Below are 57,671 nucleotides of genomic sequence, written 5' to 3'. Positions count from 1 at the left end.
TATACTGGCTCTTGTCTCTGGTCGTTCTTACCGGCGTTATCGGTGCCGCCCACTCCCCCATTCGCCTGGCAATGGTACCGAGACTCGTCAATCGTGAACTCTTACCCAATGCCATTGGCATTTCAGCCATTATCTTTAATCTCGCCCGGATTCTTGGTCCTTCTCTCGCGGGATGGCTGATTCACAAAGTTTCTCCAGCCGTCGCTTTCGGCATTGGTACAGCGCTCTACGCCGCCTCAGTAATCGCCATGGCGACCGTACACGGCATTCGCGCCGAGGGAGAACCTTCAAAAAATTCGATGTGGTCTGATTTGGGGGCTGGCTTTCGATTTTCGATGACGACGCCAGTGATTCGTCTAATTCTATGCATGACCCTGTTAAATGGCTTACTCGGTAGAACCATCATCGAACTATTGCCTGCGTTTTCCGGAAAACTCCTCGACGGTACGGCAGCGACCCTGGCGTTTCTAACCGCATGTGCCGGTGGCGGCTCCATTTTTGGAGGGCTGATATTGACGCGTTACCGCAGCGATGAACACGCACTGGTGCGCCTGGTCGTGTTCAGCCTATTGAGTGCAGCGCTCTGTGTCCTACCGGTTTATTGGACAACGGCTCTTTACCCAGTGGCTGGCATCATTTTCTATTTGAGCCTGGCCACGACGATGGCAGGCATTGGCAGCCAGGCATTGTTGCAACTTATTGTGGCTGACGAATACCGGGGCCGAGTAATGAGTTTCTGGACGGTGTTCAGTATGGGGGCTCCCGCCGTTGGCAGCTTCGCTATGGGAGCACTCGCCGATCAATTCGGCTTCGTAGCGACCATCCTGGGTTTCGCATGCGCTGCTATTGTTGCGGATATCCTCTTGTCTCGCGCCATCAGGCCGGCCAGCTTTCATTCGCCGGAACAGGAAAACGCCCCCACTTAACCCCTGAACTTCGCCAATTTTCACGCCATCCTTTCGACTGAGGATCCCGTTAGCAGCGAGAGATTTTCAACTTTCTTTGAAGTACTGCACAAATGAGTCAATTGAAGAGAAATTGGGCAGATTGAAAACCCACGAATGACGAACAGGACGCATTTTCAGAGCGATTCATCCGCCATAATCGAAAAAATTCGCTCGGTTCTATGGGCTATCTTTCGATTTCTGGGGGAAAAATTCTCGTCATGCAGTATATCAGGTCACTCAGCGCTTCCGGACTTTGTCTGTTTTTAACCGCTTGCGGCGGAGGTTCCGGCGGCTCAGATTCATCCGGCACAATCGTGAGCAACACGTCAGACCCAACCATTTCGATCATCGGCTCCAAAAACATGCAAGTATCCGTCGGTTCGCTGTTTACCGATCCGGGCGCGTCCGCGGAAGACAACGAAGATGGTGATCTAACCGCGTCGATAGAAATCGATTCCGATGTAAATACGAATTTCGCTGGCAATTACACGATTACGTATTCGGTAACCGACTCGGATGGCAATACTGTCTCGACGATACGCTATGTGATTGTCGCGGACAGCTCAGACAACGATTACAGCGTTACCTGGGAAGACGACTTTGATCTTCCGGCCCAAGATGCTGAAGGCTGGTCAAAACTGAGACCATCCAGTGATTCAATTATTCTGTATGTATCCAGCACTGAGGGAAGTGACGCAACCGGCGTTGCCTATTCACCATCGAACAGCCTCATCGGTTCAGACCCGTTCAACCCTGCAGGAAACATTGCCCCCTACGCAACGATTAAAGCCGCCACAGACCAAATGCGTGACGGCTATGCCGACTATGTTCTATTGAAACGTGGTGACGAATGGGCGCCAGACGATACGATTGTGATCGACCAATTAGGCGCTGATAACAATCGTGCTGTTTTAGGCGCCTACGGCAGTATTACAGAGGACCGCCCGGTGGTGTTGAATCAAGGGCTTCACTTAAACGCCACAGGCAACCTTGCCATTGTCAGTATCCACTTTAACGCCGATGAGCGAAATCCAAACTCCGCGAACTTTATTCCCTTCGATCAAAACGGAGAAAATGAAGGCTACCGTGGTATTGGCGCCACCATGTATTCGAATGCCGGCAATCTGTTGATTGAAGACTGCTGGTTTGAATGGTTTTCGAGCAATGTGATTCAATCTTACAGTTTTGACGACGACGATAATATTCAAAACATTCCCAACATCATCCTACGTCGCAATATTTTCAATAACAATTATTCGACAAGCTCCCATGCACAAGGGCTTTACTCCTCGTCTACTTCCATGCTGCTGGAAGAAAACGTCTTCGACCACAATGGCTGGTACGAGCAGGGAGACAGTGGGACACAAGCCTATGGCAAAGCCACAAAGTTTAATCACAACACCTACTTTTCAGCCGCCACAAACACCATTTTCAGAAACAACATTTTTTTACGCGCGTCCAGTATCGGCAACAAGTTCACCTCTAACCCGGAAGATACCAACACAATCAAATCCTGGAATGTGTTGCTGGACAACAACTTCTATGCAGAAGGCGAGATCGGTATGAGTATCGGCGGGAACGATGACAATGATGACGGTCCTCGCTGGGAAAATTACATCGTCACCAATAACGTTTTAACGGCGATGGGCAGATCATTTCCAACCAACCGAGGCTTGGGCTGGGGTATTGGTATTAGCGACTGGAAAGGAGGCTTAGTCCAAGGTAACTACATGTTTTCCTGGGGCGATGCCGATACCTATCTAAACACCTACGCGATTGAAAGTGTCGGCGACACCACCAATGTGGAGTTCAGCGATAATCGAATTTACGACATTAAAACGTCAAAAGGCGTCGTCGCTCTAAACCATTCAAGCTCAGCGACCACCGACGGCACTAACCACAACTACCTGGTTTTTAAAAACAACGAAATCGTACTTCCAACGGATCACAACGGCCACTTACTCAGCTATTTCATTAATCCGGAGAACGTAACTTCTGCCGAGAACAGTTTTTACTTCGGCGCTACTGACGACTACTGGTTTAGAGTGTCTGATGACTATGATTACACCAACGCAGACATCACCGATTCGCGAAAGGTTACTTTTGAACAATACACTGCCATTACAGGAGACGACACCAGTCTGATTGAGACACCGTCTTATTATCAGCTTTACGACCGTACCATTAGCTCATTCATGGCAGATGTTATCGGACTTTCTGGTCTGGATGAAACCACGGAAATTCCGGAGCTTGTCGCAGCACTTAAAGAGCAACGGAAAGGAAATTGGGATTCCCGACTCACTGCCGATGCGATCAATGAGTACTTTCGAGCGGGCTTTAACTAGGGGACCTCTGATTATTGTTGGCGAGGCAGCCAGCGCAAGGCAAAAATGGCCGAAAAGCGGTGGGACCGACCCTTCGGGTTTACGCGGTGTAAATGAGCATTTTGAGATCATTTTTAACGCAGCGATGGCAACGCAGGTAATTAATCAGAGCTTCCCTAAAGGGCAATTGTAAAAACTATTGCCTCAATACAGACAAGCTGGAGACGGCATTTATCGTCCCCAGCTTTCGCCTCTAAATAGGAGGCGATCCCTGCGCACCTAGCCGCATTACTAATGCCAGCCTCACTCTGAGATTGTACAGAATCTCTTATTCCACCCTTACTTAGAATACATAAGCCACATTGAGGCTAAAGCTACGACCAGGCTCAGAGTAACGTTTGTAACCATCCCCCGCGACACCGCCAAAGAAACCGCCGAATCCGTTGCGAACACTGTTTATAACTTCCCAACGATAATATTCTTTGTCGGTTATGTTATACGCTCCCGCAGTAAGACTTAAGTTATCAGTGATGTTATAAAATGCTGTCAAGTCGAAAACCGTGTATGACTCTGGGTAGAATGCCGGGCCCTCACCGTTGTTCAGAGAGGTGTAACTGAGATCATCGGATTCATCTACCTGATCAAACCACAAGCTGTGAAGTGCCAACCCCCAGCGATCATTATTCGCCTGATAGCCAAACGTTAAGGTTGCCGAATCCGGAGCAGCCGTTTCCAGCTCATCACCTTTTTCGTGGGAGCCTTCGAGAGCGTTTTGATATTCCCCATCGATGGTTGCATAGGTAAATTGTGTAAATAGATTGTTTGTAATCGCGTAAGTGGCATCAATTTCTATACCATGGACATCCACTTCGCCGACATTTTGAGCCTGACTGTATTCGTCTTCCGAAATTATTGACGTGACATAATCACTACACAAGCCAGTAGTAAAATCTCGTTGGCACTCAATCGTGGTAATTTCAGGATCATAAGCCGATGTCAGGGCAACCTGCTGAATACGATTTTCATAGGTGGTCCAATAACCGGTAATCGTTACGCTGGCGCGGTCGGTCGCTAACTTATAGCCAAGTTCGATGCTAGACGATTCCTCAGCCTCTAAATCTGGATTAGCAATAGTGTCCAGATCAACATAATTTACCCCAGTTACTGAATCTTGAATAGACTCGCTGCCATCTGTACCCAAATAAAGTTGCTGTGCGGAGGGTGCTTTGTAGCCTTGGCTGTAACTGGCCAGTAGGGTCTGTCCCGGTAAAAACTGGTATTCAACAACCACTTCACCAGCAAAGGCATTAAACTCAGAATCCACGACACTGTTGCCGGATACATCCTCAAAGCTGGCACCGGTATTCGGGCTGTATTGCGTAGAATCATAGCGCCCACCTATTCGCAAAAGCAGCGCGTCCGTTAACTGAATGTCATCACTGACGTAGACATTAAAAACATCCGTGTCTGTCTCTGGCACCCAAGAGGCATCGCGCTCCGGAAAGTTTTTACGATACCCGGAGGAATCACTTAGACCTTGGTATCGGCGATCGTAGAGAACATTGTCGATAGATTTACTTTCCCACTTAACGCCATAGCGTATGGTTTGTGAGATATCGCCTGCAATCCACTTCTCAAGATCTAAATTGAAGGATGTGGAATCCTGGGTGGTATTGCGATCTTCACGACGCAAATAAGACTCATCCCCAGAAGAATACCCGAAACTCGTTACCCCAGACGTATACACTTCTTGCATATCAACACTGGCCGACAGAGAGTCGAACAATAGATTGTTCGCGTTATTCCAGCGATAAAAAACGCCGTATCTCTCCTTGTTGTTATCATCATCGGTGTCGAAAACAAAATACGTTGAAGAGTTTCTGCTTAATGGATTTCCTGTTGTTGTTCGATCAGTACGATCATAGAGAATCCCTACACTCTGACCTTCTGCAAATTCATAAGACACTTTGGCCAAGATGGAATCGACTTCGCGGGAAAACTCATCAGCAACTTCGCGTTCAGCGCCAGTGCCACCAGCACTATCTTCAAATGATGCGGATTCATGACCATCCCGACGTGTATATTGCAAAAGAGACTCGAGACCACCAGTTCGATTCGCCAGAGTAACGTTTGCCATGGTTTCTTCTGAGCGAGAGTCATATCCTGTTTTTACGCCAAACGATGAATCGTTTCCTGTTACGTTCAGAAAATCACCGGCATCATGAGTCGTATAGGCAACCGACCCCGCCAGAGCATTACTGCCATTGGCAACAGAACTAGGGCCTTTGGTTATTCGAATCGATTTAACATGCTCCAGCTCAACTTGGCCGCGATTAGAATCGTACATGCCGTAGGCTGAAAAGCTCGCAGGAGCCAGTGTTTCACCGAGAGAAATGCCATCGACAGTTACCGCAACAGCATCGCCCTCCAAGCCTCGAATATTAAAACCATTATCGCCAAAGCGATTACCAGAATCATTAACTTGAACCCCGGGCACGTATCGCGTGGTGTCCTCAATGTTAGAGATAGAGGTACGACTTATCTCTTCCGCATTTAAATCAGTTATGGTCGGAGATACACTGCTTTCGCTCGCAGCTTGTATTACCGTAGTCGAGAGTTCATCGACAGTTTGCGCATAAACTCCATTACCGGCAGCTGCCAGTATGGCAGCCGACAATATGTTCAGTTTCGCTTTTATTGGCATCATAAGAGTTTCCTAAATGTGACAGTCACGTCAATCCACAAAATCAGTCATTGCATTAAAATACCGTTATAAAACGGACTCCTTAAATCGATGCGTCACTATGGCGGTTTGGATTTCTGTCACACTGGCAACTCAAATTTTATAGGTTGCAGAGATCAGAACCTTCGGATTCCCTATCCGTTGTTTTATTTACTTGGGAAGTGTCAAGATGACCTTCCTGCTGCTAAGACGGCTCTGAGTAACCTTGGCGAAGCGGTATCTGCCTGGCAAAAACAACTGCAAATCGGCGGTTTCGACCCTCGAGTTTACGAGGGGAAAATAGCCATTTTTTAATTTCTCCTGACACCGCTATCACTACAAAGGCCGTTATTTAAAACCTCTCTAGACGCCAACATCGGCGCGAGATACCAATCCATCTCCGTTTTTATCCCAACGGCTAAAAATGCGCTTGCCGGAAATTTGAAACTCTTCAAAGGTCATGGCGTGATCGTCATTGTCATCAAGCACACCAAATCGAACGTAGGTCTGCTTAATAGCGGCATGCCGACTGCTCAAAATTTGAGTATCTAAACGTTGTTCGAATTCGTTGAGATATTCACTTGAAGACAACGCGCCATCATGATCCTGATCGGTAAGATGGAAGGCGGTTCTACGCTCGTTGACAAATTCCTGATGACTTACCGAACCATCCCTGTTGGCGTCGTAGATTTCCAAGAACCCTTTTCGAGAATGTGTCGTCGGCATTTTTACGTAGGAGATCCATTCTTCCTGTCGAGGCTCAGAACTGTTACCGCCCGCCTCTTCTTGCCGCGACCGCTGCCGCTCAGGTTCGGGATCACCAGAGTCAACGACGCCGTCTTTATTGACATCCAAGCGCTCGAATATATGATCACCTGATGACGCATATTCTTGCCAGTCAATTGCCTCATCCTCATTATCGTCAAGCGCATTAAAGCGACGATGAGTTTGTTCAATATGAGCCTCACGACCTTTGGAAAGACGATCGTTTAGACGCCCCTCATATTCCCGGACGTACTCTTCCGCATCAACCGTTGTACTCTTATCAGTATCAGTCGAATCAAATTTATTCTGACGCCAGGCGTTATATTCCTGCCAGTCAAGTGTTGAATCAGCGTTACTGCCATACTCACTGACAATCTCCTGGAGACGAGTTTCAGTCATTGGCTGCGGTTTGTGGCCCCGGTCATCAGACATAGCCTGTTGGCGGTCTTTTTGCGCCATCGCGCCATTCATAGTGTTCTTCTCAGGCACCTGGGAACAGGCCACCAAACTGATCGCCAGGACACTGGTTGCCAGCAACTTGGCCGGTGTAACTTTCATCTTCATTTACCTATCTCTTGTTGCTCATTAAAGGTTGTCATACACCAAGACACTGAGGGTTGTCGTATGACTGTATGTTGGCACCTTGGCCGACTCCGGAGCCGCAGCTCGATGCCTGACGCGAAACAGGTATTTCCCCGCCCCTAACGCTAGGGTCACGACGCCGTTGTCATCAGACATGGCCTCAAGTGGCTCCTCTGTTTTCTCAGCGCCTACTCGATAAATCGTCATTGAAGTTTTGGCGAGGGGCTCTCCATCAAAAAGCACCTGGAGGTGAAAATCCTCCATAGCAAAAAGTTCATTGGGATGAGTCAACGGCTGAATCTGTAAACCGCGCTTCTCGACGCTCACCGCTGCATCATTCAATTGATCGTAAGTGATGTAAGTATCAGCGCGTGTAATCGCTTGAAAGTGAGATTTGACGATGGCGCCTTGCGGCAAAGGTTCTTTTGGGTCCCGCGCCCGCTTTTCTTCACCATTGAGATCATAAATGTAAAATTCTGCACCGTAGCGAGCACCGGTCGTTATTCGATAGGTCCCTTCTGCTGGCAACTTGTGCTCAATAACCGTCCGAGTTTTCATCGGCACGATGACATCAGGCTGGGTGGATTTTCGATCTGGTCCTATGATCGCAAAATCATCGTTATCAAAGGCCACTTCCGGGATGAAAAACGTTTCTCCGAAAGACGCATCCAGGGTGACCATTCCATCGCGCACCGGTTCGAAGCTGGCTGGCGCAATGAACGGCGTGTGCGCATGACTGTTGCAGGCCAAAACAAAAAACAGCAAAGACGCAGTGGTCAGTTGATAAATCCTTACGGACAATTGATTCACGCGGAGGGGCTCCCAAAAAACATCCAAAGGGCTGAGGTAAAATACGTAAAGAATCAATATTAATGATAATTGTTATCATTTTCAACAAATGATATAGAAGGATGCCTTTTGTTTGAAACCGCAGTCATCATCAGACCGAGCTATGTTTGCAAACAACACGCAACGCCCAAGAAATATGCTCAGAAAAGGAGAAGAGAAGAAATTACAGATCAATGACTCACAGAAAGTGAATCGAAAGCGATTGTGCCGCCAGGCAACTACCCTTGCAGTAGTTACCTACACGACAGGGAGGACTTTCGCGATATTAAACAGCGAAATCCATTGGGCGATGACCATAGAGCGCTGTGTTGCGCGCGGTATCTGCTTTAAAAGCCGGATTGGACATCATAGTCCCGAAAACTTGCGCCCCCTGGGTGGCTTCTCGCTCAGACCCGAAGGGACCAATATCCCCCGCATCGCGCGTCGCTACCCACCAAGCGGTGCCCATCTTGAAAACTCGCGCACTGCGAAACCAGCGCTTGGCAACTTCACCTTGACGAACCTGTGACATGACATACCTCCTATGGAACGTTGGCGCGCAATTCTACATTATTTTGACACCATGTATCAAAATATTGACATTAATTTCCTCTACTCAGACCAACTTTACACCCATGACGGATTTTCTAACGAAGTACTCATAAAAGGAAAATCGTATAAAATCATCAAAAAACCCCATAAAAGCACCGATCTCTTACAGAAGCTTTCGATTTCAGACCTGTTGACAGGCCCTCACGTGAGCTAATTTCAGCTCAACCCTTAACACACAAAAACCAACTGGTTTAAAATCTGCCGCCTTGCCACGGCGGTACCGAGACAATTTGCTAACAACGCAGCCCAAAAACCCCTATCTGTCTTGCAACCCGCATCTTAACGCCGCACAAATGATAACCTCACAGGATTGAATGAGTACTCAAGCCAAACCGATGAAGACCGCCGAGCCCAGCCACACGCCTATGATGCAGCAGTATTTACGCATAAAGGCGGAACACCCCAATGAGTTGGTTTTTTACCGAATGGGTGATTTTTACGAGCTATTTTTTGATGACGCTAAGCGCGCAGCGGCTCTCCTCGATGTCACACTGACAGCCAGAGGAAAATCCGCAGGTGAGCCGATTCCTATGGCGGGCGTCCCCTTTCATGCGGCAGAATCCTACTTGGCTCGCCTGGTCCGCAAAGGCGTATCGGTCGCCATTTGCGAACAAATTGGCGACCCAGCCACCAGTAAGGGCCCTGTAGAGCGTAAAGTCGTCCGCGTCGTTACACCGGGAACCGTCAGTGACGAATCTCTGCTGGATGAATCGCGGGACAATCTATTGGCCGCCGTTCTTCCCGGTGACGATGATGTCTATGGGCTGGCAACCATCGATATGGGCTCAGGTCGATTTCAAATTCTGGAAGTAAAGGGGCTTGAAGCGATCCAAGGGGAGCTCGAGCGACTTAACCCTGCCGAATTACTGGCGCCCGATCACCTGCACCTACCTGAGGCCATTGCCAACCGAAAAGGATTGCGCACTCGCCCACCCTGGGACTTCGAACTCGACGCCGCCGAGCGCCTGTTAAATCAACAATTCGGCACCCAAGATCTCAGTGGTTTTGGATGCGACAACCTTCGCACCGCACTTGCGGCAGCGGGCTGCCTTCTTACCTACGCTCGAGAAACTCAGCGCACTGACCTACCCCATATCACCGGCATCCGTACCGAAAATAGAGACGAAGCGGTACAGATGGATGCGGCAACCAGACGCAATTTGGAATTGGATATCAATCTCGCTGGCGGTGATGACAATACGCTCAACGACGTACTCAACCAATGCGTCACGGCGATGGGCGGTCGCATGTTGCGCCGCTGGTTACACAGACCCTTGCGCTCGCTAACAGATTTGCAGCAGCGCCAAACCACCATTGGCGTGCTACTGGAAAATTATTTTTTTGAATCCATACAACAAATATTAAAGCGTATCGGCGACCTTGAACGCATCCTCGCGCGCGTTGCTCTGCGTTCAGCTCGTCCGCGCGATCTTTCCCGGCTCGGCTCAGCGCTGCTCACTTTACCTGAACTTCAAGGTGAGCTCGCCCGGGTTCAAAGCCCTTATTTACAAGAGCTCGCCGAACGCATTTCTGTCTTTCCGGAGGTTTCTGTCCTACTCGAGAAAGCACTGATCGATAACCCGCCAATGGTAATCCGCGACGGCGGCGTCATTGCAGAAGGTTATGACGCTGAGCTCGATGAGTTGCGCAACCTCAGCAGTAATGCAGGAAATTACCTGACCGACCTCGAAACCCGAGAGCGCGAACGCACCGGTATCAATACGTTGAAAGTTGGCTACAATCGTGTTCACGGTTACTACATTGAAATTTCACGCGCCCAATCCGATCAGGCTCCGGCAGACTATATACGTCGCCAGACTCTGAAAAACGCCGAGCGATACATCACCCCCGAACTGAAAGAATTCGAAGACAAGGCGCTATCCGCCAAAAGCCGCGCACTGGCCAGAGAAAAAGCGCTCTACGATGCCCTGATCGATACCTTGAACGAATCGCTGATTATCTTGCAGACCAGCGCCGCCGGCATCGCCGAGCTGGACGTTCTGGTTAATCTCGCCGAGCGGGCGGAATCTCTCAACTGGACCTGCCCAACACTCAAGGATTCACCAGGACTCGACTACCGTGCAGGACGCCACCCGGTCGTCGAAAAGGTCGCGGAACACGCGTTTGTTCCCAATGACTTGGTATTGGACGACAACCGTAAAATGTTGATCGTTACTGGACCCAACATGGGCGGTAAATCAACCTACATGCGTCAGACAGCACTGATCACATTGCTCGCGCACATTGGCAGCTATGTTCCTGCGGAAGCCGCACATATCGGACTCGTAGATCGAATTTTTACCCGTATCGGCTCAGCCGACGATCTCGCCGGCGGCCGTTCGACCTTTATGGTAGAAATGGCGGAAACCGCCAATATTCTTCATAACGCGACAGACCGAAGCCTGGTTTTGGTGGACGAAGTCGGTCGCGGCACCAGCACCTTTGATGGCCTTGCCCTCGCCTGGGCGGCTGCAGTGCACCTCGCCAGCCAAGTGGCATCCTTCACGCTGTTTGCAACTCACTACTTTGAATTGACTCGACTGCCAGAACAATTCACCAATGTGGCGAATGTCCACCTCGATGCGACCGAGCATCAGGAAAATATCGTCTTCCTGCACAACATTCAGGAAGGTCCCGCCAGTAAAAGTTACGGCCTGCAGGTTGCCAAGCTCGCCGGTATTCCAACTCCGGTACTTACCTTGGCCAAAGAGCAACTGGAGCTGCTGGAAAGTCAGCCCACAGAATCCAATCCGAGTGAGCCAGCAACAACCAAACCCATGGTGACGCCACAACAGAGCGATCTTTTTGCCATGCAACCCCACCCAGCCATTGAAGAGCTGGGGAAATTGGAGCTGGATTCGATGACGCCGCGCCAGGCCCTAAATATTCTTTACGATTTAAAAAGTCTATTGAACTAGGGTTACTTAGAAAATGGTGGCGAGAGTCAGTAAGCGCAAGGCAAAAACTGACCGCCGCCAAGCGTTCTGATAAAATATGCCGCCTTGTAGGCGGAGCTGCTACAATGCCGCCCCAAACCGTGATAGCGAGAGACAAGACTCATGGCCACCGACCGGAAATCTGGGTACTAAAGGCCGCAGTCGATCTCACAAAGATACAAAGAATTGAATAGATTTCTGGAGATACACCATGGCCTTCGTAGTTGGCGATAACTGCATTAAATGCAAACATACTGATTGTGTCGAAGTCTGCCCGGTAGACTGCTTTTATGAGGGCCCCAATTTTCTGGTTATCCACCCAGATGAATGCATTGACTGCGCCCTCTGCGAACCCGAATGTCCGGTTGAAGCGATTTTTGCCGAGGACGAGCTGCCTGCAGGCCAGGAAGTCTATGTCGAGCTGAACTCCGAACTGGCAGAAGTGTGGCCCAATATTACCGAGAAGAAAGACCCTCCGGCAGACCATGAAGAATGGGACGGCGTTGAAAACAAACTGCAGTATCTAGAGCGCTAAGCCCTCTCCTCCCCCTATATCCTACCCCTTCGACGAAGACAAAAAGCCACTTCCCTCAGTAGGAAGTGGTCATGGCGATGGGGTGTGCTTTTAGTGCGCCAGCTTGTCAGCTAGCTCGGTGAGAGCGTCGACGATGTAATCGGGCTTCTCCGCAAGAGGATATAACGCCTTGCCGGGCCGCTTGATAAAAGTTGCCTCCATTCCCGCCGCCTTGGCACCCGCAATATCCCAACCATGGGCTGCCACCAGCATCGCCTCTTCAGGTTTAACACCCGCCTTTTCTGCGGCCCAACGGTAAGTGCGCAAATCCGGCTTGTACAGGGAAATGTCCTCGACGCTATAGCGGCTTTCAAATAACGATAATAAACCAGCATTCTCGAATTGCGTCTTAACGCCCTTGTTCGATGAATTTGTCAGGCTAATCAAACGATACCCTCGTGCTCGCAGAGCTTCTAACCCCGCCTTTACATCCGGATGTGGAGGCAAGCTTCGCAAAGGGGTCACAATCGCCTGACGTGCAGCCGATTCCGTCATGGATACCCCGTTTGTTTCCGCGACCATCATCAACGCAGCCACACCAATCTCACCGAAGGTGTGAAATTCGCCGGTCACTGAATCGACTAGAGAGTGATGCAACATTGTGGAAAACCACAAGCTCATTAAGTCATCGCGACCACCTAGAGCTTCAGACACGGACGATCGCATGTCATTAAGATCGAGCAGCGTCTCATTAACATCGAAAAAAATAACTTTGATCTCGGGCGACGCCTCCTCTGCGGCTTGTGTAGGCACAACCCACACACAAGAAAGAAGCACAATACAAAAAACGCGAAAATTCACTTTGGATAACACGACAGGGACCTATGATTTAAACGGCAAGGAGTCAGGTCAGCGAGAAGACCAACCCGAAAGGACGAGGCGCAAAATAAGGGTTTTTGCCGCCCCACCGACTACACTAACGCCGCAAATTGAACTGACGCTGAACCAAGGTTTCTTGCATTTCCGAATTAACACCCATAAAAAAAGCCGCTGAAACAGCGGCTTTTCTTGACGGAGAGAATCTGGGGGTTACAGATTGGTAAACAATGCTTCAGCACTGAGCCCTTGTTTTTCCATAATGTCACGCAGACGCTTAAGTGCTTCCACCTGAATTTGTCGAACACGCTCGCGGGTCAAACCGATTTCTCGCCCCACCTCTTCCAGCGTGCTCATTTCGAAGCCACGCAGACCAAAACGTCTGGCAACCACTTCCCGCTGTTTTTCGCTTAGCTCGTTCAACCAGCCATCAATACTCGATTTCATATCGATGTCTTGCAGTACAGCAGCAGGGTCAGATTCTTGCTGATCAGGAATGGTATCGACCAGCGTCTTCTCTGAAGACTGACCGATAGGCACATCCATGGAGGTCACCCGCTCGTTGAGACTCAGCATACGCTGAACATCTTCGACTGGCTTCTCCAGCAGATTGGCAATATCTTCTGGCGTAGGCTCATGATCTAGCTTTTGAGCCAGTTCTCGCGCTGCACGTAGATAGACATTTAGCTCTTTCACCACATGAATCGGCAGACGAATGGTCCGAGTCTGATTCATGATGGCTCGCTCAATGGTTTGACGAATCCACCAGGTTGCATAGGTTGAGAAACGGAAGCCGCGCTCAGGATCGAACTTCTCGACAGCTCGAATCAAACCCAAGTTGCCCTCTTCGATCAAGTCGAGCAAGGCCAGCCCACGGTTGACATAGCGACGGGCGATCTTAACAACCAGACGCAAGTTACTTTCGATCATCCGATTTCGAGATGCCTCGCATCCGCGTAACGCTTTACGAGAGAAGAACACTTCTTCTTCAGCGCTGAGCAGCGGAGAAAAACCGATCTCATTCAGATAAAGTTGAGTTGCATCCAGATTTTTTTGGAACTTTTCGGAGTCTCCTCCGGTCACAGATTCAGTATCGAATACCTGTTGCTGCGAACTGGATTCTTCTTCGAAATCACCTTGGTCAAAATCAGCGTCCTGAGCCAAGCCCTGATATTCTTCGTTTTGCAGTGAGTGTTCCTGTACGGCCATAAGTAAGTCCCGTCGATCTAAGTTCACTTAGCGGCGAGTTCTGTATCACAGAGTCTCGTGAGCCCATCTCTTTGTGTGTCTTCCCTGCCTCGCCATGTGGGTGTCGAGTATCCTTTCCAAATCAGCGCTTCGGTAAATAGGTCATTGGATCCACCGGTTTACCTTCCCGCCTGATTTCAAAATGGAGCTTCTCGCGGTCGGTCCCGCTATTTCCTATTTCGGCAATCTTTTGTCCAACTTTAACAGCAACCTGTTCTTTAACGAGCAGTTTACTGTTGTGGGCATAGGCACTCAGAAAAGTGTCATTATGCTTGATGATCAAAAGATTGCCGTAACCGCGGATTCCATTCCCCGCGTAAACCACGACTCCAGCAGCGGCAGCGAGGACAGAGTCTCCTAAACGCCCTTCAATATCAATCCCCTTGCTGGCGCTCCCTGCGCCGGAATATTTCGTCAACAATTTGCCATCCGCAGGCCATCGCCAGTGAATCCCGTCGCGAGAGACAACTTTTTTTGTCGTTGAGGGTGAGCGACTTGTCGCAGTTTTTGAACGCGAGGCTTGCGCACTCGTTTTGGGTGAACTAGTGTTCTGAGAAGTATTCGCGTTACTCGCCGTCCGTGTCGTGGTAGCAGGTGCCACATTACGGTACAGAGACAGGCGCTGCCCCGCGTAAATCGTGTCGTTGAGACGAATCCCGTTACGCTTAGCAAGATCTTCCGGGTTGATATCGTAGCGCCAGGCAATGCTGTACAAAGTTTCGCCACGGCCAACCACATGGTAACCAATCCATCCCTTTGGAATGGCGTTACGTTCCTGGACTGGCGCACGATTCGGCGCAGAGCAGGCGCCTAAAACCACTCCCAGCAGGCAAGCGATCAAAATCTTGAACACCTTACCACCTGTATCCCACTCTGCTTTTAACACCATTAGCTATATGAACAACGGGTTTATAGGTCAAAAAATGAGCATTGATTATAAACTTTGGTGCTTAGTAATAAAAAATTATGAGAAATTCGTATAAATTTTTTTTACTTAACCACCTAATTTTTCTCCCATTTTCTTGTCAATTCCGAGATAGACGCTATTTTCGCGTCAAAATCTTATCACTAATAACCTTCTTATATAGGCAGTGGCGCCTCAGTTTTTATCCACCCCTAACCGCTTTGCGCCATATTCCATTCCGAGCACGATCAACACACCAACCACACATAAAGTTATAGAAGGGTATAGATAAGACGGATTTCCTGTAATTTCGGAATAAAGAAACGGGGAAACATTGGACTGAACCAGGGGCACCACCTCGCCATGACGATCCACCATTGTTTCAACCACCTCTTTCCAGGGCCAAATAATCTTCAGAGACCCAATCAGCACCCCAGTCAAAAACGCCATGGTGGCCGCCTGATAGCGGTGCAACAACCAACCCAGCAAGTGGGAAAACGCCAGTAATCCGACACCACAGCCGAGAGCGAAAGGAATCAATACACCGAAGTTCAATGCCGAGATGGCTTCCACAACACGGGAATACATCCCCATCATCAGCAACAGAAAGCCGCCGGAGATTCCCGGCAGAATCATCGCACAGATCGCAATGGCCCCGGCCGCGAAGACAATGAATCCCGACTCTGGCAACTGAGTCGGCACCAGGCTCGACACCGCCAGCGCCGCGGCGAGTCCCGCCAGTAGCAATACCGCTCGTTGCCAGTTCCAGGATCCGATCTGTTTAAGGAGATGTATAGACGACGCCAGTATCAATCCAAAGAAGAAGGACCACACCAACACCGGATAGGTATCCAACAGATAGGTCACCACATTGGCGAGGCTGAAAACACTGATGAGAATGCCACCAAAGACGGCCACCAGAAAATTGCCATTGATGTGTCGCCATGCCGCGGGCACACCTTCACGGAAGAGCATAAGCAACGCTTGATGATCACAGCGCCGCAGCGAATCGATCAAATCGGTATAGATACCGGTAATGAACGCAATGGTTCCACCTGACACACCGGGAATCACATCCGCGGCACCCATGGCCATGCCCCGCAACACAACGGAGGCGTGATAAGAAAGAGACTGTCGCATCAAAGACCTTAATAACGTGAAGAGATCGGAAGGAAATCAGCGGGTGGTACCGGATACCAGAGGTACAAATCTGACCGCATCGAGCTTATGAATATCAAATTGGTCGCTATCGCCACGGCGGATAACCAATTGTAGAACCTGTTTCTCACCACCGACGGGTATGACCAAAATACCGTTTGGGGCCAACTGTTCCTGCAATTCAACCGGCAGTATTCGCGGCGCAGCGGCACTGAGAATACCATCAAACGGCCCTCGTTCCGGCCAGCCAAATCCGCCATCCGCATGGCGCATATCGACATTGGTGAGATTCAACTGGCGCAGCCTATCCCGCGCCTTATTCTGCAACGGTCGAATCCTCTCAACGCTGAAAACACGACCAACCAACTGCGCCAACACCGCCGTTTGATAACCGGATCCGGTTCCCACTTCGAGTACTTTGCTCAGCGGATTCCCGTAATGAGCCGCTGTCTGCAGTAGAATTTCTGTCATGCGGGCAACGATAAACGGCTGCGAAATCGTCTGCCCATAGCCGATCGGCATGGCCGTATCTTCATAGGCTCTGTGGGCAAATGCCTCATCCAGAAAAATATGTCGGGGTGTTTTGGCGATCACTTCCAGGACTTCATCACTGGAAATACCTCGTTCAACAAGCTTTTGCACCAAACGCTGTCGCGTTCGTTCAGACGTCATACCGACGCCACCTAACTGGAAATCATTCATTGCGCGTTATTTGTCACCTTCCCGGACAAAACTAATCCCAATGTGTATATTGCAATGACATTCGCAGAGCTAATTACCGTCCTGGTAAAGCCAAACAAACTGCACTTGCCTGCTCAGTTTTCGAGCAACTTATCCACGTTTTTCCTCACTCCTTGCAGGAGTTTCCTCTAACTGTACGATTTCACGCAATACAGATGTAGCATAGCACCCAGGCGGCAGCTTGAAACGCAACTCGATTTCATCCGCCAATACTGACCAGGTAAAATCTTCTGGCAAGCAGGCCAACGAGCGCCGCTCCTGCTTAAGACCAACATGCTCCAATGCATTCTGCCAAGCCGCCCACGCTTGCAGACTGGAGCTCTCAACCTGGGCAGACTCTCCGGCCACACGGGTGCGGCCCCGGCCCCAAAGAGGTCCGGTAGGCAAACCATTCTCCAATACATCACCGTCGATGGGCGTCTGCCAGGTATCCAGAGCCACCCGTGCGGAAAGCACCTGATTAAATAAGTAAGAGCGAGCTGCCGACAATTTAAAACCATCACGGCCCTTTACCCGACGAACTCCCCGATCAACCATCGATTGCCACTCGGTCAGATTATTCCCCTCTCGGCCAAACCTCTGCAAGCCAAAATAATTCGGCACGCCCTGCTGGGCCACCTGCTGTAATCGGGTTTGCATCGCGGCAATATCAATAGGACGGGAGGGATAGAGCCGAATCACAAAACGATTGCCCTGATGGTCTCCGCGCCTTAATTTGGTGGGATGCCTGCCGCTCGCAAGCACTCGCACACCATCCAGCTCCATTGCCGACCAATCCGGATCCTTCTTGCCAGGCAATTGCAGACTCATCCACTGGGTGGTCACCGCGCGGCGGTCTTTTAATCCGGCGTAGCCGACGGTTCTCGCGTCTACCTCTGCGACTCGCGCCAGTTCAACGGCGACCCAAGCGGTATTCTGATTCGTCTTTTCGATCTGTACGTAGAGATGTTCCCCCTCCCCTTCCGGCTCAAAGCCAAGCAATTCGTCCACGCGAAAATCGTCGGGCGAGCGCTTGAAGGCGGCACTGGCGACAGGTTGCCCCAGCGCAAACGACCAGTTGACATCAAACTCCATATCAACGACGTCCCCGTCGAGCTCGACCATTGCGCTTGCTCTCACCTTTACGCCCTGCCGCGCCCTTGCGCGGTAAAGACGGTTCACGCATCGATCTGGCCTGACTCCCCAGAGCGGCCTGCATTCCCCGAGTCGAGCGGCCTTTTGTTTTGCTGCCCTCTGCGGGCACCAATTGGCCTTTACCCGCACCGATAAGATCGGCCCGCCCCAACTTTTGTAAGGCCTCACGCAGTAGCGGCCAGTTTTTCTCATCGTGATAACGTAAAAACGCCTTGTGTAATCGACGCTGATCCAAGGTTTGCGGAACAAACAGCGGCTCGCTTTTATAGCTCAATTTCTGCAGCGGATTACGGCGGGAATGGTACATAGCCGTCGCCAAAGCCATGGGAGACGGATAAAAGGTCTGCACCTGATCCACCCGAAACCGGTTCTGCTTTAACCACAGCGACAGCTGCAGCATATCTTCATCTTCACAGCCTGGGTGAGCCGCGATGAAATAGGGAATGAGATACTGCTCCTTGCCAGCCTCTTTCGAGAAGCGATCAAACAGCGTTTTAAACTCATAGTAAGTGCCCATCCCCGGCTTCATCATTTTTTCCAGGGTATTGTCTTCACTGTGCTCTGGCGCAATTTTGAGATAGCCCCCCACATGGTGGCTGACCAGCTCGCGCACATACTCATGGTCGAGGACGGCAAGGTCATAGCGCAGCCCCGACGCAATAGAGATTTTCTTAACGCCTTCAATCTGCCGGGCTTTGCGATAGAGCTGAGTCGTCGGGCTGTGATCCGTCACCAGGTTTTTACAGATGGTGGGATAAACACAGGACAATCGACGACAACTGGCATGGATCTCAGCGCTCTTGCAGTTGAGCTGATACATATTGGCCGTAGGGCCACCCAAATCGGAAATGGAACCAGTAAAGCCTGGTACCTGATCACGAATGGTTTCGATCTCTTTGAGAATGGAAGATTCCGAACGACTTTGAATCACCCGCCCCTCATGCTCGGTAATCGAGCAAAATGTGCAGCCACCAAAGCAGCCACGCATAATATTGACGGAGGTTTTGATCATCTCGAAGGCGGGAATTTTCGCCTCTCCATAGGCCGGATGAGGACGGCGCTGGTAAGCCAGCTCAAAGACACCATCCAGTTCTGGCGTTTCTAAGGGAATCGGCGGCGGGTTCACCCAGATCTCACGATTGCCGTGACGCTGCACCAATACTCTGGCGTTGTGGGGATTGGATTCCTGATGGAGCACGCGAGAAGCGTGGGAATACAACACCGGATCGCGACTGACCTTTTCAAACGATGGCAGGCGCACATAGGTTTTGTCTCTTTCCCACTCGCTTTTTCCCTGCAGCGGCATAGGGATAATTCGCACCGCCTGCTCCTCATCTCCCGCCTCTGCAGATGCCTGACTGCACTCACCAGATTCGTTGGGCGCCGTGTATTCATAAGGGTTTGGTAAGGTGTCGATATGCTTGGGCCAGTCGACGCGGGTAGAATCAATTTCTGTCCAACCAGGAGTAACCGTTTTGCGCAGGAATGCCGTGCCGCGAATGTCCATCATATCGGCCACTGGCACCCCTCGCGCCAGCCGGTGGGCAACATCGGCAATGGCCCGCTCCGCATTTCCGTAGAGCAGAATATCCGCACCACTGTCGACCAAGACAGAGCGGCGCACCTGATCGCTCCAGTAATCATAATGGGCAATACGGCGCAGGCTGGCCTCGATGCCCCCGAGCACCAGCGGTACATCCGGGAAAGCCTCACGACAGCGATGGCTGTACACAGTAACGGCTCGGTCAGGGCGTTTGCCAGACTCACCACCGGCGGTATAGGCATCGTCATTACGGAATTTCAAATCCGCGGTGTAACGATTGATCATCGAATCCATGTTGCCGGCAGAAATTCCGAAGAACAAATTCGGCTTGCCCAACGCTTTGAAGGCGTCGGCACTGCGCCAGTCCGGCTGAGCAATAATGCCTACCCGAAATCCCTGGGACTCCAGAAATCGCCCCATGACGGCCATGCCAAAACTGGGGTGATCCACATAGGCATCACCGCAGACAATAATGACGTCACAGGAATCCCATCCCAACTCATCCATCTCGCGCCGTGACATCGGCAAAAAAGGCGCTGTCCCAAAACATTCCGCCCAGTATTTCGGATAACCGAACAAGGGAGATGCCTTATGTGGGGTGACAACCGCATGACTCATAACTATGGCTCCAGACCCTGGGGTCTGTCAGGAAATGTGTATTGGCAACAAGGGCGTAGGTTGCTATCGATTCTGGGCGCAGGCTTCTATCGATTACAGTGTAGAAAACAGGGTTTTCGGCCCGAACCCGATAATCTCTCGCCAAAACAATAATTGTCCCAAATTTGCTTGATTCATAATAGAGGCAGACGCAATTGAAGAGAATTAGACGCCAAATGACGCAAGCGGGATACATTCCTGTAACAATCATTGGACAAAAGTAAATCAGTGTAAAAGACTTCTTAAAGCTCCCGACAAGCGGGCACATAGCCGTTAAGCTATGTAAAAAAAGCGTCGCCCAAACGCGTCGTTTCAGACACGTACCCAAAGGGCCGATGGAAACGTTACCTCTGGCTGCTGCAACGTGGTCATCAGGTAGGTTAATAACCCTGATGTGTACAACGACATTCACCTTTTGCGATGTAGCCCCGTGATATCCAAACTCACTTTTTTTCGATCCGCCACCTTGGCGACAACCTGCGCCAGTCTCTTATGCGCCTGTAGCTCCACACCGGTTTCGAACAAAGTCGATAGTGAACTTCTCACGCTCGCCCCCTACGCATACGACGCCGATGAGAGCAATGATGCCCTCAATGCCCCCTCCAGTTGGCTCGAGACGTTTACCGATCCGGAATTGGTCAAGCGAGTCCATTTGGCGATAGACCAAAACTTTTCCCTTGAAGAAGCCCGCTATCGGGTCGAAGCTGCCTGGCAACAGCGGCGGGCCACCCGCGGCGGTCTGTTGCCTCAATTCGATTTGGACCTGGGGGCACAACGCAGTGGAGGTGGCAACTCGGACAACAGCCTTAGCGATTCCAACACGAGCAACGAGCAATTTGATATCAGTGCCGGGCTCTCGTGGGAAATTGATCTTTGGGGCCAGCAGCGCGATAGCTTAAAAGCAGACGACTACCTATGGCAGGCCGAAAAAGCCAGTTACATGGCTTCCCGCATTTCTCTGGCGGGTCAAGTGGCGAAAGCCTGGTATCAGTGGGTGACTGAAAACCAATTACTGCAATTGTTTGAACAGCGCGTTGGCAACCTCGAAACCAATCTCGACATCATTCAGGATGGGTATCGACGCGGTATTGATAGTGCTTTGGACGTCTATCTCGCCCGCAGCGACCTGGCCAGCGAGCGCAGCAATCTCAACGCACAACGCCAATTGGAAGTCGAAGCTGCTCGCGAACTGCAATTGCTGATGGGACGCTACCCCACGGGCAAACTGGAAGGCTTGTCACCATCGACACAGCTCTTACCCGAGCTGCCAGTCCTTGGTAGCGAACAATCACTCAGCAGTGATCTGGTGCGCTCCCGCTATGATTTGCAAACCAGCTTTCTAACACTGGCCGCAGCGGATCGCGATCTGGCCGCCGCCCATAAAGCGCGCTTTCCCTCGTTTAGTATATCGGCGAGCTATGGGCGCGACAGTGACGATTTTTCGGATCTATTTGATGGCAGTGACTTCGCCTGGAATCTGCTCGGCAACCTCACGCAACCGATATTTCGAGGTGGTCAGCTGCAGGCTCAGGAGAAACAACAGGAAGCCGAACTACGCCAAGCCGAACAACAATATCTCGATGCCTTGTACACCGCATTCAGCGAAGTCGAGAACGGGCTGACCAATGAAACCTACCTAAGAGAGCAGTTAAAACACCTGCTCAACTCCAAGGCCGATGCCGAAGCCGCCGAAGAGCTGGCCTTTGACGAGTATCGCCAAGGATTACAAACCTATGCTTACGTGCTGGAAGCCCAGCGAAGTGCCTTCACCGCACAAAACAGTGTATTAAGCCTGCGCAACGAGTTGCTGCAAAACCGTATTAATCTTTATCTCGCTCTTGGGGGCGATTTTTAACTTATGGAACAGTCAGACTCTACGGATATCCGTTTAAATCGCCGCAAAGTTTTTGGAGCCCTCGCCGTTCTCGGAGCCTTTATTGGTTGCGCCTACTTATTTGGCACCTTTAAACCGCACCCCCAAATGCGACCACCAGAACAAATGGCCGTGCTAAAAGTGGACAGTCAGATAATACAGCCGGTCGACTATCAGATTACCCTCAGTAGTTTTGGCAACGTGCGCCCACGAACGCAGAGCCTTTTAGTCTCACAAGTCAGCGGTCAGATCGTCAACGTCAATCCCGCCTTTAGAGACGGCGGCTTCTTCGATAAAGATGACATCCTGGTTGAAATCGATGATCGAGATTACCAGTACGCTGTCTCTGCTGCCGAAGCGGATCTGTTGCAGGCAAAACTGGCTCTCGTAGAAGAAAAGGCACAATCGAATCAAGCGGCCCGAGACTGGGAACGATTAGGTGACGGTGAAACCGCACCCGAGCTGGTTCTACGCAAACCTCAACTTGCCGCCGCCGAAGCCGAAGTGATGTCGGCAGCATCGAGCCTGGAAAAAGCGAGACTGGATCTGAGCCGCACCAAAATCCGCGCGCCCTTTTCCGGTCGCGTACTGTCGACGTCAGCAGACCTCGGCCAATACATTGGCAGCAATAGCGAGATTGGCGAAATTTTCGCCACTGATGTGGTCGAAATCCGCTTGCCGCTGAAAAACAGTGAGCTGGAACTGATCGACCTGCCGGAGTACTTTCGCGGAGAGGACGTCCGTATTGCCAACTTTCCCTCAGTGACACTGACCAGTCGCCTCGGCAAGGCGGAGACCTGGCCCGGCAGTATTGTTCGCGCCGAAGCCGCACTGGATGACGACAGTCACCAGCTCTATGTTGTGGCGCAAATCGAAGATCCATTCAACCGCGAAAACCACGATCAAACGCCGTTGAAAATTGGCCAATATGTTACTGCCAACATCGATGGACGCCTGATTCCGAACGCTCTGGTGGTACCAACCAGCAGCATTTATCAAGGCAGCTTCGTCTACGTCGTCACCGACGGCGTTCTGCAGCGGCGGGAAATCGACATCTTGTATCAAAGCGCAGAAGAAACCGTCGTCGCCAATGGGTTGGAGGCAGGCAGCGAGATCGTCACCACACCGCTGGGCCAAGTTGCCAGTGGCACCCCCGTGCAAACATCGAGTGCTCAGACGGCCAACGCTGACAGTCGTCCGCCCTTTCAACCTGAAAAGCGGAATCTCTGATTATGATCGCCTGGTTTACTCGCAATCATGTTGCCGCCAACCTGCTCATGGCCCTACTTCTGTTTTTGGGTCTGTATTCGCTGAACAATAAAATTCCGCTGGAGGTGTTTCCCGATTTTGGTTACGACACCATCAGTGTGTCCGTCAGTTTGCGCGGCGCAACACCAGAAGAAGTGGAACAAACTGTTTCTATTCGAATTGAAGAAGCCGTTCAGGATCTGGAAGGCATCAAAAAAATCAGCAGTCGCTCCAGCGAAGGCAGCGGCTCCGTCACCATCGAAGTCGACAATGGCTACGATCCACGGGAATTGCTTAACGATGTCAAAACCCGTGTCGACGCCATCAATACCTTTCCGACCGATGCAGAAAAGCCCGTCATCAGTCTCGCGATTCGTACACGGGAGGTGATCAGCGTCGCCGTTTCCGGCGAGTTCAGTGAGAAAGAAATTCGCCAGCAGGGTGAGCGGGTTCGCGACGAACTTCTCAGAGTTCCCGGCGTGACTCAAGTGGAACTCAATGACGTCAGAGATTACGAAATCTCCATTAATGTCTCTCAGGATATTCTGCGTCAGTACGGGCTGTCTCTCGCCGACGTCGCCGAAGCCATTTCCAACAGTTCACTGGATTTGTCCGCGGGCAATGTCAAAACCAAAGGCGGCGAAGTGCAATTGCGCCTTAAAGGTCAGGCTTATACTCGCCCAGAGTTCGAACGCATTGTGGTAAAAACCAACAGTGACGGCAGTATCATTCGCGTGGGAGATATCGCTCAAGTCAGCGATGCCTTTACCGAAGACCCGCTGATCACACGTTTTAACGGCCGCCCCGCCGCGATGGTTGAGGTCTATCGTGTAGGCACCCAGAGCGCAATTGCGGTTGCAGACGCTGTCAAAGACTATGTTGCAGAGCGCCAGGCAAGCCTGCCGAGAGGACTGGAAATCACCACCTGGCGAGACAACTCAGAGGAAGTGCGCGAACGCTTACACACGCTGACCAGCAATGCGATCCAGGGCGGTGTTCTGGTTCTGGTACTGCTCACCTTGTTCCTGCGACCATCCGTTGCCTTCTGGGTGTTTATCGGTGTACCCGTCAGTTTTATGGGCGCCTTTATGGTGATGCCCTTGTTTGGTGTCACCCTTAACTTGCTTAGCTTGTTTGGATTTATTCTGGTACTCGGCATTGTGGTGGACGATGCTATTGTCACCGGTGAGAATGTCTATCGGCACCTACAACACTCTGACAACAGCCTGCAGGCAACCATTAACGGCACCAAAGAGGTTGCAGCACCGGTAACCTTTGGTGTGTTGACCACAGTGTCGGCGTTTATCCCCATGTTGATGATCGAAGGCCCGAGAGGATCGCTGTTCATGAACATGGCCGTGGTGATTATTCCAATTTTGCTCTGCTCACTGGTCGAGTCCAAGCTTGTTCTCCCCGCCCACCTGAAACACATTAAAGTTCGCAAGCAATCTAAAACCAATCGTCTAACGCGCGCACAGCAGGCATTTGCTGATGGCTTTGAAAAACTGATCATTCGCTATTATCAACCCATTTTGCGAACGGCCATTTCCCAGCGCTACGCCACCCTGGCGGTTTTTGTTGGCATCTTTATTCTACTGGTTGTTCTGCTAAGCAGCGGTTGGATGCGCTTTATTTTCTTCCCGAGAGTACCGTCTGACAATGTGCAGGTCGTCTTGACCATGCCGGTCGGCACGCCTTTTTCGGTCACGGATCAATACGTGCAACGCATCACAGATGCCGCGCTTGAGTTAAAAGAAGAGTACCGGGATAAGGCAACAGGAGAATCACTGATCGCCGATGTTCATTCCAGCAGCGGCAGTGGCGATCGCGGCGCACAAGGCACTTACTACGGGAAGGTTCGGTTTCAGTTAAATGCCAACGATGATATTGCACGCCCAAGCAACGATGAATTAGTTCGCCAGTGGCGGCGTCTGATTGGCAATATACCGGGCGCTGAAACCATCGAATTCCGCGCGGAGATGGGCCACCCAGGCAGCCCGGTAGAAATCGAGTTGAGCGGTAATGACCCCGACAGTCTGCGCGAGGTGGGCGATCTTCTCAAAGAACAACTGGCATTGCACACTGGGGTTTTTGACATCGCCGACAGCATGAGTGACGGCAAACAGGAACTGCAATTACGTCTGCGGCCGGAAGCCTATGCCTTGGGTATGAGCGAATCGGAAGTCATTGAGCAAGTGCGCGAAGCCTTCTATGGCTATGAAGCTCAGCGCATTCAACGCGGCCGCGACGATGTCCGGGTTATGGTGCGTTTTCCTGAAACCGAGCGGCAAGCTGTTGCCAATCTGCAGGATTACCGTATCACCACCGATGATGATCGCACGATTCCTGTCGCTCAGGTCGTCGAATTGGTCCCCGGAGAGAGTCCCAGTGCGATCTACCGTAATAACCTGCAAAGAACACTTACGGTTACCGCAGATATCGACAAAAATACGGTTAATATGACCGTGGTAAATACCAGCTTACAGGCATTTCTGGATTCGACGCTGGTGAAATATCCGGGCATCTCCTACAACTTTGAAGGCGAAGCCAAAGAACAGGCTGATTCTTTCCACAGCCTGACCTACGGCATTATCTTCGTCTTATTTGCCATCTACAGCCTGTTGGCAATTCCGTTTAAGTCTTATTCGCAACCACTCATTGTCATGTCCGTCATTCCCTTTGGCACCATCGGTGCGTTCATGGGCCATTGGCTAATGGGCACATCGCTGACACTGTTCAGTATTTTGGGAATGCTTGCGCTGGTAGGTGTTGTGGTAAACGACAGTCTGGTGCTGGTGGATTTCATCAACAAAGAGCGCAAAGAGCGTGGTCGCCCGCTGTTAGAAGCCATTCAAAACGCGGGTGTCTTGCGCTTCCGCCCGGTCATGCTAACGTCTCTCACCACCTTTTTTGGACTGGTGCCACTGCTGTTTGAAACCAGTCAACAGGCGCAGTTCCTCATCCCCATGGCTATCTCGTTGGGGTTTGGAATCTTGTTTGCAACCTTCGTAACCCTGTTGTTGGTTCCGGTAAATTACCTGATTGCCTGGGAGATTAAAAACTGGTTCCGGGAAGCGCCCAAGTCGATGGGGTCACAGCCACCACAGACAACAGCGATAACCGAATCCTAATTCTCATTTAAGCGGCCGATTGTTTGCTGGCAACTTTTTCTGCAGCAGCACGAAGTCGCTCCCGAACGTCCTGCGCTCCATGCTCTGCATGGGGTGCAATCCTCGGAAAATAGATGGTAAATCGCGTTCCCTTGGCTGGAATGCTGTGCACCCGAATACCACCTCCCAACAATCGTTTGGTCAATTGATGAACCAGATGCAATCCCAGCCCTGTGCCACCATCCCCCCGCCGGGTGGTAAAGAAGGGATCAAATATTCTCGGCAAGACATCTGCGGAAATTCCCCGTCCATTATCGGCAACGCTGATGAGGACATGCTCCTGATTCCGCTCTGCACGACAACTGATTTTGATGGTGCCAATCCACTCATTCTTAAAGCCGTGCGTAACCGCATTGGTCAATAGATTTTCCAAAACCTGCCCCAAGGCACCCGGATAGCTTTCAAGCTGAAGCTCTTGTGGAATATCCACCTCAATTCGATGCCCTAGTTTACGCAGCGGCATGCAGGTCGTCTTAAGCAAGTCATCCACCAATGACTTTAAATCGAACTGACGACGATCTTCGGTCGAGCGATCGGCGGCCAACCGCTTAAACCGCATGATCAAATCTGCGGCTCGCTGCAGATTACCTTGAACCAACTCTAAACCGTCGGGAAATCGCTCCAGAAAGCGATCAAGATCAGAGCGTTTAAGACCATTTTTAACAGCCTGATCCAGTTGATCACCATCTTCCTGTAACGAGGTCAGGGCAATTAACGCCGCGCCAACGGGTGTATTCAACTCATGAGCCACCCCGGCGACCATCAAACCGAGTGAGGATAAGCGCCCGGCTTCCACCAATTCATCCTGTGTTTCTTGCAACCGTTGAACGGTGTTTTTTAAATCTAGGTTTGCTTTTTCTATGTCTTGCTTACGTTGCCGGACTTCTTGTAATGCCTCATCTCTCTGCAACAATGTCAAAACGACACTGCGAATGATAAACAGCATGCTGAATAACATGATTAGGCCGAGGCCAATCGCCATCAAACTTGCTCGATAAACCACCGGTAACACTTGATCAGGATCGATTCTTCCTACCAGCTTCCAAAGATGATCCCGCTGCGATGATGGATTCAGACGCAGCGTAGAAAAGCTCCACAAGCCCCTGTCATTTTCAAATCGGTGATGATCATCAAGAGTCAGCTGCAGCCAGGTTTCAGCGTCTTTTACTGACAGCCGATCTGTGGTTTTGCCGAACATAAACCCCCAAGGCTTTTCGCCTGGGGGCGCGATCAGCCAATCACCCTCTTTATTTAACAGCGTTAATTCAAGCTGATTACGCTCGGCAATTTCAATAATACTCTGCAGAATTGCATCCGCTTTGTAATTGAGGACCACCATCCCCTGTTTGATTCCTGTGGCATCAATCACGGGAGCCACTGCTCGAACAACGGGTTTGTGGGGCGTCTCGATTGCGCCATATTCAACGTTGAGATCCATTGGGGAAAAGTAAATCTCATCTTTTTCCAACCGCATTCCTTCCATCACATAGTAGCGGTCGGCTTTCATTTGCAGACGGTCCGTAGGCGCAAGAGTTACGTCATCCCCACGACGATCAATGCGAATTTTTTCGTAGCCAATAGCATCAATCCAACGAATTTGATCATACTCATTCATGGCATTGGCGAACGACATAAAGCGCTCTTCGGCTTCAGCAAAGCTTCCATCTTCATTGAGATAGGCATGTAGGTCCGCATTGTTCGCCAACCATCGCGCTTCATCCTGAATGTTCCCCAGCATACGGATGATGGTTCGTTCGGCTTCAGAAAGAGACACCTGCAAACGATCGTGTAAAGGCGCACTCAACTGGCTGTAAAATATTCGATAAAGCAGCGTGCAAACCAATAAGGTCACAGCGCTGGCGCCAAACAACAGACGCAGTGACGTAGATTTCGCGGAGCGAGACTGCCGAATGGCGTTAATGAGACGTCTCATACAGACACCCCAAACTCAACTGTGACTCAAGGCCAGGGATCCATCCACTGTTGGTTGGTTTTTAGCCCAGGCGAGGGTTTGATCAAGGGATAAAGGTTTGGAGAAATAATAACCTTGAGCTTCGTGACAGCCCTTGTCGAGCAGCATTTTCGACTGGTCGATGCGCTCTACACCTTCGGCGAGAATGTTCATGTGAAAACTTTCGCCCAATCGAATAATGGTGTCAATAATGGGTGACTCATCGACCCGGTCATCCAACTGATCCACAAACGCTTTATCAATTTTCAACCGGTCTGCGGGCAGCAAGTGCAACTGCGCCAGAGAGGAGAATCCCGTACCGAAATCATCAATAGCAACTCGAACGCCCATACTGCGCAAATGGTTTAATTGACCACACACGTTTTCAAAATTACTCATGGCGGCGGATTCGGTAACTTCCACCTCTATAAGGCTCGGTTTAATTCCCGTATCTTTGATAATTTTCAGCAGCCGGGGGGCCAGGTCACTGGCTTCAAACTGCAAGGCGGATAAGTTAATTCCGATACGAAAGTGTTTAAGCCCGCCCTGCTCCAGTAGCTTGGCTGCGCGACAGGATTGAGTAAAGATCTGCTCACCCAATTCCATAATCAAGCCGCTGGTTTCCGCCAAAGGAATAAATTCAAGCGGTGACACTGGCATACCACTGTCGAGCTTCCAGCGAGCGAGGGATTCGAATCCTGTCAACCGACCAGTGGCAATATCCAATTGGGGTTGCAGGACAATTTGCAATGAGTGTTGCTGTAAAGCCTTGTGCAATTCCTGCAGCAATTGAAATTGCCGGGTGTTGCGCAGATCATTATCGGAGCTATAGATAACATGCTGACTGATGCCTTTTCGTCTTGCAGTTTTCAACTCAATGCCCGCCCTGGTAAGAACTTCCAGCGCTGAATCTGTTGCCAATCGCAAGGGAAACGAGACAGAACTTAAGTTAACCGTTACCGGATGCTCGGTGTCACCAAACATCGCGACAAACAGGCTGTCAATCTGACCTTTGGCCACCACATCCGTGCGACCCAATGCTGCGAACTGGTCGTCTTTTATGCGTGCCACGAGAACACTTTGGTCAAAACACTTGCGTAAACGCGAGCTGACCTCCTCCAGCAGAGCGTCACCCCAAATTGCCCCCAAAGACGCATTAAAGCCGGAGAAATTGTCAATATCCAAGAGTTGCAGGGTGTATTCCTGCTTAAAACCCGAATGCAAAACCTGTTTTAACGAACGCAACAGAAAATTGCGGTTGGGAATTTTTAGAAGCTCATCTTCATAGGCGAGACGATCCAGCTGACTGATGAGCGAGACATTTTGAAAGCCGCTGCATACATTCATACTGAAAACACGCAACAACTCAATTTCTGTAGGCTCAAGATCGCGCCCCGTCGCCAGATAAATGGCATAGTCTGCACCGGCCATTTCATCCGGAAAAAACAGACAGGTATGCTCAGGCGATGACACATTATTGCGCTGCTCCAAACACGTTTCGATGGTTGCAATAATGTCGGGCTGACCAATATCGTCCAACGAACAGTTGTTACAGCCGACGAACTTTCCACTCGCCGTTATGACTTGGTTTTCATACAGAGGGCTGTGGTTTTCCGGCTCTGAACGCACACATACGATACCCTCTCTCGGGACATGTAAAATTCTCGAAAGCTGATCCAACACCTTATCGGCCAGTTCTTGAGTATTGCGGGCGGCGTAAATTAAATTGCCCGATTCGACGATCAATTGCAGGCCACGCTTAGCCGCCATTGTCGCCCGGAGCTGTTCATAGGAACGCCAATTAGCGGTGAGAATGGATTTCAATCGAGTGGCGCTGAGTTCCGATTTTATCCAATAGTCATTGATGTCGTAATTCGCCATGACATCATCCACCGGCGCAATCCCCGGCTGGCCAGTAACCAAGACGATGCGAACTTCCTCATTGCCGAGAAGCTCGCGTACCGACTTTACCAAACGCAAACCCGCCCGGTCGGTCTCCATCACCACATCGACAAGCATGATGGCGATGTCGCGGGTTTCCGACAAAATGCGCGCAGCCGCAAAGTAATTGTTCGCCTGAAGTAACTCAACCGGATGCCCCAGTATCTTTAAGCGAGCAATGGCAAACCGGGTGGATTTTTGAAAGTCGGGATCATCATCAACAGTGAGAACTTTGATGGTACGCTTTCGGCATACAGGACTTTCCGAAATTTCTTCTGCAAATACGAGAGGTTGTTCAGTGGACATGGGATTATCGCCTTAGGCACGATCACTCAAAAAAGGGGGAAAACGTCATTGACGGCATAGAATCAAACGAAGCTTCCAACTAAAAAGACGTCAGCATTCCTCTAGTCACGTTATAAATTAGAGATTCCTTTTATTTAAAGCCTAGGCGATTCCGCTCATGGAATCAGATTGATTACTTATATCGAGCAATCTGTTGCTGAGGAGAAAAGATCTATCAAGCCACTGATTTCCAGTAGGTTTCTGGCCAGCAACTTTGTAAAAACTTCACCAATTTTACCGAGCAAAAAGAAAACACTTCTGTGTCCCTGTAAAAACCCACCAAATTTGAGACTCACCACGAAATAGTTGCCCCGTCCACACGCTGCATCTCAGGCGTTTTTCGCTTTTCAACGGTGGCCATCCACAATCTGGCACATCGCCTGCATAAGTCATCGAAACCATTGAATAAACCGACTGAGCTCTTAATGATTTTTTCACCATTACGGAGCAGTCATTTGAATATCGGAGGATCCATGATAGAGCCAACGATTATTGAAGAAAAAAAGCCATCCAAAGTAGGCGCCAGTTTTGAGTCTGTGGATGAAGCCAGACAAGCTGCCAACGAGCTGCGACAAACACTGGATATCGACAGTTTAGAAATACATATCGTCACACCGGCAGATGAAACTCTAGAATCAGCGCTTGAACCTGAGGCCCGAGGCGTGAAGCGAACGATGTTCCAGGCCCATAAAACCATGGGCTACTTCGGCATCGGAGGCGGCGTCATCCTGTATCTGTTGCTAACGCTGTTTGATGTCAGCTTTATCAGTGCCAGCCCTCTATTGAGTCTGCTTGTGCTGGCAGCGGTAGGTGGATTCATTGGTCTGCTGGTTGGCGGGTTAATCACCCTGCGGCCCGACCATGATCCACTGATTCACTTTGCCCGCAAGGCACACGCCAGTAAGCAGAGCCTGGTATTGGTACACGCAGAGACACACCATCAGAAAAAGCTGGTCAAAATGTACCTTCGCCACAGAGCCGATCACGTCATCAGCACCTTATAACCCCCCTTTATGGCGCCAGAAACTTCTTATACTGATTTTCTGGCGCCCCTCGCTTCATCCCGCCCTCCCCGCGACAATTGGCGGCCAAGCCCCTCAGCCGCTGGTTAAATTTCCAACAAATTTGTTCGCCTCTGTAAGGTTTCTACACGACTCCTGGTCTTGATATTCGACGCTGCACAACGCAGTGAAACAACTCAAGGAGATTTCGATGAAACCACAACAATTGCTTACCCTTACTCTGGCAGGCCTGACCACAGCGGTTTTGACCGCATCGCCCGCTGCACTTGCCGCCAAGCCTGGTTATGAAAAATGCATGGGCGTCGTCAAGGCCGGAAAAAACGATTGTGGCACCTCGCAGCACGCCTGTGCCGGTATGGCCAAAAGTGATGGCGGCGAAGAGTGGGTCTATCTACCCGAAGGCGTTTGCGAAAAGCTGTCTGGCGGTGAAGTTAAGTCCTAATTCGTTGTGCTAAGCCGGGGTTAACCTGTTTTTACGCCTCGGCAACCAACTCTGGAAGATACAGATGCATTCCCTATTACCGGCGCTCGGACTGCGTACACCTCATTACGACGCGTTTTTTGCAGCCAAACCCGCTCTATCACTGGTCGAGTTACACAGCGAAAACCATATGGCAGAGGGTGGCACAGGGCGTTCTATTGTCGGCGACATCGCCGCTATTGCCCCCTTGAGTCTGCATGGCGTCGGCCTGTCGCTCGGCAGCGCCGACGGCATTGAACCTGGCCACCTGCGCAAGCTTAAGTCTCTGGTTGATGAATTTGACCCTCTTTTGGTTTCAGACCATCTGTGCTGGTCACGCATCGGAGAGGTGCATTCCCATGGTTTGCTACCCCTGGCTATGAACCGAGAAGCGATCGATAGTGTTGTCGCGAATATCGATCGGGTTCAGCAATTTCTGGGGAGAGAACTGCTGGTCGAAAACATTGCTACCTATGTCATTCCTGATTCCAGTGATATTCCCGAATACGACTTTATCGCTGAAGTCATCGAAAAGGCCAATTGCGGATTACTGCTCGATATCAGCAACATTTTTGTCAATTGCCACAACCATGGCCTGTCACCGGGAGATTTCTGGCAAACACTGCCCTGGCAGCGGATCAAAGAAATTCATCTGGGTGGCTATGAATATCACGATTCACTACTGATTGACGCTCACAACGGTTTTATTGATCGTAAACTCCTCGATCAGCTTCCCGAGATTTTAAAGAATCTGACGGCTCCGGTTCCACTCCTGGTGGAGTGGGACGAAGAGCTATCCGATTTCGACACCTTGCTGTCGGAAGCAAAAACCGTCAACGCCTGCTACTGCAACAGCAATTTCGAAGAGGCATGCCGTCATGTCGTCACTGGCTGAACAACAGCGATCCTGGCTTCTGTCTCTCTTTAATACCGGCACGCTGACACCGGGAATGAACGTCTATCGGAAACACTTTCTCGGCGTCCATGGCAGAGCCCTGCAAGACACCTACCCGCTAACCGCAGCGCTGCTCGGCAAGCACCATTTTCGGGTTAAAGCACAGCAACTGCTCTGCCAGCATCCTGTTTCCAGTGGTGATCTGAACGATTTTGGCGATGCGTTAAGTGCCGTGTTAGAGCAAGATCCCAAAGCACCTTCGGGCAGTCACCAACTGGCAGATTTTGAATGGCAGAAGCATTTATGTCTGCGACAACGGGATAGTACTGAAGCATCGCGCATCACGCCCGATAATTTGCCAGCGCTCAACCTCACGAACGTACGGCTTGTTGCATCCTGCATTTTGCAGCACTACTTGTGGCGGGTTGACTTATACGCGGCCGGGCTAACCGAATCACTAGAGCGAGAAAACGTACGCTTGTTACTTTTCCGACAAGGGAATTCCGTTTTCCAGCGCGAACTCTCACAACAAGAATGCGAACTTATCCAGCTATTGAACCGCCCGCAGAAAAACAAACAGCACTCTGCCGGTATCTTGAAAGATTCCCAATCCATATCGGATTTATCCGTTGCAGATACACAAGAATGCATCGATTTATTGCAATTTTTACTGCAAGCCCAACTTTTGACCAAAGAGGAATAACAACATGATCCACTGGCTCTGGGATAAATACGCCAACCAAACACACTGGGTACACAGCCTTGCGCTGCTGGCCGTGCGTCTGTGGCTGGCGTTGATTTTTTTCAAATCCGGGTTGGTCAAAATCTCTTCCATGGAATCAACCACGGCCCTTTTTGCCTACGAGTACGCTGTACCCATTTTGCCCGCCGCAATCGCCGCCTGGTTGGCAACAGCGATTGAACTGGTTCTACCACCACTTTTGGCGATTGGTTTCGCTACTCGCCCGGTAGCTGTTCTTCTCTTTCTATTTAATGGTATTGCTGCGGTCTCCTATCCGGATATCTCTGCAGCGGGATTGATCCAGCATCAACTTTGGGGCTTGGCTCTCCTAGTTGCCATACTGTGGGGACCGGGGCGCCTCTCTTTGGCACCAATGGTAAACTCTTTCTATCTTCGCTCGCATTCAGGAGTGCTTTCGTGAAGAACGCTGAAACGGAATTTGAACTGACGGTACGCGCCTACAGCAGCGACTTGTACCGCTACGCATATTGGCTGTGTCGACAGAGTCACCACGCCGAGGACCTGGTCCAGGAATCACTCCTCAGAGCGTGGAAACACTGGCATAAAATCGAAGATCGCGACGCCGTGAAAAGCTGGCTTTTTACCATCGTTCGCCGTGAATTTTTACGCAGCCTAAGCAAAAGCCAACGCCACAATTTCGAGAGTTTGGACGAAGACGCTTATGCGCGTATTCCAGACAAAAATCTCAATCCGGAAGATGCCCACGGCCTGCGACAACTGTTGATGGAAATTCCGGAGAACCTCAGCGAACCTCTGGTACTGCAAGTACTCGGCGGTTTTACCGGCGCCGAAATTGGCGCCATGCTGAGCATCAGTGAAGGCGCCGTCCTCACCCGACTCAGCCGTGCCCGCCAATGGTTACGGCAAAAATTTGAACCACGCAGCGCTCGGACTCAAGCTCTATGAACAACAAAATCACTTGTCTGGATGTACGTCGTCTGGTCACGGCCGATCCGAAAAACGGAGCCCGCCAGGTCGCAGATCACCTGCAGGAATGTGACGCCTGCTGTAAATTCACCCGCAAGCTTCTTAAACAGGAAGACGTACTGCGAGAGGCGCTTTGCGTCCCTGTACCTGAAGGCCTAAATGAACGGCTGCTGTTGCGAAAGCGACTGCGATTTCAACGCCTGCGCAACGGCATGGCGATGGCAGCGGCGGTTCTGGTGGCTGTGGCGGTGGTTTTAACACTACCTGAAACCCGCACGCGTAATACCTCCGAGTGGGCAATGATTGCCGCGCAGCATGTCAGCGCCGAAGCCTCCCATTTGAACGACACGAACACTCTCAGCTGGGTGCACGTATCACATCAATTGGCGAGATTTGGCGTCCGACTGCCTAATGACTTTTCAGAAACCATTGGCAAAGTTGTCTTTCTGGAAAATTGTCCAATGCCGAATGGCAAAGGATTACATATGGTGATTGATTCGCCGTCTTACGGTCGCTTTACCTTGATCATACCGCCACCAGGCAGTCATGCAGAACCGGGCGAAGCCAGATATGGTGATTTTTATGCGGCGATTTTACCGGCACAAGGCATATCGCTTGCTGTCATTGCCGAAGATCCAGGCACGCTTGATAACCTGATCGACCGCTTTGAAGGGCCTCAATTTGCGGTTCAGAATCACCTGGATCACCGGCGCACTCTGGCCTATTTGAACCTCTAGTTACGCGCCAATCTTACGTTTCGTGAGCGCCATAATTTCGCCCCAGGAATCATCCATCTGGGGCAACCAGCGGGCAAGGATGGGGGACGTGGCCGCCTCCTTGTCCCAGTTTTTATAGAGCGTCAGATATTTGTAGATAAACACGGAAACACGAATATTCATGGCGCAGTGAATTAAGACCGTTTCGCCCTCGAGGGCTTTCATCAGTCGTATAAAACGCCGCAGATCCTCTACGGTCGGATTGTCAAAACACACCGGTAGGTGAATATAGGTCATCCCTGCCCCGACCACCTCTTCGCCTTCGTTAACCGGAGCATCCTCATCGCCATAATTGGATAGATTGATGACAACTGACACACCTTCATCGCTGATGTATTGCCATTCGTCGGCTTGGGGCTGGCCAGAAGTAAGCAAATGATCGGAAAAACGGTGAAAGTGAAGCAACTGCATAGTGGATTCTGGCTGGAACTATCTATCAATGGGAGGAAGAGCGAAAGAAACCCTTGAGGACAAGGAGATGACCCGGATGTCTGTTGTGAGATTTGTCTATCGTTGAATAAGCTGCATCCTGGCGCGTTATTGTGTGATTTACCGAAAATAGTCCGACCGTTGAGCCCCAGAGCTCAACTGAATTTCAGTAGGATTCTCTCACATTATAGAAGCCAATCGTCAACAAAGGTACTCGAGGTTCCAAAATCGCCGCGAGAGTCATCCTAATGAACAGGAAAATGAGTAAAATCCTCCCGGCTGTTCACTGGCCGTTCAGCCACAGAAGCCCACACTATCGACCTTCTCAGAGCCTGCGGGTTCAGGTGTGGTTGACGAAAATACTTCCAGCCACTCGGTTTGGACGTATCATTCGTCATGGAAATGCCTGAATAACATATAATCTGCTCATCTGGATGGAACGGAAAACAGATAATGAAACGATTTTTTATCACAACAACCTTATTCTTATTGCTTGCCGCCTGCGCAACCAGCCCAACGGGACGCAAACAGCTGATGCTGATTTCCCCGGAGTCCGCCATTGTCGAATCTCAGAAAGCCTATATTGGCACCATGAAGGAACTCGATGAGCAGCAAAAGCTGGTGACCGACCCCAAACTCGTCAGTCGCATTAAAACCATTACTGGCCGTCTGGTGACCGAAGCGACCGTCATGTATCCAAATACAAAGGATTGGGAATGGAGTGTGGCCATTATTGACGACCCGGAAACGCTCAACGCCTGGTGTATGGCTGGCGGTCGCATGGCCATCTATACCGGCATCATCAACAAATTAAATCTGACCGACGACGAAATTGCTCAGATTATGGGCCATGAGATTTCCCACGCTCTCGCCAACCACACGGCAGAACAGATGTCCCGAGCTATGGCGATGAACGCAGGTATCCTGGTTGCAGGTGTAGCAACCGACAGTAATGCTCTGGCTCTGACCGGCGCAGCTCTCGCCGCCAAGGTTGCGCTGCAACTGCCCAACAGCCGTACCGCTGAATCTGAAGCGGATCGTATTGGAATCGAACTGGCCGCCAAAGCCGGCTATTCACCAGACGCCGCCGTGACCCTATGGCAGAAAATGGGTGAAGCCGGTGGCAAAGCTCCCCCGCAATTCTTGAGTACTCACCCATCACCCGCCAACCGTAAAGAGCGGCTATCAGAGCTTGGACCAGAGATGAAACAGCTTAATCCTAACGGGACCAAAGCAGACGTCTTTCCCATTACTATTGTTCAATAAACAATCTCCATTCCCGCGGGCTAATCTCTGGCCCGCGGCCAATCTCAGCAAGCCTTCTCACATCATCAAATTAATTGAATAACACCTTTCAATTAATCAAATTTATAAGTCCCAGCGTCCCCCCTAGACTAATAGTTATCAACTACAGGGGAGTCACCATGAAAAAGACCATGACGTTCGCCGCCGTACATATGTCTGTGGCATTTACGGTGGGTTATGTAATGACAGGCGATATTGCTGTTGGCGGCGCGCTCGCCTTGGTGGAGCCGGCCATCAATACCGTTGCCTACTACTTTCACGAAAAAGTCTGGCAGCGGCAACAGCCTGACATTCAACAAGCGCCGATGACGACAGTCGGGTAGGACAGACGACCGGGCTGGAACCGCAGCCCGCTGCCGGTTACCATCGTCCACTTACAGGTCTGCCGCAACCAGATATCTGGTCTTTACGTAGAAAGTGAGCATGTAAAACCCCAGGCTCAAAACAAGCCGACTCTCTTTTGACTTTACCCTGGCGATCGACAAAATCCTCTTGGCATAGCGACGAATCGCAACTGGAAGTAACTATGGTATTTTACGGAAAACTCATTGGCGCCATATTAGGCTTATTAGCCGGAGGCCCTATCGGTGCCGCAGTCGGCGCGCTTATTGGCCACATATTTGATCGAGGCTTTTTTCGCACCCTATCGGTCAGCGATGAAGCCGAAGTGCAGCAGATTCAAGAGACCTTCTACGAAACCACCTTTGCCATGATGGGATACCTCGCCAAGGCAGATGGCCGCGTCAGCGAAGAAGAGATTGCCGGTGCCGAGGCACTGATGAACCGCTACCAAATAAACGGCGCCGACCGGGAACGGGCCATCGGTTATTTCAAAGAAGGTTCCAGCACCGATTTCGATTGGAATTCCCGTCTCGACGGGTTCAGAACCAAAATTGGCCTGCGACAGCAGCTTGCCAATCTCCTACTTGAATTCCTCATCACCATTGCCATGGCCGATGGTGAATTACACAGCGCCGAACGGCAAATTTTAATTGATGTCGCCGCCAAGCTGGGCTTTAACCTGCAACAATTCGAGCGCATGCTGGAAATGTTGACGGCGCAAAGTCATTTCCAGCAGAACCAGAGCGCTCAAACCAGCGCGTCTCGATTGCAGGATGCCTATGCGGCACTTGGCGTAAAAGAATCCGATGATGATCGCACCATCAAAACCGCGTACCGCAAATTAATGAGCGAACATCATCCCGATAAACTGATTGCGCGTGGCGTGCCAAAAGAAATGGTGCAAATGGCAACCGAGAAATCTCAGGAGATTCAAGCGGCCTACGAGCTTATTAAAAAATCTCGTAAATAATTGACAATTACGTAAAGATGGGGCTTTTTCCTTAGCAATTATTTTCAAAATCGTGTGTCTAACGGAAATACCGCTGGTAGTAATCCAACGTAAAATACCCTATTCTTTAAACGTACCTCGTTCGAGAAGCCATTTAGTAAGCGACTTAAACGCACAGACTATCGAACGAATTCACTGAGTAATACTCAGACTCCATGTGTCATAGCGTTATCCATTTCTGATGTCACACCACATCTCCCAAATCCGCACCGCATCGCTCAAGAACAAGCCGTTTTTAGGTTTGCTTTTTGCGCTTTGGCTGTTGGCTGCCTGGGCCGTGGCGGAGCACGTGGGTCAACATTTGCTGAAAACAGAAAGTGAATGTGCTTTCTGCCTGGCTTACGACACACTCAGCGATGCGATAACCTCACCCACGCTTGCAGTTCCCGCGCAAGGCGATACCTATACCGATTATATTTACCCACTTTCCACCCCGGTGACGCTTGCGCTGCAAACACCCGGTAATCGTGATCCACCTGCTCTTCTGGCGACTAACCCCGCCTAATTCCAATCATTAACGACTAAGTGTTCTGCGCTCTGCTCAACGTCATTTGAGCGGAAACCGTTTTGTGCGCGGAACCAAACTATGTATTGCGGAATGCCAGGAGAAACCATGCTTTCCAAATCACCTATTGGGATATTGCTGTGCGCAGCGATCGCCACCAACGTTCACGCTGAAGAACACTCGGCTCATATGGAAGCCATCGAAGAGATTGTCGTCACGGCCTCTCCCATCTCTACAGATCCCGATCAATCCACCGGCATTATCGGAAAAATTAATCGTGAAGATATCATGCGCCAGGGTGGTGCCAACCTGGCCGATGCGCTCGCCAATGTTCCCGGCGTCACTGGCTCCGGCTTCGCTGCTGGCGCCAGTCGTCCGGTCATTCGAGGTTTCGACGCCAACCGTGTAAAAATTCTGGAAAATGGCGTTGGCAGTTTTGATGTTTCCGATGTCGGCCCCGACCACGGCGTCCCTATTGACCCTCTGTCGACACAGAGCATTGAAGTTATCCGAGGCCCAGGCACGCTTCGCTACGGCAGTCAGGCCATTGGCGGTGTCGTAAACGCCATCAACAATCGAGTGCCTATGCAGCTACCGGAAAAAGCCATCAGTGGCGAAGTCACCGGCAGCTACGGAGACAATGCCGACGATCGACAAGGGTCTGTCTTATTGGACGGCCGCGTTGATCAATTCGCCTGGCACGCCGATGGCTTCGCGCGGAAAACCGGCGACTATGAAATTCCCCATGGCACCCAGAGCAATTCCTATTTCGAAGGCGATGGCTATTCGCTCGGCAGTTCGTACTTTTTCAATGACGATAAAAGCCACGTGGGCGTTGCCGGTATTCACTATGACTCCGAATACGGTATTCCCGGTGAAGATACCTATATTGATATGGAACAGGACAAAGGCCTCTTGAGTGGGTCCTTTGCGATTGATGGCGACATACTGCAAACCATCAACGTTGATGCCGGTTATGCCGACTACACCCACAGTGAAATCGACCCGGAAACCGGTGAGCGCCTGGCTACCTTTAATGACGAAGAGTGGGACGCCCGAGGCGAAGCCATCCTGGGTGCTGTCGGACCATTTTCGGCTGCGGCCATCGGCGTGCAGCTGGAAGATCGCGATTTTTCCGCACTGGGTGAAGGCACGGAATATCTCTCCCCAACCAACACCAAAACCCAAGCCGTTTTCGGCTTTACCGAAAGTCAGTTGACCGACGCCCTGGATTTACAATTGGGAGCTCGCGTTGAATCTGTCGATGTGGAAGGCACGCCGCTAGACGGCTCAAAACGTTCTCTCGATTTTACACCGGTCAGCGGATCGGTCGGACTGCTTTATGACGCCAGCGATATTCTAACGTTAGGTTTCACCGCATCCAGCACTGCGAGAGCCCCGGCGCAAACCGAACTCTTCGCCCGCGGCGCACACGACGGCCCCGCAACGTTTGAATACGGTAACGCCAACCTCGATATGGAACGCGCCAATTCACTGGAGGCCACCGCTCGAATTCGCAAAGACAACGTCCGTATCGACGGCGCCTTATGGGCAACCGCATTCGACGACTACATCTATGGTCGAATCACCGGCAACACCTGTGACGAAGAAGGATTCTGTTCCGCTGGCGATGCCGGTGAATTGCGAGAACTCATGTACGAACAGCAGGATGCCACCTTCCGCGGTGCCGAAGTTAAATCCACCATCGGCCTCGCGGATACATCGAGCGGCGCCTTAAGCCTTGACCTGCTTGCCGACTATGTTCGTGCCACCTTTGACCACGGAGGAGGCGATGTTCCGCGCATTCCCCCTTATCATCTCGGCGGTGGGTTAACCTGGGAAAACGCCACAGTATCAGCGGGCTTTTTACTCAAATACAGCGGCGAACAAGACGATGTGCCGGAGACAGAAACCATGACCAAAGGCTTTACGTCATTGGATGCTCACGTCTCCTGGCACCCACTCGCCTCTACGCCGGGATTTGAGGTATCGCTGATCGGACACAACCTGACCGACAGCGATCAACACAATGCCGTTGCGTTAAACAAAGATGAAGTCACCTTGCCAGGAAGAGATATCCGCCTCGCCGCGCACTGGGATTTTTGACCGCTACCAATCGCTGAGACAGCCCTTTAAGGCATCCTTGAAGGGCTGTTCTGCTCAACGCTAATGTCTGGTGGACGTTTTCCAGCTTACTGACACCAGAACCAGCTCACCAACGATAACAATTATCATTTGCCATACGCCTCTCATCCACATATTATACCTTTGTAAATATACCCACTTTCGATTTGCCCAGCGCCAGATTGGACTTTAGAGATACCGGATGAACGAATCAGCCGCTGTTTTTAGACTTATGAGAGGCGCCCTAAGGTCTCACCAGTGGCTTATTAACAAGCGCTTATTTGTACCTGTTAGCTTGTTGGTTTTCTTGTGCTGGCCTGTAAGCCGGGAGACGACCATGCAGGTCCTTTCGGATGCTTTCTTTCAGGTGGGAGCTTTCGTCTATGCGTCTCTGGCCCTCTACTATTTGTGCACCCTGCGAATCTCCAGCCAAGCAATCAGCCGATTTATTGCGCGCAATCCCTTTTATGAAGTGGGTCTGGCGGCATTTTTAGGTGCTTTGCCTGGCTGTGGCGGAGCGATCATTGTTGTCACTCAATACACCAAAGGCGTCGCCAGTTTCGGAGCGGTGGTAGCGGTGCTCACAAGCACCATGGGAGATGCAGCATTTCTTTTGCTTGCTCAGTCCCCTGTCGATGGGCTTACCGTCATGGCTATTGGTATGAGCGTCGGCACCCTTTCTGGGCTTGCGGTGAATCAATTTCACAACCTCAGACCAAACCAACCAGAAACATCCGACGCATCCGAAGAAACAAAAACCACAACACATCTGACCTCTCGTATTCACGAAGTCATGACCGAGATATCGACACAGTTTTGGTTAATCGTATCTATACCCGTTACGATTATTGCCATGATGCTGGCGTTGCAAATCGCGCCATCCACTTATCTGCCCATTTCGGAAAATGAGCTAACGTTTATCGGCGCACTGCTCGGCATGACCTGCGTACTGCTGTGGGCCATCAGTGGTACAGGAATCGCGGGAGGCTATTCGTCTTTAACTAGCGAAGAAGATATAACACGGCCTACTTGCTGGAAGAAAAAGGCGGCTCTCGATACGCAATTTGTGATGGTGTGGGTTGTTGTCGCCTTTATGATATTTGAAATTTCTATGCTCTTATTCGGGCTTGATCTCGCGCAGGTTTTTCAATCGATGGGCTGGAGTGTCGTTGGACTGGCCATTCTTATTGGTTTTTTACCCGGCTGCGGCCCCCAGATTTTAGTCACCAGCTTATACCTAAATGGCGCACTCCCATTTTCAGCGCAGCTGGGTAACGCCATCAGTAATGACGGCGATGCGCTTTTTCCCGCGATTGCTCTCGCCCCGAAAGCCGCTCTGCTCGCGACAATTTATTCCGGCATTCCGGCTTTTATCGTCGGTTACGGCTATTACTTTCTATTTGACGTTTAAGCCTTAGTCAAAGGGGCTTTTGTGCAACAAAAAAGAACAGCGGATAGGATTTCTCTATGCCGTCAGTATCAGTTTTTCTAATCGAATAGTACTCATCCGCGCCAAGTACGCTAAAACCTGACGCTTCAGAAAGAGATACTAGCTCTGGAACATCAAAGCCATTATGCCCCTCAAATTCAGAATGATGCTTATGAAAGGAACCATCTTCTTTGTATAGGTCAGCAATGATCAATGTGCCATCGCTTTCGAGGACGTCATACGCATCTGAAAAAAACTGTCCTAAGTCCAAAACATGATGCAGAGTCATTAAGGTAACGATTGCTGAATGTTTAGACGTTAACTCAGACAAGCGATCAATATGATGAGTGTAGATATTATCAATGTTTGATGCTTCAATTTTACCTTGCGCAACCTCTAACATTTTTGCAGAGGCATCTGCTAAATGTACCTGAGAAAATGTCTCTCGCAGCTGCACGCCTAGCAAACCAGTACCACCACCAAAATCAACAATGCTCTCCCGAGATGTAAAGTGAATATCTTTTACTTTACTTGCCGTTACAGACGCTCGCTCAATCTTCGCCGGATTCGCATCCCAAGAATTTGCGACAGAATCAAAATATGTGCTCATAGTACCTCCTTTACTTGTGCGCTAAAGGCCACAGAAAATTGAATTCATCTAACTCTGATTTAACCCCAGCTCCTTTTGTTTTTTCTTAGTCAATCCCAGAGAAACAATTCGATAGGATTCTTTCAGATAGAACCTAATATCTGTTTTCGCGGTTTGGTATTCACCAAATTGTTGAATCCATGTCATGCCCCGTGATGCCAGGTAAGGTGCAGGTCGGTAACCGGGCTCCTGCTTAAGAATATGAAAATCCATCTCGGAGACCTTAAAGCTATATGCCGGATTACCGCTCTCTTTATTCCAGCCACCAATCGCAAAGACCTTGCCCCCAACCTTCCACACATGGGCGTTACCCCACTGCATCACATAGGTGGCGGCCGGAAGGGATCGACAAAAGTCATTGTACTGGTCATAGGTCATGTTCAATGTCCCTTGCAAAGAGGATGCGTAAATACCGGCCAGTTTGGACCTGCAGAGACTGAAAACCGAATCCCGCATATCTTCACTTATCGTTAACCTGATACAGCAAAGGCGTCGGCATTAAAGGTACATCTACTGACGTACAACCTCCGATAGCTGCAATCAGGATTCCTGTTGCCAGATAGCGCAGGAGCGTCCCGTTAACAATCACATTAGCAATAGCCCTAACCACCTTTCCTGCGAGCAGACAAGATTGGGGGGGTATGGTTTCGCGCTTTATTTACGCAGGAATTGAGAGGCTCTGTCATGCCGATCAACACTCCCTGTGTAAAGGCGATCAGTTCCTATGCTATCACCGGTCGGGTTACAGAAATAAAACAACCGACATCTGATGTAGAGAGCGCAACTGTACGATTAGGTCCCCTGGTCATTACTGCGGCCAATAAAGACAGATCCTATCGCCGTTATCAAATTGATAGATTTCCGCGTCGCGGCCACCTGGCCGACACTGTCCTGTCGCCCGAGTCATGGACTGAGTACGCAACAATTGATTGCGTTTGTCGAGGACCTCTATAGAGTCCGACTCAGATTCAATATATCGATAACGCCGGCCCTGTAGTTCAAACAATACCCAACTCACTCCCTGGTTCATGCCACTACCAACGATAAGACAGATATCGGTGCCCTGCACACCATCGGTTTTATAGTCACAGCCCAGCACTTGCGGCCCGTTATCCAAAGCCACAACGCCAGGTGCCAGCAGTAGACAAAGGCAACTGCAAAACAGCTTCATTTTAAACATTCCGCGGTAGCGGCGAATACCAATTTGCATACTACGCATCTCGCTTTAGGACAAAGGCAGAATCACCAACACCTGAAGCCCTCCCCCTTCCCGGTCTCGCAATTCAATATGACCACCCTGTCGCTCGATAATCATCTTGGCAATGGATAAGCCTAACCCGGATCCTGACACATTTAAATTGCGCGCCTTATCCGACCGATAAAAGGGATCCAGCACCTTGTCTTTTTCAGCATCACTGATACCCGGACCACGATCCATAAATACCACCTGCAAACCAGCGACGGTCTTTTCGCAGTAGATCTCTACGCCACCGGCATACTTCAATCCATTTTGGATAATATTGATAAATGCTCGCTCCAGACGCGAACGTCGACAGTAGAGCGTCAGCTCACAACCCGACCCGATATGAATCAAGGATGCGGTCGAACCATAGCTGTTAGCGATGTCCTGTAACATCTCCCCAAGAAAAACCTCCTCATCCTGAGGTTCGCTAGACTCCATCTCAGCCAGCGCCAACGTATCATCCAGCAGTGACTGAATGGCATCGATGCTGCGGGCTGCCGCATCGCGATCATCTTCCTCCAAACTCTCGATCCGCAGTCGTAAACGGGTGAGATAGGTGCGCACGTCGTGGGACATACCCGACATAATCAAGGTTCGGGAAGCCATCAATTGGGCGATGCGATCCTGCATATGATTGAATTCATCAATTAGATTGCGCAGCTCTTTGGATCCACCAGGCTTCACTGATTTGGGACGACCGAACTGGGCAAAAGACCGTGCCGATCTTGCCATATCACCAATCGGGCGCACCTCCGTCAGAATCGCCAACAGCGCCAAAATCGCCACCACAAACGCCGCCAGTCCTACCAGCAAACCCGCGGGGATGCGCCGCAGGCGAGCATCGAGAATGTCCGGCGTTTGTATGACCAGATATTCCGTCGGGGTTAATTCCACCACCAAGCGCATGGGATATTGTGCTTCGAGCCCGGCGTCCCCTTCTTCGGGGGCCGCAAAATCCCCCAACCGATTGCCGACCATACCGAAAACTCGCCGTCCGTCTAAAGCATCGGTGTAATTGGCTACGGCCCGACGAAATGCTTTAAAAGCGATTCCGCTGCGTGTTTCAACAACGCCAGGATTAGCAGCGATATAGACTTCAAAACTACCGGAATTAACCGCCTTAAGAGCTAAAGACCGTTGCTCCGGTGAGGAACTTTCAATCAGCTCGACAATCGCCGCCACCTGGGCGGGTATCGGCAGAATAAACATGGAGCCACTGTCGGATTTACGAGATAGCCAAAACGAGGTGGCCATAATCGTCATCAGTGCGATCATCACCGCCGCTGCGGCGATAATGGATCGAAACCCCAGCAGTGATGACAGGCGGCTAGAAAACATGGCGTCAGAGATTATTGACCACTTCGGTCAACATATAGCCACCATTGCGAATGGTTTTAATCAACGTCGGTTTAGTAGGATTGGGCTCAATCTTTTGCCGCAGACGGGAAACCTGGACATCAATCGAGCGATCAAAGCTGCCCGCATGCTGACGTCCATTAACCAAGTCCATCAGCAGATCCCGATCCAAGACCCGCTGGGGACGACTTAAAAACACCGTTAGCAAAGAATACTCGCCGCTGGACAATTCAATGGCATCGCCGTTCTCCAGAGTCACTTCTCGACGCTCAAAATTAATGATCAAGTGTCCACAGCGTGCACTCTTACCGCTGTTTACAGCAGTACCATTACTGTTACGGGTGCGACGTAAAATGGCTTTGACGCGAGCGGTCAGCTCTCGGGGATTAAAGGGTTTGGTGAGGTAATCATCGGCTCCCATTTCGATACCAACAATACGATCAATGGCATCGCTTTTGGCGGTGAGCATAAAGATGGGAATCTCGCCTTCCGCCCGCAGACGACGACAGATCGACAGGCCATCCTCACTGCCGGGCAACATCAGATCCAGAACAATCAGATCCGGTGTTGGCCCCATCATCAATTGCCGATGTTCATCGGCATCTCTGGCCAAGGCAACCGTAAAGCCTTCCTTGCGCAGAAGGTTTCCCAGCAGCTCACGAATTTCGTCATCGTCCTCGACAACGTGCAGTAGTACAGGTGCGTTCATGGGAGGGATTATGCCTCAATTTTTTACCGCGATGCTATGAGTCTAGCCCTTCCGTTACAAACTGTTACGTAGCGATACAGACCTGCAAATCACGGGTTACGCAATTGTGGGAAAGTGTCCCTGTCGGCGCTAATGCCAAGGTTAAAAGGACAATTACCCCATGTTTAAACGTTTTACTTTACTCACACTCCTCAGCTCAACTCTGTTAATAGCTCCCGCGTTCGCCGAGACCCTGTCTGGCGACCGTCCCGATCTTAATGGTGATGGCAAGATTACCGAAGACGAAGCCTTAACTCTGGCCAGATCCCGCTTTGATATCGCCGATATTAATCAGGATGGCATGGTCTCCGTTGAGGAAATGGAACTGGCAGCCCTGAGACGCTTTGCCGCTCACGATACCGATGGCGACGGCGAAATAAGTCGCAAGGAAATTCGTAAAAACTTTATGGCGAATCGTTAACAGCACTTTCATCAATCCGCACATCATGACAAGGAACCTCATCATGTTATTCCGTAAAACTTCTTATATTGCTCTCTCAGCACTCTTGTTGGTGGCATCAGCCACAACCCTGCCTGCCCAGGCAGCTCCCGATCGTCAACGGGATGTCACCTTCTCTAACAGCCAGGGCAAGAGCGCCACCCGCACCACCAATATCATGCGCAATGACGGCGTGAAAACGAAAACCATCTCTACTCAAACGGGTAAAGGTTACGGCGCCTCCGCCACCAAAGAACGGGGTTACGACTCAGAGACAGGATCCCGCTTTGCCAACAAAACCATCACCACTAATTCTGGTGAGACGGCCACTCGAGCGACCAGCGCTGATTGTGCAGATGGTAGCTGCTCACGAGCATCAGAAATAACGGGCGTAAATGGCAACACCGCTTATCGGGACGTAAGCCGCAACGGCGAGGGTGAGAAGACCACCACCATTACAGGACCCAATGGCGAATCCAAAAGCCGTACTCGTTGGATCAATGTGGAGTAATTCATTCTCGGTAAGATTCCGGCGATAGCGATATCGCCGGATGGTTTCCCGTTGACCATGGATGGATGGTTACGATGTTTAAAAGCTCTAACTCACCAATGACCGCTTACAACAAATCACTAACAACGATCCTGGCTATTGCCAGTATGCTGTCTACTGATGTGCGGGCGTCACCTACAGTTAGCTTTTATACCGGTTCTGAATTTCAATCCGGGGATTACGGCTATGATGAAACCACGGAAATTCTCACTATCCCCTTGGGGCTGTCAGTTACCCAAGAACGGCTAACGCTCTTTGTCGAATCGGCTTTTATTCGAGCGGATGGCTACCAAGACGCTATAGCCCAAACGACCACTAACAACACAAGCCACTTACGTAGCCGCTGGCAGGATCGCCGAAGAGACACCACTGCAGAAGAAACCGTTACCGTCTCCGGCTTAGGCGATACGATCTTTGGCACAGGGATACGGCTTACTCCCAACGGGCAAAGCTATTACCTGGGCACCACCCTAACGACGTCCGCCCCTACTGGCTCAGAAGACGACGGCTTGGGCTATGGCGAATGGGTCAGCTATCTAAGCCTGGATGGAGAAAAGCGCTGGGGGGCTATCGCCGTTACCAGCTCAGTCGGTTATGCCTTTGCCGGTGACATCGAAGACTTCGACAACACCGGTGATGGCAATCCCGAGTCCATAGACGGTGATTACAGTTTTGCCAGCTTCGGCACTTATATGGATACCAATGACCACTTAACACTGGGAACTCGAGTTGACTGGACAGAATCCATTTTTGAAGACCGGGATGTCCAAGCCACGTTGAAATTAACCGCCAGCTGGCGTCTCGACAACGGCTTCTATCTCTCCAGCAGTCTCGCTAAAGGTTTGACCGACTCGAGCCAAGACCTTGGCGCCAGTGTGACACTGTCTTTTACCCCTTCCAACGGACATTAATGCCATGTTTGCCACTGCTGTTGCCCCCTGGATATTTGTATCCACACCGGTGCTCATTATCTTAGAAGCGCTTTGGCTGAAGTTTAAAAAGGATCACTACGACTGGCGGGAGGCATTGGCGTCTTTAGGGGTCGCCGCCGGTAATATTTCCATCGGCTTTTTCACCGGTAAGCTCATTACCGCCAGCTATCAAGCCCTGGGTCAGAAGCCCCTGGTCACCATTAACATCAACGATTGGAAAATGTGGGTAATTGGCTTTTTCGCCATGGAATTTTTTTACTATTCCATGCATCGATGTAGTCATACCATTCGCTGGATGTGGGCCAGTCATAGCGTACACCACTCCGCCAATCATTTTACCTTCCCCGCCGCTATCCGCCTTGCCTGGACCAGTTTTATATCCGGCTCCTGGTTGGTCTTTATCCCCCTGGTATTGTTGGGTTTTCCACCGTTAATGATTGCCGTCTTACTCGCAGTGAATTTGAAGTATCAGTTTTTTCTCCATACGGAACTTATCGGTCGGCTGGGCCCGTTGGAGTGGGTTTTGAATACCCCCTCCCATCATCGAGTACACCATGGCTCTAACCAGGAATGTCTCGACAAAAACTACGGTGGCATTTTGATTATCTTCGATAGGCTGTTTGGTAGCTTTACTGACGAAAACAGCCTGCAAGAACCGATTCGCTACGGCCTGACAACACCAAATACTTCTCACAATCCTTTTGTGATTGCGCTGCAGGAATGGCGTAATTTGTTTACCGATTGGCACTCGGCCAACACTTTCAAGCAAAAAATTTCCCATTGTTGGCATCTCAATAGGAACGACCAGCCCACTCCTTCTAATGGGATCGCTTCAATAAGTTCACCCAATGGGCCAGAGAATTGTTTGGGCTTTCCTCACAAAGAAGCGTAACCCCGACACACAGGCTTTATCGAACAGGGACAGGATGTCTCCAACATCAACGTCGTGGTGTGCTTCAATCAAAAGATTGCTAGCGGCAAGTACGCAGCACTTTGTGAACAGATAGCGGTCATCGCTGGGAATGACAATGCAGAGCAAACAGCTAACCGGTTAACGCTTTTACATGTGCTACGACACTTCTGGAAAGCGCGCTGAGGTCGTAGCCACCTTCAAGCACCGAGACGATTCTACCGTTGCAATGTTTATCTGCGATCTTCTTTATTGCTTCGGTTAACCAGGCGTAGTCACTTTCGACCAATCGAATATTACTCATTTCATCTTCCGCATGGGCATCAAAACCCGCCGAAATAAAAATGAGCTCAGGCTGAAATTCATCTAATCGCGTAAACCAATGGCTGACGAGTTCTCTGTACTCTTTGCCCGAGGTCCCAGCGGGCATAGGCACATTCAAAATACCGGGTCTTGTCTCTTCATCGCCACTGAAAGGGTAAAACGGATGCTGGAACGACGAACAGAACATGATTCGCTCATCATCAAGCACAATATCTTGAGTGCCATCGCCATGGTGAACGTCAAAATCAACAATGGCGATACGCTTTAGATTGAGCTTTTCTAGTGCGTATTTTGCACCGATAGCGACATTATTAAAGACACAAAATCCAGCAGAAGACGCCTTTTTTGCGTGATGCCCTGGGGGCCTCACCGCACAAAATGCACTTGAAGTCTCATCTGCCATGACCATGTTTATGGCGTCTATCACTGCACCGGCAGCATACAGAGCGGAATCAAGGCTTTTATCCATGAAGATGGTGTCTTCATCGATCCACACCCGCTCATACTTATCTTTCGGCGCTTTTTCAAAGACATTATCAACAAAGTCTTTATCGTGCGCGAGCGTAATAAGGTCTTTGTCTATGGGATTGGAATCGGCAAAACGCACGACATATTCCAGCCCCGAGGCGATCATTTGGTCATTGATTTTATACAGCCTCCCAGGGGTTTCTGGATGCTCTTCTCCCATATCATGGAGTGCGCAATGAGGACTGCCTATTATTGTTACTGTCACTGCCTGGTCCCATATATCAACAATGAAAACCTGTTTTCTAAGATCTGAACGTCGTGCTTTGCTCAATACTCTCCAATGACTCTTTCGTCAGATCCCGTACCAACTTTATTTCGTCAGCATCGTCCGTCATTGTACGTTTAAATCCATTGCTTTCAAACACGGCAATCATGGGCTTATTATTGGTTTTCACCATCGCAAAGACGGTTTCTAGTCCTCGAAGCTTGGCAATTCTTACCATCTCAGCCAACAAACGCTTTGCCATTCCCTTGCCTTGGTTGGTCTCTCTCGTTACAAAGGCTACTTCACAGGCCTTTGCTTTTTCGTAGAGATAATAACGGCCAACCGCCTCGATACGGATGATGGCGCCTTCTTGAACCACGATGGTCAGGGCGATATCTTTGGTTTGATCAACACTCACCAGGTCACAAGACTTCTCCCTCGTCATGGACTGAGGAATATAGTTGTATCGCATTTGAATGGTTTCTTTCGTATGCGAATAAAAGAATTCCTGCAAACGACGTTCGTCAGACGGGTTGAGCGGTCGTAAATAAAACTTTTGACCATCAATACGAATGGGTTTGATTTGGACATCGCCAAATTCTGCCACATCGGTCGGGAACTGTTTTTGGTAATCGGGCACCCAGTAGTATTGGCGTATTTTTTTAAGCAGGTCTGCTCGGAACTTGGGATGCGCAACCCGGATTAATTCCAACGCTCGCTCTCTGACACTTTTCCCTTTTAAATAAGCGATGCCGAATTCCGTCACCACATACTGCACATTGCCCCGAGACGTGACAACACCCGAGCCCTCGCTAAGATGGGCAACGATTCGGGAGATCTCGCCATTTTTGGCGGTAGAGGGTAAGGCGATGATCGACTTTCCATTCTTGCTTTTTGAGGTGCCGTCGATAAAGTCGACCTGCCCACCGATCCCGCTGTAAAAGTCATAACCGATAGAATCTGCAACCACCTGGCCACTTAAATCAATTTGCAGCGCACTGTTGACAGACACCATGTTATCATTTTTGGCGATATTGGTGGGCTTATTGATGTAAGACGACGGGTAAAATTCAACATGGGGATTGAGATTCACAAACTCATAAAGACTTTTACTGCCAAGCGCAAAGGATGTAACGGTTTTACCTGGATGGAAGGTTTTTTTGCGATTATTGATGACCCCCTTCTGTATGAGCTCCATCATCCCATCACTGATCATTTCTGAATGCACGCCCAGATTTTTATGGGTGTGTAGATAACGCGTCACCGCCTCGGGTATTTTGCCTATGCCCAACTGAATGGTTGAACCGTCGTCTATCAGCAGAGAGGTATATTGCGCAATTCTGTCACTTATCTTGGTCTCACTGGCCATTTTGACTTCAGGCAATTCCTGAGAGACTTCGATACACGCACTAAATTCATTGATGTGAATGAACGAATGCCCGCAGGTACTTGGCATTTCAGGATTAATTTGCGCAATAATATGCTTAGCGTTTCTGGTAGCAGACATCACAACATCGACAGACACCCCCAAAGAACAATAACCGAGTGAATCGGGTGGCGATACCATGATTAACGCGACATCAAGAGGCATGACATCGTTGACGAACAGGCTCGATATCTCCGACAGAAAACAAGGGGTGTAGTCCGCCCTCCCCTCATCGACGGCTTGTCGTACCGCGTCACCGTGAATAAAAAATGTGTTTACCTTGAAACGGTCGTTATATTCGCGACGGGCCCATTTATTTTCACCAATGGTGACGATATGAGTGACCTCAATATCGTCAATGCCTTTACCGTCGGCAATCAGGCTATCCATCAGTGCGTTTGGAACGGCAGCATTGGAGCCGATAAAGATTCGATCACCGGATTTGAGAAACTGATGCCAGTCTATTTTTTTCGCGTACGGGTAGTTGTCTCGTTGCATAGCCTATGATCTGCAAAAGGTTCTATAAACGGTTTGTATTCTATCACTTAATAGCGAGTTCGGCTTTGTTGGTAGGCGTCAGTTTCGCAACCCTTAAAAAAATAGGCGTGGACTCACCCATAAAACAGCTTACAGTAGCTGCTCAAAGCCACTGAGCGATAGACGTTTACGATTCAGATTGGGAACGTAACGCTGTCACAGCTCACGATTCACTTCCCGGATCGACTGGAGAAATACATCAGCTTATGATGCTAATGGCTGACACAGAGTTTTGAACACCCTCAACTCAAAGGTACCCGGACGAATCTGCTCTTCAAAATTGATGACAACTATGGCGGCTGATTGTAATTGGGTTTCTTGAAGCTTGACATCCTGCAACTCGCTTTAGCGATACCCAATTTTAGAGAAAAAGCCCTTGCTTTTCGAGTTATTCTACAAGCTCAACGCCGCAATCAGTCGCGCTGTATGCGATGGCGCTTGCATTACAGGGAAGCACGGCCATTCATGCAGACGGACAGTATGTACAGCGTCGATCTGCATGGCTTTGTTAGCATTTTTTAGCCTCCAGCGTTCAAATTTACAAACGCTACCCTAAACTGATTCATCACTCTTTCGGTGTCGCTGTTGAGCCTCGGAATAACATTTCTATCCCATTTCTTAGAATGCTTACTCAGGATCTTTTCTACACTTTTCGAGCTAGTGTTTGAGACGAAATACACCTTTTTAGCGGCAAATTCACTATCCAAACCTAAAAAAGAGCGAGCAAGGTCAATCCCAAGGTGAGTAAAATAGTACTTACATTCGACAGCGAATATTACTTTGGTATTACGAGGATTTACCTTGCCACGCCTGCACGTCTCGCACTCTGCTCTATCAACAACGGCAACATCTGCCTCATGGGACACACCAGATTTACCACTAATCTTTATCCCTACATGAATCTCAACAACTGTGCCATTGGGAAATTCCACAACAGCATGTGTGTATTTACGTTTGTTTGAATAGATAGTACCTGGACTGGTTCTGAACAGAAGCTTCGTCGTTTTATTGCCGGTGTTGTCTTCAAAATAAACCGTAGCGCTCTCCACTTTTGCGGCTCGCAATATTAGTGAGAATATGTATGCTTCATACAAATCTGAATTTGAGTTACTTAGTAGATTTTTAACTTTTGAATCTCCTAAACACTTCTTTAGAATTTTGATTAAATCGGATCTAGAAGTCATTTTCTTTCTCATACTCTCTAAGGACAGACTCTATTTCAGTTGGCCTATTATCTAGATCTTCTTTCGTGATTGTCTTGTCATCATCAAAGTATATTTCTATATTAAAGTCTTCACATAAACCCGATAGAGCATCCGCAAGGTGCAATGCGTCATGAATACCCGTGATCAATGAACGTGTTATCAGCGCTTCACTTTCTTCTTCCGTGTAGGGCTCATAACCGGTGAACTTTGCTTTACGACTTCTTTTGAATTGGACATCCCGTTCATCGGCTAAAACATCTAAAGCTTGCTCGTCTTTAGATCTTAGTGAGACTGCCTCCACCTCTTTTTCTACCAATTTTCCTTGGTTAAGTTCATTCTCTATGGCGGTGACGGCTTTTTCTAGACCAGTTCCCTGAACCAACTCCTTTAACTCTTCTATCATCCGATTACTGCTCTCTTTATCTTGACGCTACCGCCGCCATATGTGGCATGGTTTGCGGAGTGGAGCTTTGGGGTAAATTTGCGAAGCCTTCCCAAAGCACCGCGGAGCAAACCATGCCCCTATGATGGCCTTGTGTACGCCCGGCATGGGCATGAACTACTGGGGTGAAAGTCCTCTGTAGTAAGATCACCGTTAAATCAATCTCAAAAGATTTAACGCCAACTACTAGCGAATGGCAAGGGCTAACCTGCGAGGGGCAGTCTGAAGTAAGCCGCTAGCAAAGCTGTGAGCGGATGAACAAGAACATCATATGAGGCCCAGGCTGAAGGCGAGTTGGCACAAGACAACGAAGCCAAGTGATCATACGGCTACCGTAAAAGATGCAGCTGTGCAGTGAAGGTTCATGCCCTTATCGGGGCAGTCCGACGATTCGGGATCTGCTTAACCAGCGATCAGTAAGTAACCAGTGAGGCTCTGGTCAATAAGTGCCTCGGCTCCGTAGAGTGTATCGCCTTCGGAGAGCGAACCAGATACACACCGATAGCGCTGACAGGGGTAATTCTGTGAGTGATTAAGTAGAAGTCAGCCTTTAGTCATGATCTACTCGAAAACGTACTCGCCCGTGCGAACCTGCAGAAGGCATGGGCAACTGTTCGAGCCAATAAGGGGCCTGCTGGTATCGATGACATGAGCATCGATGAGTTCCCCGCCTGGGTAAGGGCCGGTTACTGGCAATCCGTCGCCCGAGAGCTGGAGCTAGGCCCCTATATGCCCGCCCCAGTACGGCGCGTTGAGATTGGAAAGCCCACAGATGGCGTCCGTTTACTCGGTATCCCCACCGTTAAAGATCGGGTTATCCAGCGAGCCATTGCCCAGGTCCATACGCCCCTCTTTGATCCAGATTTTTTCGACAACAGCTTCGGTTTTCGTCCGGGTCTTAATGGCCAGCAGGCGGTTAAACAGGTGCAGAGCATCATCAAGGAAGGACGACGCACTGCGATTGATGTCGATCTTTCAAAATTATTTGACCGAGTTAATCACGATCTGCTGATGTCACTCTTAAGCCGTAAGGTGAAAGACAAACGTCTTCTCAAATTGATCGGAAGGTACTTGCGTGCCGGTATCATGGATGGTTGCCAGTTCATTGAGAGTCGGGAAGGTGTGCCACAGGGTGGGCCAGTATCGCCACTACTGGCCAACATCATGCTTGATCCTCTGGACAAAGAATTAGAGAGGCGCGGTCACAAGTTCGCTCGTTACGCTGATGACTTCACGATACTAGTGAAAAGTCAGCGTGCTGGTGAGCGGGTATTGCGCAGCTTCAGCCGTTACCTGCAAGATCGCTTGAAACTGGTCGTTAACGCGACGAAAAGCCAAGTCGTCAGAACTGCGCAAAGTCAGCTGCTTGGGTTTACGTTCCGGTATGGACGCATACAGGTTCACCCGAATAAACTGGAACAGTTTAAGCGACAGATTCGTCGTTTGACGAACCGCAACTGGGGTGTGTCGATGCGCTACCAGCTTTTCAAAACCAGTCGATACATGCGAGGCTGGATAAACTATTTTGGTATCGCCAACTGCTACCAACTTTGTGTCGATCTTGATCATTGGATCCGACGCAGAGTACGAATGGCTTATTGGCGGCAGTGGCGTAAGCCTCGCACCAAGGTTAGAAATTTGATCAAGCGTGGCATATCCGTACAAGCTGCCGTTGCGTGTGGCATCACCAGCAAAGGACCATGGCGTAGTTCGAAAACCCTAGGGATCAATCAGGCATTATCTGATGCTTATCTCAAATCTGAAGGGCTTTATTCGCTACGTGATGGTTGGATCAAGCTTCACTATCTTGTTTGCAACGCCCTGTGCGGACCCGCATGCAGGGTGTTGTGGGGGCCGAAGGCTAAACACCTTCGGCTACCCGATTGGGCCGCTATCCGATTAGTTGATACATTGCGGTACATCGAAAGATATGCTCACATCTGCAGATTACTGTCGATTCACCCAATCTATTGCGGTGGCAAATGTATTATCCATGTTGTTGTGTCCCAATCCTGAGAACACTACGTAGTCGTATCGATGCCCTTCTTTGCGGAGCGTGCGTAACCTTTCGATCGACAGATCTACCGGGATGCTACCATCATTGTCACTGAACAGCCAAAGTCTCCGGATCGAGAGTGTTTTCAAAGTCTCGCTCGAGTCCGTAAAAAATGAACCTAAGTGGCAAAAAAAATATTGGAAAGCGTACCGGGAGTTGGCTTAGCCCCTATGAACAGAGGCAGCGGCAAATCTCAGGGAAAACGAAGGATCCTCGGAGGTCGTCACAACGCAAGAACAACCTTGCATATGGCGACGCCTATTGCCTCACAACGCAACCCCATCATTGGCGGCTGTTATCGACACTTGGTTCGGCAAGGAAAACATAAAAAGGTGGCATTAACAGCGGCAATGAGAAAGTTCCTGATTATCCTCAATGCGAGGATAAGAGACATCCGGGATTGTGCATACTAAAAGTTATTCGCTAGGGTTGGACCACAGTTGCTTGCTATGACTGGCCGTGAACGCGAAATAAACGCATACCAAGCAATAAAAATTACAGCTTGAAGCCCAACTAAAGAAGCATGTTTTACCGGTAGCGTAAAGTAAAATGTTGCCACAACGAAGGCAGCATAAACGAGAGCGCTGACATTTAACCAAAAGAATACGGTTTTCTTTGTATCTATAAGCGCAATTGTGAAATACACAACGGGATATGTAAAAAGAAACATAAATACAGCTAGTGCGTAAAATTGGGGGTATATTTTGGTGCTAGTTAGTGTTGTGGCCATCAGTAAATGGGAGCAAATAGCAATTCCTAAAAGATTTCCGCCAATGACAATTCCCAGAGCAATAGCAGCCTCACATATAGGTAGTGCAACCCAAAATATCCGTTTCGGCCTGTTAATTATAAAGTCACAATTTTTTTTCCCAAGCTTTGTTACGATTGCTAATAAAACTAGACCAACAAAAGAAAGGCAGCCAAAAGTATAAATTGAAATAGGCCCCTCCAGAGTCGCCACTACAGGCTTAGGCAGAATTGACTCTAGACCATATGCGAAAGCTATAACGGCGGTTGTAATAAAACCATATAGCAAAAAAATCAAGAAACCCTTGAATGCAGCAACAATTCCAACACTTTTTAATACGTCCATATTTTCTCACTTATCAAATTGTC

50 protein-coding genes (1 of these 50 running past the window's edge) are annotated in these 57,671 nt (G+C 50.0%); 26 read left to right on the top strand and 24 right to left on the bottom strand.

The annotated features are described in order from the left end of the window. Window positions 1–926 carry the 3' portion of an MFS transporter gene (locus ACXAFR_RS09310; protein ID WP_475175959.1) on the top strand. Its footprint begins 307 nt before the window's first position, so the window shows 926 of its 1,233 coding nt (coding positions 308–1,233); its start codon lies beyond the left edge, outside the window; the stop codon is at window positions 924–926. A 239-nt stretch (window positions 927–1,165) separates the two neighbouring features. Further along, window positions 1,166–3,292, top strand: a complete 2,127-nt coding sequence (locus tag ACXAFR_RS09305) for a DUF5011 domain-containing protein (protein ID WP_475175957.1) — start codon at window positions 1,166–1,168, stop codon at window positions 3,290–3,292. A 322-nt stretch (window positions 3,293–3,614) separates the two neighbouring features. On the opposite strand, the gene ACXAFR_RS09300 is transcribed toward ACXAFR_RS09305, so the two are convergent. The 4 genes from ACXAFR_RS09300 to ACXAFR_RS09285 all read right to left on the bottom strand — a co-directional run bounded on the left by ACXAFR_RS09300 (window position 3,615) and on the right by ACXAFR_RS09285 (window position 8,700). Continuing rightward, the gene (locus tag ACXAFR_RS09300; RefSeq protein WP_475175954.1) at window positions 3,615–5,978 is read right to left on the bottom strand and encodes a TonB-dependent hemoglobin/transferrin/lactoferrin family receptor; all 2,364 of its coding nucleotides are present in this window, start codon (window positions 5,976–5,978) and stop codon (window positions 3,615–3,617) included. Window positions 5,979–6,356: 378 nt separating this feature from the next. Then, window positions 6,357–7,322, bottom strand: a complete 966-nt coding sequence (locus ACXAFR_RS09295) for a hypothetical protein (RefSeq protein WP_475175952.1) — start codon at window positions 7,320–7,322, stop codon at window positions 6,357–6,359. A gap of 21 nt (window positions 7,323–7,343) precedes the next feature. Continuing rightward, on the bottom strand, window positions 7,344–8,150 hold the full coding sequence (locus ACXAFR_RS09290) for a DUF4198 domain-containing protein (RefSeq protein ID WP_475175951.1): 807 nt from the start codon (window positions 8,148–8,150) through the stop codon (window positions 7,344–7,346). A gap of 304 nt (window positions 8,151–8,454) precedes the next feature. Then, complete coding sequence (locus ACXAFR_RS09285; protein WP_475175949.1) at window positions 8,455–8,700, bottom strand: DUF6316 family protein; 246 nt, start codon at window positions 8,698–8,700, stop codon at window positions 8,455–8,457. A 394-nt stretch (window positions 8,701–9,094) separates the two neighbouring features. On the opposite strand from ACXAFR_RS09285, the gene mutS reads away from it, so the two are divergent. Both mutS and fdxA read left to right on the top strand, forming a co-directional pair. Beyond that, a complete protein-coding gene (gene mutS / locus ACXAFR_RS09280) occupies window positions 9,095–11,698 on the top strand; it encodes a DNA mismatch repair protein MutS (protein WP_475175947.1) in 2,604 nt (867 codons plus the stop codon). A 229-nt stretch (window positions 11,699–11,927) separates the two neighbouring features. Beyond that, the gene (gene fdxA, locus ACXAFR_RS09275) at window positions 11,928–12,251 is read left to right on the top strand and encodes a ferredoxin FdxA (protein WP_475175946.1); all 324 of its coding nucleotides are present in this window, start codon (window positions 11,928–11,930) and stop codon (window positions 12,249–12,251) included. 90 nt (window positions 12,252–12,341) lie between these two features. Here the strand turns inward: fdxA and ACXAFR_RS09270 are convergent, their stop codons facing one another. The 7 genes from ACXAFR_RS09270 to ACXAFR_RS09240 form a co-directional block, all read right to left on the bottom strand. Then, the gene (locus tag ACXAFR_RS09270; RefSeq protein WP_475175943.1) at window positions 12,342–13,043 is read right to left on the bottom strand and encodes a haloacid dehalogenase type II; all 702 of its coding nucleotides are present in this window, start codon (window positions 13,041–13,043) and stop codon (window positions 12,342–12,344) included. A 276-nt stretch (window positions 13,044–13,319) separates the two neighbouring features. Beyond that, entirely contained in the window at window positions 13,320–14,315 is a 996-nt protein-coding gene (gene rpoS, locus ACXAFR_RS09265) for an RNA polymerase sigma factor RpoS (RefSeq protein WP_475175942.1), read from the bottom strand. 121 nt (window positions 14,316–14,436) lie between these two features. After that, on the bottom strand, window positions 14,437–15,207 hold the full coding sequence (locus tag ACXAFR_RS09260) for a peptidoglycan DD-metalloendopeptidase family protein (RefSeq protein WP_475175940.1): 771 nt from the start codon (window positions 15,205–15,207) through the stop codon (window positions 14,437–14,439). A 246-nt stretch (window positions 15,208–15,453) separates the two neighbouring features. After that, window positions 15,454–16,398, bottom strand: a complete 945-nt coding sequence (locus ACXAFR_RS09255; RefSeq protein WP_475175939.1) for a polyprenyl-phosphate transporter — start codon at window positions 16,396–16,398, stop codon at window positions 15,454–15,456. Between the two features lie 36 nt (window positions 16,399–16,434). Next, the gene (locus tag ACXAFR_RS09250) at window positions 16,435–17,088 is read right to left on the bottom strand and encodes a protein-L-isoaspartate(D-aspartate) O-methyltransferase (protein WP_475175938.1); all 654 of its coding nucleotides are present in this window, start codon (window positions 17,086–17,088) and stop codon (window positions 16,435–16,437) included. A gap of 159 nt (window positions 17,089–17,247) precedes the next feature. After that, window positions 17,248–18,276 carry a tRNA pseudouridine(13) synthase TruD gene (gene truD / locus ACXAFR_RS09245; protein ID WP_475175935.1) on the bottom strand — a complete coding sequence of 343 codons (1,029 nt, stop codon included), beginning with the start codon at window positions 18,274–18,276 and terminating at the stop codon, window positions 17,248–17,250. Then, the gene (locus tag ACXAFR_RS09240; RefSeq protein ID WP_475175933.1) at window positions 18,233–20,452 is read right to left on the bottom strand and encodes a YgiQ family radical SAM protein; all 2,220 of its coding nucleotides are present in this window, start codon (window positions 20,450–20,452) and stop codon (window positions 18,233–18,235) included. The genes truD and ACXAFR_RS09240 overlap by 44 nt, the downstream gene beginning before the upstream one ends. Window positions 20,453–20,921: 469 nt before the next feature. Between ACXAFR_RS09240 and ACXAFR_RS09235 the strand changes: the two genes are divergently transcribed. From ACXAFR_RS09235 to ACXAFR_RS09225, 3 genes are read left to right on the top strand one after another with little or no spacing between them, the layout of a single operon-like run. Then, window positions 20,922–22,346, top strand: a complete 1,425-nt coding sequence (locus tag ACXAFR_RS09235) for a TolC family protein (RefSeq protein WP_475175931.1) — start codon at window positions 20,922–20,924, stop codon at window positions 22,344–22,346. A 3-nt stretch (window positions 22,347–22,349) separates the two neighbouring features. Beyond that, the gene (locus ACXAFR_RS09230; RefSeq protein ID WP_475175928.1) at window positions 22,350–23,594 is read left to right on the top strand and encodes an efflux RND transporter periplasmic adaptor subunit; all 1,245 of its coding nucleotides are present in this window, start codon (window positions 22,350–22,352) and stop codon (window positions 23,592–23,594) included. Window positions 23,595–23,596: 2 nt separating this feature from the next. Beyond that, complete coding sequence (locus tag ACXAFR_RS09225) at window positions 23,597–26,743, top strand: efflux RND transporter permease subunit (protein WP_475175927.1); 3,147 nt, start codon at window positions 23,597–23,599, stop codon at window positions 26,741–26,743. Between the two features lie 7 nt (window positions 26,744–26,750). Here the strand turns inward: ACXAFR_RS09225 and ACXAFR_RS09220 are convergent, their stop codons facing one another. Further along, window positions 26,751–28,715, bottom strand: a complete 1,965-nt coding sequence (locus ACXAFR_RS09220) for a sensor histidine kinase (RefSeq protein ID WP_475175924.1) — start codon at window positions 28,713–28,715, stop codon at window positions 26,751–26,753. Window positions 28,716–28,730: 15 nt separating this feature from the next. Continuing rightward, complete coding sequence (locus ACXAFR_RS09215; protein WP_475175921.1) at window positions 28,731–30,980, bottom strand: bifunctional diguanylate cyclase/phosphodiesterase; 2,250 nt, start codon at window positions 30,978–30,980, stop codon at window positions 28,731–28,733. Between the two features lie 512 nt (window positions 30,981–31,492). Between ACXAFR_RS09215 and ACXAFR_RS09210 the strand changes: the two genes are divergently transcribed. From ACXAFR_RS09210 to ACXAFR_RS09180, 7 genes are all read left to right on the top strand, one after another. Next, window positions 31,493–32,023 carry a hypothetical protein gene (locus tag ACXAFR_RS09210; RefSeq protein ID WP_475175919.1) on the top strand — a complete coding sequence of 177 codons (531 nt, stop codon included), beginning with the start codon at window positions 31,493–31,495 and terminating at the stop codon, window positions 32,021–32,023. Window positions 32,024–32,231: 208 nt separating this feature from the next. Next, on the top strand, window positions 32,232–32,483 hold the full coding sequence (locus ACXAFR_RS09205) for a BufA1 family periplasmic bufferin-type metallophore (protein WP_475175917.1): 252 nt from the start codon (window positions 32,232–32,234) through the stop codon (window positions 32,481–32,483). 64 nt (window positions 32,484–32,547) lie between these two features. Further along, window positions 32,548–33,396: an MbnB/TglH/ChrH family RiPP precursor modification enzyme gene (locus tag ACXAFR_RS09200; protein WP_475175915.1), complete on the top strand. Its 849-nt coding sequence runs from the start codon at window positions 32,548–32,550 to the stop codon at window positions 33,394–33,396. Beyond that, complete coding sequence (locus ACXAFR_RS09195) at window positions 33,380–34,099, top strand: HvfC/BufC family peptide modification chaperone (protein WP_475175913.1); 720 nt, start codon at window positions 33,380–33,382, stop codon at window positions 34,097–34,099. Before ACXAFR_RS09200 ends, ACXAFR_RS09195 begins: the two co-directional genes overlap by 17 nt. 4 nt (window positions 34,100–34,103) lie before the next feature. Then, on the top strand, window positions 34,104–34,559 hold the full coding sequence (locus tag ACXAFR_RS09190) for a DoxX family protein (protein ID WP_475175912.1): 456 nt from the start codon (window positions 34,104–34,106) through the stop codon (window positions 34,557–34,559). Further along, complete coding sequence (locus ACXAFR_RS09185) at window positions 34,556–35,065, top strand: sigma-70 family RNA polymerase sigma factor (RefSeq protein ID WP_475175910.1); 510 nt, start codon at window positions 34,556–34,558, stop codon at window positions 35,063–35,065. The genes ACXAFR_RS09190 and ACXAFR_RS09185 overlap by 4 nt, the downstream gene beginning before the upstream one ends. Next, the gene (locus tag ACXAFR_RS09180) at window positions 35,062–35,823 is read left to right on the top strand and encodes a DUF3379 family protein (RefSeq protein ID WP_475175909.1); all 762 of its coding nucleotides are present in this window, start codon (window positions 35,062–35,064) and stop codon (window positions 35,821–35,823) included. Before ACXAFR_RS09185 ends, ACXAFR_RS09180 begins: the two co-directional genes overlap by 4 nt. Here ACXAFR_RS09180 and ACXAFR_RS09175 read toward each other — a convergent pair whose 3' ends face one another. Continuing rightward, window positions 35,824–36,273 carry a protein tyrosine phosphatase family protein gene (locus tag ACXAFR_RS09175; RefSeq protein WP_475175906.1) on the bottom strand — a complete coding sequence of 150 codons (450 nt, stop codon included), beginning with the start codon at window positions 36,271–36,273 and terminating at the stop codon, window positions 35,824–35,826. Between the two features lie 471 nt (window positions 36,274–36,744). On the opposite strand from ACXAFR_RS09175, the gene ACXAFR_RS09170 reads away from it, so the two are divergent. The 6 genes from ACXAFR_RS09170 to ACXAFR_RS09145 all read left to right on the top strand — a co-directional run bounded on the left by ACXAFR_RS09170 (window position 36,745) and on the right by ACXAFR_RS09145 (window position 42,987). Next, window positions 36,745–37,557 carry a M48 family metallopeptidase gene (locus ACXAFR_RS09170; RefSeq protein ID WP_475175905.1) on the top strand — a complete coding sequence of 271 codons (813 nt, stop codon included), beginning with the start codon at window positions 36,745–36,747 and terminating at the stop codon, window positions 37,555–37,557. Window positions 37,558–37,715: 158 nt separating this feature from the next. Next, the gene (locus ACXAFR_RS09165; RefSeq protein WP_475175903.1) at window positions 37,716–37,919 is read left to right on the top strand and encodes a DUF2061 domain-containing protein; all 204 of its coding nucleotides are present in this window, start codon (window positions 37,716–37,718) and stop codon (window positions 37,917–37,919) included. A gap of 203 nt (window positions 37,920–38,122) precedes the next feature. Continuing rightward, window positions 38,123–38,908: a co-chaperone DjlA gene (gene djlA / locus ACXAFR_RS09160; RefSeq protein ID WP_475175901.1), complete on the top strand. Its 786-nt coding sequence runs from the start codon at window positions 38,123–38,125 to the stop codon at window positions 38,906–38,908. Window positions 38,909–39,128: 220 nt separating this feature from the next. Beyond that, window positions 39,129–39,452 (top strand): hypothetical protein, encoded by a 324-nt coding sequence (locus tag ACXAFR_RS09155; RefSeq protein ID WP_475175900.1) that lies wholly within the window; start codon window positions 39,129–39,131, stop codon window positions 39,450–39,452. Window positions 39,453–39,560: 108 nt separating this feature from the next. Beyond that, window positions 39,561–41,558, top strand: coding sequence for a TonB-dependent receptor (locus ACXAFR_RS09150; RefSeq protein WP_475175898.1), 1,998 nt, complete (start codon window positions 39,561–39,563; stop codon window positions 41,556–41,558). 355 nt (window positions 41,559–41,913) lie between these two features. Next, window positions 41,914–42,987, top strand: a complete 1,074-nt coding sequence (locus ACXAFR_RS09145; protein WP_475175896.1) for a putative manganese transporter — start codon at window positions 41,914–41,916, stop codon at window positions 42,985–42,987. Between the two features lie 7 nt (window positions 42,988–42,994). Here ACXAFR_RS09145 and ACXAFR_RS09140 read toward each other — a convergent pair whose 3' ends face one another. The 5 genes from ACXAFR_RS09140 to ACXAFR_RS09120 all read right to left on the bottom strand — a co-directional run bounded on the left by ACXAFR_RS09140 (window position 42,995) and on the right by ACXAFR_RS09120 (window position 46,962). Continuing rightward, complete coding sequence (locus tag ACXAFR_RS09140) at window positions 42,995–43,615, bottom strand: class I SAM-dependent DNA methyltransferase (protein ID WP_475175893.1); 621 nt, start codon at window positions 43,613–43,615, stop codon at window positions 42,995–42,997. Between the two features lie 48 nt (window positions 43,616–43,663). Then, the gene (locus ACXAFR_RS09135) at window positions 43,664–44,032 is read right to left on the bottom strand and encodes an MmcQ/YjbR family DNA-binding protein (protein ID WP_475175891.1); all 369 of its coding nucleotides are present in this window, start codon (window positions 44,030–44,032) and stop codon (window positions 43,664–43,666) included. Window positions 44,033–44,462: 430 nt separating this feature from the next. Continuing rightward, window positions 44,463–44,864 carry a hypothetical protein gene (locus tag ACXAFR_RS09130; RefSeq protein WP_475175887.1) on the bottom strand — a complete coding sequence of 134 codons (402 nt, stop codon included), beginning with the start codon at window positions 44,862–44,864 and terminating at the stop codon, window positions 44,463–44,465. Between the two features lie 15 nt (window positions 44,865–44,879). Further along, a complete protein-coding gene (locus tag ACXAFR_RS09125; protein ID WP_475175885.1) occupies window positions 44,880–46,235 on the bottom strand; it encodes a sensor histidine kinase in 1,356 nt (451 codons plus the stop codon). A gap of 4 nt (window positions 46,236–46,239) precedes the next feature. Beyond that, on the bottom strand, window positions 46,240–46,962 hold the full coding sequence (locus tag ACXAFR_RS09120; RefSeq protein ID WP_475175882.1) for a response regulator: 723 nt from the start codon (window positions 46,960–46,962) through the stop codon (window positions 46,240–46,242). A 160-nt stretch (window positions 46,963–47,122) separates the two neighbouring features. Between ACXAFR_RS09120 and ACXAFR_RS09115 the strand changes: the two genes are divergently transcribed. The 4 genes from ACXAFR_RS09115 to ACXAFR_RS09100 all read left to right on the top strand — a co-directional run bounded on the left by ACXAFR_RS09115 (window position 47,123) and on the right by ACXAFR_RS09100 (window position 49,814). Continuing rightward, the gene (locus ACXAFR_RS09115) at window positions 47,123–47,422 is read left to right on the top strand and encodes an EF-hand domain-containing protein (RefSeq protein ID WP_475175880.1); all 300 of its coding nucleotides are present in this window, start codon (window positions 47,123–47,125) and stop codon (window positions 47,420–47,422) included. A 43-nt stretch (window positions 47,423–47,465) separates the two neighbouring features. Next, window positions 47,466–47,951 carry a hypothetical protein gene (locus tag ACXAFR_RS09110; RefSeq protein WP_475175878.1) on the top strand — a complete coding sequence of 162 codons (486 nt, stop codon included), beginning with the start codon at window positions 47,466–47,468 and terminating at the stop codon, window positions 47,949–47,951. A 74-nt stretch (window positions 47,952–48,025) separates the two neighbouring features. Beyond that, window positions 48,026–48,901: a hypothetical protein gene (locus ACXAFR_RS09105; RefSeq protein ID WP_475175876.1), complete on the top strand. Its 876-nt coding sequence runs from the start codon at window positions 48,026–48,028 to the stop codon at window positions 48,899–48,901. 4 nt (window positions 48,902–48,905) lie between these two features. Next, complete coding sequence (locus ACXAFR_RS09100) at window positions 48,906–49,814, top strand: sterol desaturase family protein (RefSeq protein ID WP_475175873.1); 909 nt, start codon at window positions 48,906–48,908, stop codon at window positions 49,812–49,814. A 151-nt stretch (window positions 49,815–49,965) separates the two neighbouring features. Here the strand turns inward: ACXAFR_RS09100 and ACXAFR_RS09095 are convergent, their stop codons facing one another. The 4 genes from ACXAFR_RS09095 to ACXAFR_RS09080 all read right to left on the bottom strand — a co-directional run bounded on the left by ACXAFR_RS09095 (window position 49,966) and on the right by ACXAFR_RS09080 (window position 54,460). Further along, a complete protein-coding gene (locus ACXAFR_RS09095; protein WP_475175869.1) occupies window positions 49,966–50,955 on the bottom strand; it encodes a histone deacetylase family protein in 990 nt (329 codons plus the stop codon). Continuing rightward, window positions 50,927–52,813 (bottom strand): GNAT family N-acetyltransferase, encoded by a 1,887-nt coding sequence (locus ACXAFR_RS09090; protein ID WP_475175866.1) that lies wholly within the window; start codon window positions 52,811–52,813, stop codon window positions 50,927–50,929. Before ACXAFR_RS09090 ends, ACXAFR_RS09095 begins: the two co-directional genes overlap by 29 nt. Before the next feature lie 557 nt (window positions 52,814–53,370). Beyond that, a complete protein-coding gene (locus ACXAFR_RS09085; protein ID WP_475175863.1) occupies window positions 53,371–54,036 on the bottom strand; it encodes a hypothetical protein in 666 nt (221 codons plus the stop codon). After that, window positions 54,026–54,460: a hypothetical protein gene (locus ACXAFR_RS09080; protein ID WP_475175861.1), complete on the bottom strand. Its 435-nt coding sequence runs from the start codon at window positions 54,458–54,460 to the stop codon at window positions 54,026–54,028. Before ACXAFR_RS09080 ends, ACXAFR_RS09085 begins: the two co-directional genes overlap by 11 nt. A 630-nt stretch (window positions 54,461–55,090) precedes the next feature. On the opposite strand from ACXAFR_RS09080, the gene ltrA reads away from it, so the two are divergent. Both ltrA and ACXAFR_RS09070 read left to right on the top strand, forming a co-directional pair. Next, the gene (gene ltrA / locus ACXAFR_RS09075) at window positions 55,091–56,515 is read left to right on the top strand and encodes a group II intron reverse transcriptase/maturase (protein ID WP_475176876.1); all 1,425 of its coding nucleotides are present in this window, start codon (window positions 55,091–55,093) and stop codon (window positions 56,513–56,515) included. Window positions 56,516–56,677: 162 nt separating this feature from the next. After that, window positions 56,678–56,968 carry a transposase gene (locus ACXAFR_RS09070; protein ID WP_475175860.1) on the top strand — a complete coding sequence of 97 codons (291 nt, stop codon included), beginning with the start codon at window positions 56,678–56,680 and terminating at the stop codon, window positions 56,966–56,968. Here ACXAFR_RS09070 and ACXAFR_RS09065 read toward each other — a convergent pair. Further along, the gene (locus ACXAFR_RS09065) at window positions 56,965–57,648 is read right to left on the bottom strand and encodes a hypothetical protein (protein ID WP_475175857.1); all 684 of its coding nucleotides are present in this window, start codon (window positions 57,646–57,648) and stop codon (window positions 56,965–56,967) included. The two genes, ACXAFR_RS09070 and ACXAFR_RS09065, sit on opposite strands and share 4 nt — an antisense overlap. Window positions 57,649–57,671 lie beyond the last annotated feature (23 nt).

Source organism: Pseudomaricurvus sp. ABR4_320, assembly GCF_056159445.1.
Note: the sequence above shows the minus strand (reverse complement) of the source record. Positions and strands in the feature narration are given on the sequence as shown.

Excerpts from the sequence above, each read along its gene's own strand:
- ACXAFR_RS09305 (WP_475175957.1), top strand. The coding sequence starts at position 1,166 with ATGCAGTATATCAGGTCACTCAGCGCTTCCGGACTTTGTCTGTTTTTA.
- ACXAFR_RS09300 (WP_475175954.1), bottom strand. The coding sequence starts at position 5,978 with ATGATGCCAATAAAAGCGAAACTGAACATATTGTCGGCTGCCATACTG.
- ACXAFR_RS09295 (WP_475175952.1), bottom strand. The coding sequence starts at position 7,322 with ATGAAGATGAAAGTTACACCGGCCAAGTTGCTGGCAACCAGTGTCCTG.
- ACXAFR_RS09285 (WP_475175949.1), bottom strand. The coding sequence starts at position 8,700 with ATGTCACAGGTTCGTCAAGGTGAAGTTGCCAAGCGCTGGTTTCGCAGT.
- mutS (WP_475175947.1), top strand. The coding sequence starts at position 9,095 with ATGAGTACTCAAGCCAAACCGATGAAGACCGCCGAGCCCAGCCACACG.
- fdxA (WP_475175946.1), top strand. The coding sequence starts at position 11,928 with ATGGCCTTCGTAGTTGGCGATAACTGCATTAAATGCAAACATACTGAT.
- rpoS (WP_475175942.1), bottom strand. The coding sequence starts at position 14,315 with ATGGCCGTACAGGAACACTCACTGCAAAACGAAGAATATCAGGGCTTG.
- ACXAFR_RS09255 (WP_475175939.1), bottom strand. The coding sequence starts at position 16,398 with ATGCGACAGTCTCTTTCTTATCACGCCTCCGTTGTGTTGCGGGGCATG.
- ACXAFR_RS09250 (WP_475175938.1), bottom strand. The coding sequence starts at position 17,088 with ATGACGTCTGAACGAACGCGACAGCGTTTGGTGCAAAAGCTTGTTGAA.
- ACXAFR_RS09240 (WP_475175933.1), bottom strand. The coding sequence starts at position 20,452 with ATGAGTCATGCGGTTGTCACCCCACATAAGGCATCTCCCTTGTTCGGT.
- ACXAFR_RS09230 (WP_475175928.1), top strand. The coding sequence starts at position 22,350 with ATGGAACAGTCAGACTCTACGGATATCCGTTTAAATCGCCGCAAAGTT.
- ACXAFR_RS09225 (WP_475175927.1), top strand. The coding sequence starts at position 23,597 with ATGATCGCCTGGTTTACTCGCAATCATGTTGCCGCCAACCTGCTCATG.
- ACXAFR_RS09220 (WP_475175924.1), bottom strand. The coding sequence starts at position 28,715 with ATGAGACGTCTCATTAACGCCATTCGGCAGTCTCGCTCCGCGAAATCT.
- ACXAFR_RS09215 (WP_475175921.1), bottom strand. The coding sequence starts at position 30,980 with ATGTCCACTGAACAACCTCTCGTATTTGCAGAAGAAATTTCGGAAAGT.
- ACXAFR_RS09210 (WP_475175919.1), top strand. The coding sequence starts at position 31,493 with ATGATAGAGCCAACGATTATTGAAGAAAAAAAGCCATCCAAAGTAGGC.
- ACXAFR_RS09205 (WP_475175917.1), top strand. The coding sequence starts at position 32,232 with ATGAAACCACAACAATTGCTTACCCTTACTCTGGCAGGCCTGACCACA.
- ACXAFR_RS09200 (WP_475175915.1), top strand. The coding sequence starts at position 32,548 with ATGCATTCCCTATTACCGGCGCTCGGACTGCGTACACCTCATTACGAC.
- ACXAFR_RS09195 (WP_475175913.1), top strand. The coding sequence starts at position 33,380 with ATGTCGTCACTGGCTGAACAACAGCGATCCTGGCTTCTGTCTCTCTTT.
- ACXAFR_RS09190 (WP_475175912.1), top strand. The coding sequence starts at position 34,104 with ATGATCCACTGGCTCTGGGATAAATACGCCAACCAAACACACTGGGTA.
- ACXAFR_RS09180 (WP_475175909.1), top strand. The coding sequence starts at position 35,062 with ATGAACAACAAAATCACTTGTCTGGATGTACGTCGTCTGGTCACGGCC.
- ACXAFR_RS09175 (WP_475175906.1), bottom strand. The coding sequence starts at position 36,273 with ATGCAGTTGCTTCACTTTCACCGTTTTTCCGATCATTTGCTTACTTCT.
- ACXAFR_RS09170 (WP_475175905.1), top strand. The coding sequence starts at position 36,745 with ATGAAACGATTTTTTATCACAACAACCTTATTCTTATTGCTTGCCGCC.
- ACXAFR_RS09165 (WP_475175903.1), top strand. The coding sequence starts at position 37,716 with ATGAAAAAGACCATGACGTTCGCCGCCGTACATATGTCTGTGGCATTT.
- djlA (WP_475175901.1), top strand. The coding sequence starts at position 38,123 with ATGGTATTTTACGGAAAACTCATTGGCGCCATATTAGGCTTATTAGCC.
- ACXAFR_RS09155 (WP_475175900.1), top strand. The coding sequence starts at position 39,129 with ATGTCACACCACATCTCCCAAATCCGCACCGCATCGCTCAAGAACAAG.
- ACXAFR_RS09150 (WP_475175898.1), top strand. The coding sequence starts at position 39,561 with ATGCTTTCCAAATCACCTATTGGGATATTGCTGTGCGCAGCGATCGCC.
- ACXAFR_RS09145 (WP_475175896.1), top strand. The coding sequence starts at position 41,914 with ATGCAGGTCCTTTCGGATGCTTTCTTTCAGGTGGGAGCTTTCGTCTAT.
- ACXAFR_RS09140 (WP_475175893.1), bottom strand. The coding sequence starts at position 43,615 with ATGAGCACATATTTTGATTCTGTCGCAAATTCTTGGGATGCGAATCCG.
- ACXAFR_RS09135 (WP_475175891.1), bottom strand. The coding sequence starts at position 44,032 with ATGACCTATGACCAGTACAATGACTTTTGTCGATCCCTTCCGGCCGCC.
- ACXAFR_RS09130 (WP_475175887.1), bottom strand. The coding sequence starts at position 44,864 with ATGCAAATTGGTATTCGCCGCTACCGCGGAATGTTTAAAATGAAGCTG.
- ACXAFR_RS09125 (WP_475175885.1), bottom strand. The coding sequence starts at position 46,235 with ATGTTTTCTAGCCGCCTGTCATCACTGCTGGGGTTTCGATCCATTATC.
- ACXAFR_RS09120 (WP_475175882.1), bottom strand. The coding sequence starts at position 46,962 with ATGAACGCACCTGTACTACTGCACGTTGTCGAGGACGATGACGAAATT.
- ACXAFR_RS09115 (WP_475175880.1), top strand. The coding sequence starts at position 47,123 with ATGTTTAAACGTTTTACTTTACTCACACTCCTCAGCTCAACTCTGTTA.
- ACXAFR_RS09110 (WP_475175878.1), top strand. The coding sequence starts at position 47,466 with ATGTTATTCCGTAAAACTTCTTATATTGCTCTCTCAGCACTCTTGTTG.
- ACXAFR_RS09105 (WP_475175876.1), top strand. The coding sequence starts at position 48,026 with ATGTTTAAAAGCTCTAACTCACCAATGACCGCTTACAACAAATCACTA.
- ACXAFR_RS09100 (WP_475175873.1), top strand. The coding sequence starts at position 48,906 with ATGTTTGCCACTGCTGTTGCCCCCTGGATATTTGTATCCACACCGGTG.
- ACXAFR_RS09090 (WP_475175866.1), bottom strand. The coding sequence starts at position 52,813 with ATGCAACGAGACAACTACCCGTACGCGAAAAAAATAGACTGGCATCAG.
- ACXAFR_RS09085 (WP_475175863.1), bottom strand. The coding sequence starts at position 54,036 with ATGACTTCTAGATCCGATTTAATCAAAATTCTAAAGAAGTGTTTAGGA.
- ACXAFR_RS09080 (WP_475175861.1), bottom strand. The coding sequence starts at position 54,460 with ATGATAGAAGAGTTAAAGGAGTTGGTTCAGGGAACTGGTCTAGAAAAA.
- ACXAFR_RS09065 (WP_475175857.1), bottom strand. The coding sequence starts at position 57,648 with ATGGACGTATTAAAAAGTGTTGGAATTGTTGCTGCATTCAAGGGTTTC.